The organism is Anaerocolumna jejuensis DSM 15929, assembly GCF_900142215.1.
GTDB lineage: Bacteria > Bacillota > Clostridia > Lachnospirales > Lachnospiraceae > Anaerocolumna > Anaerocolumna jejuensis.
Map to the genome: position 1 here is coordinate 1 of NZ_FRAC01000037.1, position 57,671 is coordinate 57,671.

50 protein-coding genes, 1 tRNA gene and 1 other annotated feature (1 of these 52 running past the window's edge) are annotated in these 57,671 nt (G+C 41.2%); of the genes, 44 read left to right on the forward strand and 7 right to left on the reverse strand.

What is annotated here, in order from left to right:
- The first annotated feature begins 645 nt into the window (after nt 1-645).
- The 16 genes from ftsH to BUB77_RS25730 all read left to right on the forward strand — a co-directional run bounded on the left by ftsH (nt 646) and on the right by BUB77_RS25730 (nt 20,894).
- Nucleotides 646-2,694: an ATP-dependent zinc metalloprotease FtsH gene (gene ftsH, locus BUB77_RS25655; protein ID WP_084124730.1), complete on the forward strand. Its 2,049-nt coding sequence runs from the start codon at nt 646-648 to the stop codon at nt 2,692-2,694.
- Nucleotides 2,695-2,851: 157 nt separating this feature from the next.
- On the forward strand, nt 2,852-4,729 hold the full coding sequence (gene uvrC, locus BUB77_RS25660) for an excinuclease ABC subunit UvrC (RefSeq protein ID WP_073280035.1): 1,878 nt from the start codon (nt 2,852-2,854) through the stop codon (nt 4,727-4,729).
- 109 nt (nt 4,730-4,838) lie between these two features.
- Nucleotides 4,839-5,783: an HPr(Ser) kinase/phosphatase gene (hprK, locus tag BUB77_RS25665; protein WP_073280080.1), complete on the forward strand. Its 945-nt coding sequence runs from the start codon at nt 4,839-4,841 to the stop codon at nt 5,781-5,783.
- Nucleotides 5,784-5,836: 53 nt separating this feature from the next.
- On the forward strand, nt 5,837-6,778 hold the full coding sequence (locus BUB77_RS25670; protein ID WP_073280036.1) for an ROK family glucokinase: 942 nt from the start codon (nt 5,837-5,839) through the stop codon (nt 6,776-6,778).
- A 144-nt stretch (nt 6,779-6,922) separates the two neighbouring features.
- Nucleotides 6,923-7,834, forward strand: coding sequence for a UDP-N-acetylmuramate dehydrogenase (murB, locus tag BUB77_RS25675; protein WP_073280037.1), 912 nt, complete (start codon nt 6,923-6,925; stop codon nt 7,832-7,834).
- A 23-nt stretch (nt 7,835-7,857) separates the two neighbouring features.
- The gene (rapZ, locus tag BUB77_RS25680; RefSeq protein ID WP_073280038.1) at nt 7,858-8,724 is read left to right on the forward strand and encodes an RNase adapter RapZ; all 867 of its coding nucleotides are present in this window, start codon (nt 7,858-7,860) and stop codon (nt 8,722-8,724) included.
- 3 nt (nt 8,725-8,727) lie between these two features.
- Entirely contained in the window at nt 8,728-9,714 is a 987-nt protein-coding gene (whiA, locus tag BUB77_RS25685) for a DNA-binding protein WhiA (RefSeq protein WP_073280039.1), read from the forward strand.
- The gene (locus BUB77_RS25690; protein ID WP_073280040.1) at nt 9,689-9,943 is read left to right on the forward strand and encodes an HPr family phosphocarrier protein; all 255 of its coding nucleotides are present in this window, start codon (nt 9,689-9,691) and stop codon (nt 9,941-9,943) included. The genes whiA and BUB77_RS25690 overlap by 26 nt, the downstream gene beginning before the upstream one ends.
- 326 nt (nt 9,944-10,269) lie before the next feature.
- Nucleotides 10,270-11,685, forward strand: coding sequence for a polysaccharide deacetylase family protein (locus BUB77_RS25695; RefSeq protein ID WP_084124732.1), 1,416 nt, complete (start codon nt 10,270-10,272; stop codon nt 11,683-11,685).
- 4 nt (nt 11,686-11,689) lie between these two features.
- Entirely contained in the window at nt 11,690-11,944 is a 255-nt protein-coding gene (locus tag BUB77_RS25700) for a hypothetical protein (RefSeq protein ID WP_073280042.1), read from the forward strand.
- Nucleotides 11,945-12,131: 187 nt separating this feature from the next.
- The gene (locus BUB77_RS25705) at nt 12,132-15,620 is read left to right on the forward strand and encodes a DNA polymerase III subunit alpha (RefSeq protein WP_073280043.1); all 3,489 of its coding nucleotides are present in this window, start codon (nt 12,132-12,134) and stop codon (nt 15,618-15,620) included.
- A gap of 36 nt (nt 15,621-15,656) precedes the next feature.
- Complete coding sequence (gene pfkA, locus BUB77_RS25710; RefSeq protein WP_073280044.1) at nt 15,657-16,631, forward strand: 6-phosphofructokinase; 975 nt, start codon at nt 15,657-15,659, stop codon at nt 16,629-16,631.
- Between the two features lie 124 nt (nt 16,632-16,755).
- On the forward strand, nt 16,756-18,510 hold the full coding sequence (locus BUB77_RS25715) for an ABC transporter ATP-binding protein (protein ID WP_073280045.1): 1,755 nt from the start codon (nt 16,756-16,758) through the stop codon (nt 18,508-18,510).
- Nucleotides 18,511-18,582: 72 nt separating this feature from the next.
- Nucleotides 18,583-19,377, forward strand: a complete 795-nt coding sequence (locus BUB77_RS25720) for a Cof-type HAD-IIB family hydrolase (protein WP_170866754.1) — start codon at nt 18,583-18,585, stop codon at nt 19,375-19,377.
- Between the two features lie 111 nt (nt 19,378-19,488).
- Nucleotides 19,489-20,004, forward strand: coding sequence for a sigma-70 family RNA polymerase sigma factor (locus BUB77_RS25725; protein ID WP_073280046.1), 516 nt, complete (start codon nt 19,489-19,491; stop codon nt 20,002-20,004).
- Between the two features lie 2 nt (nt 20,005-20,006).
- On the forward strand, nt 20,007-20,894 hold the full coding sequence (locus tag BUB77_RS25730; RefSeq protein WP_073280047.1) for a hypothetical protein: 888 nt from the start codon (nt 20,007-20,009) through the stop codon (nt 20,892-20,894).
- Between the two features lie 44 nt (nt 20,895-20,938).
- Here the strand turns inward: BUB77_RS25730 and BUB77_RS25735 are convergent, their stop codons facing one another.
- Nucleotides 20,939-21,205, reverse strand: a complete 267-nt coding sequence (locus tag BUB77_RS25735) for a hypothetical protein (protein WP_073280048.1) — start codon at nt 21,203-21,205, stop codon at nt 20,939-20,941.
- A gap of 373 nt (nt 21,206-21,578) precedes the next feature.
- Here BUB77_RS25735 and sfsA point away from each other — a divergent pair, with 373 nt between their 5' ends.
- From sfsA to BUB77_RS25765, 6 genes are all read left to right on the forward strand, one after another.
- A complete protein-coding gene (sfsA, locus tag BUB77_RS25740; protein WP_073280049.1) occupies nt 21,579-22,262 on the forward strand; it encodes a DNA/RNA nuclease SfsA in 684 nt (227 codons plus the stop codon).
- 57 nt (nt 22,263-22,319) lie between these two features.
- Nucleotides 22,320-22,712 carry a bacteriohemerythrin gene (locus tag BUB77_RS25745; RefSeq protein ID WP_073280050.1) on the forward strand — a complete coding sequence of 131 codons (393 nt, stop codon included), beginning with the start codon at nt 22,320-22,322 and terminating at the stop codon, nt 22,710-22,712.
- A 159-nt stretch (nt 22,713-22,871) separates the two neighbouring features.
- Nucleotides 22,872-24,086, forward strand: coding sequence for a glycosyltransferase family 4 protein (locus tag BUB77_RS25750; protein WP_073280051.1), 1,215 nt, complete (start codon nt 22,872-22,874; stop codon nt 24,084-24,086).
- A gap of 107 nt (nt 24,087-24,193) precedes the next feature.
- Nucleotides 24,194-24,393: a binding site (T-box leader), on the forward strand.
- A 160-nt stretch (nt 24,394-24,553) separates the two neighbouring features.
- Nucleotides 24,554-26,512, forward strand: a complete 1,959-nt coding sequence (gene thrS, locus BUB77_RS25755) for a threonine--tRNA ligase (RefSeq protein WP_073280082.1) — start codon at nt 24,554-24,556, stop codon at nt 26,510-26,512.
- A 426-nt stretch (nt 26,513-26,938) separates the two neighbouring features.
- On the forward strand, nt 26,939-27,784 hold the full coding sequence (locus BUB77_RS25760; protein WP_073280052.1) for a deoxyribonuclease IV: 846 nt from the start codon (nt 26,939-26,941) through the stop codon (nt 27,782-27,784).
- Between the two features lie 87 nt (nt 27,785-27,871).
- Nucleotides 27,872-29,482, forward strand: a complete 1,611-nt coding sequence (locus BUB77_RS25765; RefSeq protein WP_408606440.1) for a peptide chain release factor 3 — start codon at nt 27,872-27,874, stop codon at nt 29,480-29,482.
- A 100-nt stretch (nt 29,483-29,582) separates the two neighbouring features.
- Here the strand turns inward: BUB77_RS25765 and BUB77_RS25770 are convergent, their stop codons facing one another.
- The 3 genes from BUB77_RS25770 to BUB77_RS25780 are packed head-to-tail and all read right to left on the reverse strand — an operon-like array spanning nt 29,583 to nt 31,309.
- Nucleotides 29,583-30,221 carry a flavodoxin family protein gene (locus tag BUB77_RS25770; protein WP_073280054.1) on the reverse strand — a complete coding sequence of 213 codons (639 nt, stop codon included), beginning with the start codon at nt 30,219-30,221 and terminating at the stop codon, nt 29,583-29,585.
- Nucleotides 30,218-30,721: a flavodoxin family protein gene (locus BUB77_RS25775; RefSeq protein ID WP_073280055.1), complete on the reverse strand. Its 504-nt coding sequence runs from the start codon at nt 30,719-30,721 to the stop codon at nt 30,218-30,220. Before BUB77_RS25775 ends, BUB77_RS25770 begins: the two co-directional genes overlap by 4 nt.
- A gap of 15 nt (nt 30,722-30,736) precedes the next feature.
- Nucleotides 30,737-31,309 (reverse strand): TetR/AcrR family transcriptional regulator, encoded by a 573-nt coding sequence (locus BUB77_RS25780; RefSeq protein WP_073280056.1) that lies wholly within the window; start codon nt 31,307-31,309, stop codon nt 30,737-30,739.
- 354 nt (nt 31,310-31,663) lie between these two features.
- Here BUB77_RS25780 and BUB77_RS25785 point away from each other — a divergent pair, with 354 nt between their 5' ends.
- The 4 genes from BUB77_RS25785 to BUB77_RS25800 all read left to right on the forward strand — a co-directional run bounded on the left by BUB77_RS25785 (nt 31,664) and on the right by BUB77_RS25800 (nt 36,681).
- The gene (locus BUB77_RS25785; RefSeq protein WP_073280057.1) at nt 31,664-33,037 is read left to right on the forward strand and encodes an ABC transporter substrate-binding protein; all 1,374 of its coding nucleotides are present in this window, start codon (nt 31,664-31,666) and stop codon (nt 33,035-33,037) included.
- 130 nt (nt 33,038-33,167) lie between these two features.
- Nucleotides 33,168-34,034 carry a carbohydrate ABC transporter permease gene (locus BUB77_RS25790; protein ID WP_073280058.1) on the forward strand — a complete coding sequence of 289 codons (867 nt, stop codon included), beginning with the start codon at nt 33,168-33,170 and terminating at the stop codon, nt 34,032-34,034.
- A gap of 178 nt (nt 34,035-34,212) precedes the next feature.
- Entirely contained in the window at nt 34,213-35,001 is a 789-nt protein-coding gene (locus BUB77_RS25795) for a carbohydrate ABC transporter permease (protein ID WP_073280059.1), read from the forward strand.
- A 42-nt stretch (nt 35,002-35,043) separates the two neighbouring features.
- On the forward strand, nt 35,044-36,681 hold the full coding sequence (locus tag BUB77_RS25800) for an ADP-ribosylglycohydrolase family protein (RefSeq protein WP_073280060.1): 1,638 nt from the start codon (nt 35,044-35,046) through the stop codon (nt 36,679-36,681).
- A gap of 100 nt (nt 36,682-36,781) precedes the next feature.
- Here BUB77_RS25800 and BUB77_RS25805 read toward each other — a convergent pair whose 3' ends face one another.
- Nucleotides 36,782-38,218, reverse strand: a complete 1,437-nt coding sequence (locus BUB77_RS25805; RefSeq protein ID WP_073280061.1) for a helix-turn-helix transcriptional regulator — start codon at nt 38,216-38,218, stop codon at nt 36,782-36,784.
- A gap of 495 nt (nt 38,219-38,713) precedes the next feature.
- Between BUB77_RS25805 and infC the strand changes: the two genes are divergently transcribed.
- The 3 genes from infC (at nt 38,714) to rplT (ending at nt 39,941) form a co-directional block, all read left to right on the forward strand.
- The gene (gene infC, locus BUB77_RS25810) at nt 38,714-39,208 is read left to right on the forward strand and encodes a translation initiation factor IF-3 (protein ID WP_073280062.1); all 495 of its coding nucleotides are present in this window, start codon (nt 38,714-38,716) and stop codon (nt 39,206-39,208) included.
- A gap of 150 nt (nt 39,209-39,358) precedes the next feature.
- Nucleotides 39,359-39,556 (forward strand): 50S ribosomal protein L35, encoded by a 198-nt coding sequence (rpmI, locus tag BUB77_RS25815; protein ID WP_073280063.1) that lies wholly within the window; start codon nt 39,359-39,361, stop codon nt 39,554-39,556.
- 28 nt (nt 39,557-39,584) lie between these two features.
- Nucleotides 39,585-39,941: a 50S ribosomal protein L20 gene (gene rplT / locus BUB77_RS25820; RefSeq protein WP_073280064.1), complete on the forward strand. Its 357-nt coding sequence runs from the start codon at nt 39,585-39,587 to the stop codon at nt 39,939-39,941.
- A gap of 175 nt (nt 39,942-40,116) precedes the next feature.
- Here the strand turns inward: rplT and BUB77_RS25825 are convergent, their stop codons facing one another.
- Entirely contained in the window at nt 40,117-41,322 is a 1,206-nt protein-coding gene (locus BUB77_RS25825) for an Acg family FMN-binding oxidoreductase (protein WP_242962590.1), read from the reverse strand.
- Nucleotides 41,319-42,002, reverse strand: coding sequence for a TetR/AcrR family transcriptional regulator (locus tag BUB77_RS25830; protein ID WP_073280065.1), 684 nt, complete (start codon nt 42,000-42,002; stop codon nt 41,319-41,321). The genes BUB77_RS25825 and BUB77_RS25830 overlap by 4 nt, the downstream gene beginning before the upstream one ends.
- Before the next feature lie 183 nt (nt 42,003-42,185).
- Between BUB77_RS25830 and BUB77_RS25835 the strand changes: the two genes are divergently transcribed.
- The 15 genes from BUB77_RS25835 to BUB77_RS25905 form a co-directional block, all read left to right on the forward strand.
- Nucleotides 42,186-43,682 carry a response regulator transcription factor gene (locus tag BUB77_RS25835; RefSeq protein ID WP_073280066.1) on the forward strand — a complete coding sequence of 499 codons (1,497 nt, stop codon included), beginning with the start codon at nt 42,186-42,188 and terminating at the stop codon, nt 43,680-43,682.
- The gene (locus tag BUB77_RS25840; protein WP_073280067.1) at nt 43,660-45,390 is read left to right on the forward strand and encodes a sensor histidine kinase; all 1,731 of its coding nucleotides are present in this window, start codon (nt 43,660-43,662) and stop codon (nt 45,388-45,390) included. Before BUB77_RS25835 ends, BUB77_RS25840 begins: the two co-directional genes overlap by 23 nt.
- A 624-nt stretch (nt 45,391-46,014) precedes the next feature.
- Nucleotides 46,015-46,971, forward strand: a complete 957-nt coding sequence (locus tag BUB77_RS25845) for an ABC transporter permease (RefSeq protein WP_073280068.1) — start codon at nt 46,015-46,017, stop codon at nt 46,969-46,971.
- Between the two features lie 12 nt (nt 46,972-46,983).
- The gene (locus BUB77_RS25850; RefSeq protein ID WP_073280069.1) at nt 46,984-47,877 is read left to right on the forward strand and encodes a carbohydrate ABC transporter permease; all 894 of its coding nucleotides are present in this window, start codon (nt 46,984-46,986) and stop codon (nt 47,875-47,877) included.
- A 23-nt stretch (nt 47,878-47,900) separates the two neighbouring features.
- Nucleotides 47,901-49,520: an extracellular solute-binding protein gene (locus tag BUB77_RS25855; protein WP_073280070.1), complete on the forward strand. Its 1,620-nt coding sequence runs from the start codon at nt 47,901-47,903 to the stop codon at nt 49,518-49,520.
- A 79-nt stretch (nt 49,521-49,599) separates the two neighbouring features.
- A complete protein-coding gene (locus BUB77_RS25860) occupies nt 49,600-51,651 on the forward strand; it encodes an alpha-amylase family protein (RefSeq protein ID WP_073280071.1) in 2,052 nt (683 codons plus the stop codon).
- Nucleotides 51,652-51,915: 264 nt separating this feature from the next.
- A tRNA-Leu gene (locus BUB77_RS25865) sits at nt 51,916-52,000 on the forward strand.
- 530 nt (nt 52,001-52,530) lie between these two features.
- Entirely contained in the window at nt 52,531-53,523 is a 993-nt protein-coding gene (locus BUB77_RS25870; RefSeq protein WP_139241328.1) for a hypothetical protein, read from the forward strand.
- A gap of 45 nt (nt 53,524-53,568) precedes the next feature.
- Nucleotides 53,569-53,973 (forward strand): hypothetical protein, encoded by a 405-nt coding sequence (locus tag BUB77_RS25875; protein ID WP_073280073.1) that lies wholly within the window; start codon nt 53,569-53,571, stop codon nt 53,971-53,973.
- Between the two features lie 229 nt (nt 53,974-54,202).
- Nucleotides 54,203-54,730 (forward strand): JAB domain-containing protein, encoded by a 528-nt coding sequence (locus tag BUB77_RS25880; protein ID WP_139241329.1) that lies wholly within the window; start codon nt 54,203-54,205, stop codon nt 54,728-54,730.
- Between the two features lie 163 nt (nt 54,731-54,893).
- Nucleotides 54,894-55,166, forward strand: coding sequence for a Mor transcription activator family protein (locus tag BUB77_RS25885; protein WP_084124738.1), 273 nt, complete (start codon nt 54,894-54,896; stop codon nt 55,164-55,166).
- A 61-nt stretch (nt 55,167-55,227) separates the two neighbouring features.
- The gene (locus tag BUB77_RS25890) at nt 55,228-56,394 is read left to right on the forward strand and encodes a hypothetical protein (RefSeq protein ID WP_073280074.1); all 1,167 of its coding nucleotides are present in this window, start codon (nt 55,228-55,230) and stop codon (nt 56,392-56,394) included.
- 26 nt (nt 56,395-56,420) lie between these two features.
- Entirely contained in the window at nt 56,421-57,173 is a 753-nt protein-coding gene (locus tag BUB77_RS25895; RefSeq protein ID WP_073280075.1) for a J domain-containing protein, read from the forward strand.
- A 40-nt stretch (nt 57,174-57,213) separates the two neighbouring features.
- On the forward strand, nt 57,214-57,408 hold the full coding sequence (locus BUB77_RS25900; protein ID WP_073280076.1) for a hypothetical protein: 195 nt from the start codon (nt 57,214-57,216) through the stop codon (nt 57,406-57,408).
- 144 nt (nt 57,409-57,552) lie between these two features.
- Nucleotides 57,553-57,671, forward strand: partial view of a hypothetical protein gene (locus BUB77_RS25905; protein WP_073280077.1) — the 5' end (the start) only. 241 nt of this gene lie beyond the right edge of the window; 119 of the gene's 360 nt are visible here — the first part of the coding sequence; its start codon is at nt 57,553-57,555; its stop codon lies beyond the right edge, outside the window.

A 57,671-nucleotide genomic window follows, 5' to 3' on the forward strand; every position in this document is an offset into this window, starting at 1 on the left:
GCGGTACTGCCATAAATAATGGAGTGTGAAAGCGTTTTTCTTTCACACTTGCTCCCATTGCATATCGCAGCCGGGTCTGTGATATTGCCGCAAAATAAAAAAAGTGAAAGAATCACAATATCTTTTCTTTCACACATGCTATCATAGCATACCGCAGACTTGTCTGTGGTACTGCCAAAATATAAAAATGCAGTCAAACTTAGCAGAGTGAAAGAACAGTCAGGAGTCAGCTTTATCCTGTAAAGACTTCTTCCGCTCTTTTGCTGGTAGGGATATTGGAAAATGTTTATAAACAGCGGACTTCGAAAAAGAAATCTGCCGGTAATAGATTATAAAATATAATAGAAGGGATAAGTAAAAGATATCAGATAAGGATATCAGTAAAAGCAGAACAAGTGTAAACAGCAATCACTGTAATACACATATTGATAAAGTTGGAGAATAAAAATCCATACAAGTTAAATCCATGCAGATGAAATCTAAGATTAAATAAATCTTTCATTAAATCTATACAGATCAAATCTGTTCGGACACTGAGCAGAACAGCTTAAGTAATTGGTTAGAAGAAAATAGATAGAAGAAAAGGACAGAAATAGAAAGCAAATAATCTGTCGGATAATAATAAGGATACGAAGGAGGTTGAGTATGGATAATAAAAACAGGAATAATAACAAGCCCGGATCAAATAACAGCAACAATAATAATAAGAAGCCTTTGCTGTATATTCTGATAGCTGCTGTTGTAACCTTGATTTTATTTTCCTTTCTGGCAAAACAGTTTCAGGAAGGAAGTAATATAGAAATAACCTATAATAAATTTGAAAGTATGTTAGACGAGGGTAAGATAAAATCTGTTAAAATTCAGTCTGACCGGATAGTAATCGAACCCAAGGAACAGCCAAGTGATGTTTACAGCATCAAATATTATACAGGCCTTATCAATGATAAAGACCTGGTAACAAAGCTGAATAAGGCTAAGGTTGAATATAAGGGAGATACTTCTGCAAGAAGCTCCATTCTTGACGTCATCCTTGCCTGGGTATTGCCCTTTGTACTTATTTATGTAGTATGGTATTTCCTCTTCCGTATGATATCAAAGAGCAGCGGCGGCATGATGGGCGGAGTAGGAAAAAGCAACGCTAAAATATATGTGGAAAAAGAGACAGGAGTCAACTTTAAAGATGTAGCCGGCCAGGAGGAAGCAAAGGAATCCTTAAAGGAACTGGTAGATTTCCTTCACAATCCGGGCAAATATACCCGTATTGGTGCAAAGCTTCCCAAAGGTGCCCTTTTAGTAGGCCCTCCGGGAACCGGTAAGACCTTGCTTGCCAAGGCAGTGGCGGGAGAAGCAAAGGTTCCCTTTTTCTCCCTTTCCGGTTCTGATTTCGTAGAAATGTTTGTAGGTGTCGGTGCTTCCAGAGTAAGGGATTTATTCAAACAGGCACAGCAGATGGCACCCTGTATTATTTTTATTGATGAGGTCGATGCTATTGGTAAGAGCAGGGACAGCCATTATGGCGGCGGCAATGACGAAAGAGAGCAGACCCTGAATCAGCTGCTTTCTGAAATGGATGGTTTTGATTCCTCCAAGGGATTGGTCATTCTGGCAGCCACCAACCGTCCTGAGGTTCTGGATAAGGCCCTTCTTCGTCCGGGACGTTTCGACAGAAGAATTATTGTAGACAAACCGGATTTAAAGGGAAGAGTCGATATCTTAAAGGTTCATGCCAAGGATGTATTAATGCATGATTCCGTTGATTTAGAAGGGATTGCTCTGGCAACCTCGGGAGCAGTAGGTTCCGATCTTGCCAATATGATAAATGAGGCGGCCATTCTTGCCGTAAAGCAGGGCAGGAATGTAGTGACCCAGGAGGATTTATTTGAATCCGTGGAAGTGGTTATTGCCGGTAAAGAAAAGAAGGACCGTATTTTAAGCAAGGAAGAGAAAAAGATTGTTGCCTACCATGAGGTTGGGCATGCCTTGGTAACTGCCCTTGAGAAAAATGCGGAGCCGGTGCAAAAGATTACCATCGTGCCCAGAACAATGGGCTCCCTGGGATATGTCATGCAGGTACCGGAGGAAGAAAAGTACCTGATGAGTAAAGATGAGCTCATTACAAGAATTGTTACCCTGTATGGAGGACGTGCCGCAGAGGAGCTGGTATTCCACTCCATTACAACAGGTGCCTCCAACGATATTGAGAAGGCTACGGAGTTAGCCAGAGCCATGGTTACCCAGTACGGCATGAGCGAAAAATTCGGCCTTATGGGACTTGAATCCGTGGAAAACCGTTATCTGGACGGAAGAGCGGTATTAAACTGCGGAGATGCAACTGCTGCCGAAATAGACCATGAGGTAATGGCTATCTTAAAGGAGTGCTATGTAAAAGCCCAGGGGCTGTTGGAAGGAAACCGGGAAGTATTGGATGAGATTGCCGATTACCTCATTGAGAAGGAAACCATCTCCGGAAAAGAGTTTATGGAAATCTTAAACAGGGTAAGAGTAGAAAAAGGCCTTACCTTCATCGGTAAAAAAGATGACCAGAATGCAAAAGCTGCAGCCGAAGAGAAATATGTTATTACAGATGCTGCAAAAGCAGAGGAAGATGCAAAAGAGCAGAAAACAGACCCTGAAAGCGATCCTTTTGGGAGCCATGTAATCAATCTTGATATCAATAAAGAAACAACCGACTGATATTACCAGAGAGACTGACATCAACAGTTGAAGGGTAAAGAATAATTCGGTGTATGGTCCGGGTGACAGTATCCTGCCTGGATAACAGCCATACACCGGATTATTTTGTTTTGTAAGGAAATCAATTTCCTATTTCTTTCAGAAGAAAGGAGCAAGGATGTATTTTAATATAGAGGAAGAATTAAAAAAATTACCGGGAAAGCCCGGTGTTTACATTATGCATGATAAGCATGATACCATTATATATGTGGGAAAGGCTATCAGCCTTAAGAACAGGGTCAGGCAGTATTTTCAGAACAGCAGGAACCTAACGCCCAAAATCCAGCAGATGGTGTCCAGAATCCAGTATTTTGAATATATCATCACGGATTCTGAGTTGGAGGCCCTGGTACTGGAATGCAACCTGATTAAGGAGCATCGTCCAAAGTACAACACGATGCTGAAGGACGATAAAAGCTACCCCTATATCAAGGTTACCATACAGGAGGACTTTCCCAGAGTTCTATTTGCCAGGCAGCGGGGAAAGGACAAGGCGAAATATTTTGGACCCTACACCAGTTCCAAAGCAGTAAAGGACACTATCGAGCTTATCCAGAAGCTCTACCTGACCAGAACCTGTAACCGTAACCTTCCCAAGGATATCGGGAAGGAAAGGCCCTGCCTGTATTATCATATCAAGCAATGCAAGGCTCCCTGCCAGGGCTATATTTCCAAGGAAGAGTACAGGGAATGTGTGAACCAGGCCCTGGAATTTTTAAACGGAAATTTTTCGCCGGTGCTCAAGCAGCTGGAGAACAGGATGCTTAAAGCCTCTGAAGAGATGGACTTCGAAGAGGCAGCAAGTTACAGGGATTTGCTGAACAGTGTAAAACAAATATCGGAAAAGCAGAAAATCACGGGACAGGAGCAGGAAGACAGGGACGTACTGGCAGTGGCCAGCGCAGGAGACGAGGCAGTCGTACAGGTATTCTTTATACGCAGTGGAAAGCTGATTGGCAGAGAGCATCACTACCTGACCAATGTCACAAGCGAGACAAAAAGCAGCCTGGTAACCAGCTTTATCAAGCAGTTCTATGCCGGAACCCCCTATGTGCCAAGGGAGCTTTATGTCAGTGACAATGTGGAGGAGCAGGAGATTCTTGAAGAATGGCTTGGGGCAAAAAGGGGACAGAAGGTTCATATCAAGATGCCGGTCAAGGGAGAAAAGGAGAGGCTGGTAGAACTGGCCAGAAAGAATGCTTCCCTTGTATTACAGCAGGATGCGGAAAAGATTAAGAGAGAAGAAGCAAAGACCACAGGAGCCCTGGCTGTTCTTGGTGAAATGCTTAACATACCAGGCCTGCGCCGGATTGAGGCCTTTGATATTTCCAATATCAGCGGATTTGACTCGGTAGGCTCTATGGTAGTCTACGAAAGTGGAAAGCCAAAGCGCAATGACTATAGAAAATTTAAGATAAAATCTGTCAAAGGGCCTGATGATTATGCTTCCATGCATGAAGTATTGACCAGAAGATTCACCCATGGTATGAGGGAGCAGGAAGAGCTGAAGGAGAAGATGTTAGGAGAGGAATACGGAAGCTTTAACCGCTATCCGGACCTTATCCTTATGGATGGCGGAAAGGGCCAGGTACATATTGCCTTAAAGGTCCTGGAGGATTTAAAGCTGAACATTCCGGTATGCGGTATGGTGAAGGATGACAACCACAGGACAAGAGGACTCTTATTCTGCGATGAAGAGCTTCCCTTATCCCCTTCCTCAGAAACCTTTAAACTGGTTACCAGAATACAGGATGAGACTCACCGCTTTGCCATAGAGTACCACAGAAGTTTAAGAGGCAAAAGCCAGGTCCACTCAATTCTGGATGATATTGAAGGGGTGGGTGCGGCAAGAAGAAGAGCTTTGATGAAGCACTACCAGTCCCTGGAGGATGTCAAGGCGGCGGCCATTGAGGAGCTGGCGGCAATTGAAACAATGAATATGCGTGCGGCAAAGCAGGTGTATGATTTTTTTCATAAGGAAGATGGCGAAGAATAAAGAATTCTGAAGGCATTTGTGTTTATATTTGCATGCAGCCTTTGGCTGTGATAAAATAACATGGATGAAACAGCCCTGTATAAAGGGTGGTTTGCAGGAAGGGAGAGCTATGTATACGGTACAGTTATCGAAATTGATTGAAAAAATGAACCTTGAAAATCTCACCCCTGAATTGGATATCAGGCATATAAAGCTGTCACAGCCGGATGTGAACAGGCCGGCACTGCAATTGGCTGGTTTCTTTGATTATTTTGATTCGGAAAGGGTTCAGGTAATCGGGCATGTGGAAAACGCCTATTTACAGAAAATATCGGAGGATGAAATCGGGATACTGTCCAAGCTCATGGACTATAAGGTACCCTGTATTGTATTTTGCAGAAATATTGAGGTAAAGGAAGAGCTTATTGAGCTTGCTTATGAAAAAGGTATCCCTATTTTGAGAACCGCTAAGACGACTTCTTCCTTTATGGCTGAGGTAATTCGCTGGCTGAATGTGGAGCTTGCTCCCCGCATTTCTATCCATGGCGTATTGGTGGATGTGTACGGCGAGGGTATCTTAATTACCGGTGAGAGCGGAATCGGCAAGAGCGAAGCTGCCCTGGAGCTTATTAAGAGAGGACACCGTCTGGTAACGGATGATGTGGTAGAGATTAAAAAAGTAAGTGATGATACCCTGATTGGAACTGCGCCGGATATAACCAGGCATTTCATTGAACTTCGGGGTATCGGTATTATAGATGTCAAGACCCTTTTTGGTGTGGAAAGTGTTAAAAACACGCAATCCATCGATTTGGTCATCAAGCTGGAGGAATGGAACAAAGACCAGGAATACGACAGGCTGGGGCTGGAAGAGCAGTACACGGAATTCCTGGGAAATAAAGTCGTGTGCCATTCCATACCCATAAGACCCGGCAGGAACCTTGCCATTATCGTAGAATCTGCTGCTGTCAACTACAGGCAGAAGAAAATGGGATATAATGCTGCCCAGGAGTTATATAACCGGGTAACCAATAACTTAATGAAAAAGTCAAAACAGGACGAAGATGAATATTAGAGTAATAATTTTTACAAAGGCAAAATAACACTAGCAGAAAGGTAGAGAATACTATGGGAAATTTATGCTTTGGCATTGATATCGGGGGTACCTCCGTAAAGCTTGGTTTATTTACACAGGACGGAGAACTTTTGGATAACTGGGAGATTCCCACCAGAAAAGAAGAGAAGGGAAGCTTCATATTAAAAGATGTGGCAGCTTCTTTGGAGAAAAAGATTGCGGAAAAATCTTTAAAGAAAGAAGACGTTATCGGAATCGGAATCGGAGTGCCGGGACCTGTAAAGGAAGACGGAACAGTTATTCAATGTGTTAACCTGGGATGGGGAATTATCAATGTAGCCAAAGAAATGAAAGCCCTTACCGGTTTTGAGACCAAAGTCGGAAATGATGCTAATGTAGCTGCCTTAGGCGAGATGTGGCAGGGAGGCGGAAAAGGCTATCAGGATATTATCATGGTAACACTGGGAACTGGTGTCGGCGGCGGCGTTATTCTGGGCGGTAAGATTGTAACCGGAAGCAATGGAGCGGCAGGAGAAATCGGCCATATTACGGTAAGCTATGATGAGCCTGAAAGCTGTAACTGCACAAAACATGGATGCCTGGAGCAATTTGCTTCTGCCACAGGTATTGTAAAGGAAACCAGGAGAATGCTGGAAGGCAGCACGGAAGCTTCTTCCTTAAGAGAGGTCACCTCACTTTCTGCTAAAGCAATTTTTGATGCAGCAAAAGAGGGAGATGCACTTGCCCTCCGCTGCGTTGACCAGTTAGGCAGATATTTGGGAATCGCCCTTTCCCATGTGGCAGCTGTCGTTGACCCGGAAGCCTTTGTAATCGGAGGAGGAGTATCAAAAGCCGGAGAAATGCTTTTAGATGTAATTAAAAAGCATTTCGAGCAGAATGTAATGCTTGCCTTAAAAGGAAAAGAATTCAAGCTGGCTACTCTGGGAAATGATGCAGGAATTTATGGAAGTGCCAAATTAATTCTGGGAAAATAACATAGCGGAATGGTATTGCGAAAATATTACGCTTATTGTATGATAGAAGCGGACCATACATTAGGTATATCAATTTGAAATAAAACATATATTAAATGAGATAATTAACCTGAGGGAAGAAACAGTCCCTTATATGGAGTGAATATGAGCGAGGTATTTTATCAGAGATTACAGAGCCTGTTAAAGAGGGAGCAGATAAGGATAAAAGAACCTCTTGCCAGCCATACAACCTTTCAGATAGGCGGGCCGGCCGATTATTTCCTGCTGCCGGAGGATGAAAGCCAGGTAGCGGAAGCAATTAAGCTGTGCCAGGAAGAAAAGATGCCTTACTTTATCCTTGGTAAAGGAAGCAATCTCCTTGTCAGTGACAAAGGCTACCGGGGAGTTATCATTAAGCTTGCAAAAAATTTCAGCCGTATTGGGATAGAAGGCAGCAAGGTAACTGCTCAGGCAGGAGCCTCTCTTTCCGAACTGGCGGAGAAAATAGCAGAAAAAAGTCTGGCAGGCTTTGAATTTGCCAGCGGAATTCCCGGAACCTTGGGCGGAGCCGTAACCATGAATGCAGGTGCTTACGGCGGTGAGATGAAGGACATCATTTCGGACGCCACAGTACTGGATACGGACGGCAGGGTGCATTTTCTTGAAAAGCAGGAACTTCGCCTTGGTTACCGGACCAGCATTATTCAGGAAGAACACATGGTAGTCCTTTCCGCTTCCTTTCTCTTAAAGGAAGGAAAAGAAGAAGATATCAGGGCTGCCATAGCAGAATTGACAAGAAAAAGAGAAGAAAAACAGCCTTTGGAATACCCCAGCGCAGGAAGCACCTTTAAAAGGCCGGAGGGTTATTTTGCAGGTAAATTAATTATGGATTCCGGACTCAGAGGTTTCAGTATCGGAAATGCAGGGGTGTCGGAAAAGCACTGCGGCTTTGTAATAAACAAAGGAGGCGCAAGCGCTTTGGAGATATACACCTTGATTCAGGAGGTCATCCGTATCGTCTATGAAAAACAGGGAATCAGACTGGAACCGGAGGTACGGCTTTTAGGGGAATTTTAAGAAGAGAAAGGCCAGGTTAACCAATGAGACTAGTTATTGTTACAGGAATGTCAGGGGCAGGCAAAAGCTCGGCACTTAAAATGCTGGAAGACGCAGGATATTTCTGTGTAGACAACCTTCCGATTCAGCTTATTTTTAAATTTGTTCAGATTACCTTTAATGGAAATGAGAAGTTTGACAAGGTAGCTCTGGGAGTAGACATTCGAAGCGGACAGGCCCTGGAGGAATTGGATGATATCCTGAAGGAAATATCAAAAAAAGGTTATCATTTTGAAATTCTCTATTTGGATGCTACCGATGAGGTTCTTGTAAAGCGTTATAAGGAAACCAGAAGGATACATCCTCTGTCAGGGGGAGGCCGGGTGGAGCAGGGTATTGAAACAGAGAGGAAAAAGCTTGAATTCATCAAGAAAAAAGCGGATATTATCATCGATACCAGCCATCTGCTTACAAGAGAATTAAAAAGCCAGATTGATAAAATCTATACCCTCAATGAGAAATATAATAATTTTTATATTACAATACTCTCCTTTGGCTTCAAGTATGGAATACCGATGGATTCCGATCTGGTATTTGACGTAAGGTTCCTGCCAAATCCCTTTTATGATGCGGAGCTGAAGCCTCAGACGGGAAATGACAGGCCTGTCAGGGATTTTGTAATGAGTGCCCCTCAGGCAGTGGAATTTTTGAACAAGCTTTATGATATGATAAATTTTTTGATTCCCAATTATATTATAGAAGGAAAGAACCAGCTTGTTATCAGCATAGGCTGTACCGGCGGAAAACACCGTTCCGTAACCCTTGCCAATGAACTTTTTGAAAGGCTGAAAAGCCTGAAGTATGGTATAAAGGTTGAACACAGGGATATTGATAAAGATGCAAGGAGATAAGCCATGTCATTTTCCAAGGAAGTGAAGGATGAACTGTCCAGACAGCTGAATCCTGCCAGACACTGTATGATAGCTGAAATCGCAGCGGTAATCAGCCTGTGCGGGCGGATACTTATCAACGACAAGGATTGCATAACCCTGAAGATTCATACAGAAAATATAACCGTCGCAAGAAAGTACTTTACATTAATAAAGAAAACATTTAATATAAATACAGAAATTTCAATCAGGCAGAACTCCTACCTCAAGATGAGTAAGATGTATACCCTGAGCATTGCGGAACACGACGATGCCGTCAGAATCCTGAAAGCCACCAAGTTAATGGATGAATCCATGGAAATCGGTGAGAATCTGTCGGTGGTAAGTAATCTTGTAATACAGAATGCCTGCTGTAAAAGGGCATTTATCAGGGGGGCTTTTTTAGCTTCCGGCTCCATCAGTGACCCTGAAAAGACGTATCATTTTGAAATCGTTGCACCCAATGAGGACAAGGCAATCCAGCTTCGGGATATAATCAACAGCTTTTCTGTTGATGCAAAAATAGTCAGAAGAAAGAAGTATTTTGTCGTTTATGTAAAGGAAGGTTCTCAGATAGTGGATTTATTAAATATCATGGAAGCGCATGTAGCACTCATGAATTTAGAAAATGTACGTATACTAAAAGAGATGAGGAATTCGATAAACCGGCAGGTAAATTGTGAAGCGGCAAATATTAATAAAACAGTTATGGCTGCCTCCAAACAGCTGGATGATATCAGGTATTTAAAAAAAACAGTTGGGTTAGGAGAATTAGCAGAGGGACTGGAGGAAATTGCGGAACTTCGGCTGGAATACCCGGAGGCATCCTTAAAGGAATTAGGTGCATTGCTTAATCCGCCTATAGGTAAATCAGGTGTAAATCATAGATTGAGGAAACTTAGCATATTAGCTGATAACTTAAGGGAACAAAAGGAGGAAGTAAATTATGGTATCAAAGAGAATATTGATTAATATTCCAACAGGGTTGGAGGCAAGACCGGTCGCATTGCTTGTACAGGTCGCCAGTCAATATGAAAGCAGTATCTACGTAGAGTGTGAAGAGAAAAAGGTAAATGCCAAGAGTATCATGGGGATGATGAGTCTTGGGCTTGCTGCTGGAGAAGAGGTTACAGTTACTGCTGAGGGGGCAGACGAGGATGTAGCTATGGAGAATATTGAGAAATACTTAAGCAGTAAATAGACAGCAAAAACTGTTAATAATAAGTCAGGACATAAGTAAAGAGAGATAATATACCCGCAAGGTCCGGTATATTACCTCTCTTTATTTCATTTTTTTTAATAATTTGTAGATAAATGAGAAAAAAATATCATATTAACGTAATAAAACCTTAAACACTTCCTGCATCCCTTGTGTTATAATACAAACAGATTGTTTCAAAAATAGGAAAAATTATCTATTATAACTAATACATAAAATGGAATACTAATTACAGGAACATTTTATTATCTTAATATAATTCATGTAATATGAAACCAAAGTCAAATCTTAGAAAGGAAGTCGCCCAGATGAAGGAGCAAAGAAGCTCATATACAAATAAGAATAGAAAGAAATTCAACAAAATACTTCTGCTGGCCATTGAAGCAGCGTTGATTTGCGTAATTGTTGCCGTATATTTTATTTATATGAAAAACTTTTATCATAAGGATGGTAATAGTAATACAGTTAAAACAGGGCAGAATTCATCAGGGAAAAAGGGTTCTTCAGGGAAAAATACCAATGTAAAGGGGACACCGACACCAACTCCGCTGACAGAGGAAGAAAAAAGGGAAAAGGAAGCAAAGGAGTTATTGGAAAAAGCAAATCTTAGTGCCATGCAGTATGATTATGACAAAGCAATTACCATGGTGAAGGGATTTGATAACTATACACAGGTTAAAATACTTACGGATGCCCTTAGCGGCTACGAGGAAAAGAAAAGTACACTAAAGCGCTTTGGAGCCTATGATTCCGCCAGCCAAATCAACCATATATTCTTTCATATATTAGTGGCCGATGACAGCAAAGCTTTTGACGGCGATTATAAGCAAAAGGGTTATAATTACTATATGACCACCATATCGGAATTCAATGCCATGCTGCAGCAGCTGTATGACCAGGGATATGTGCTGGTCAAGCTCCATGACGTTTCCAAAAAGGGTAAGGGCAAGGACGGCAGTGTAAGCTTTGAGCCGGGAGATATTATGCTTCCGCCGGATAAGAAGCCGCTGGTAATATCCCAGGATGATGTGAATTATTATGAATATATGACCGGTGACGGTTTTGCAAAAAGAATCGTACTGGATAAGGACAATAGTCCTACCACGGAAATGGTAATGGATGATGGTTCCGTAAGTGTGGGAGATTATGACATGGTGCCTCTTCTGGAGAAGTTTATAAAAGAACACCCGGATTTCTCTTATAAGGGAGCAAGAGCAATTCTTGCATTGACCGGCTATGAGGGTGCTCTCGGCTACCGTACAAATGATGCCTCCTCACCTACCTATAAGCAGGATAAGGAATCGGTAAAAAAGATAGTAAAGGTAATGAAGGAAAGAGGCTGGGAATTCGCTTCTCACAGCTACGGTCACAGAAATATGGAAAAGGCAACCTATAACTTTATTGTAAAGGATACCGACCGCTGGGAGAAGGAAGTTGGAAGCCTTATTGGACCCACCGACATCCTGATCTTTCCCTTTGGTATTGATATAGAAACAACCATGGGACATTACAATAGTGATAAATTCAAGTATCTAAAGAAATCAGGATTTGACTATTTCTGCGGAGTGTTTAAGGAACCTTGGATGCAGATAAAGACTGATTATGTCAGAATGACCAGAAGGCCTATGGATGGGCAGGCCATGCTGGAATTCCCGGAGAGGCTGAAGGATTTATTTGACTTAAGCAAAGTAATCGACCCTAACAGGCCTAAGTGGGAGAAATAAAAATATGAAAAGACATGCAGATGGAGGGTATTTTCCTCCATCTGTTTTTTTCTTAAATTACAAACCGCATATTTTCCGGACAGGAGATTTTCAGCAAAGTCACACGGTAAGCGCATGGAGGAAGTTTGTGGAAACTGACGATGACCAAGGAGGTTGTTTTGGAGTTTTGTTACGCGAGAACCCTTATTCCACTAAAACGGCAGAAAACGTGACTGGCAGGCAAAACAGCGTATATCCATTATTTGGTCTCATGCGTTAGCCGTGAGCAGTATCAAGTTTATGGTAGGCAATCAGTCGAAAATATGTTATGATAATAGCTGAAAGAAAGACAAAATTCCTGGAAATTCAGGTGAAATAAATTTGAAAGTTTGTTGGCATCCATGTAACATGGCTTACGTATGGAGACACAAGTATAGTAATTGGATATTAGAAGGGAATGGTAGGATATGAGCTTTACCCATTTGCATTTACATACAGAATACAGCCTTCTTGACGGCTCGGGAAAAATAAAAGAAATGGTCTCCAGGGTCAAGGAGCTTGGCATGGACAGCATGGCAATCACAGACCATGGTGTTATGTATGGTGTTATAGATTTCTATAAAGCCTGCCTTGCCGAAGGAATAAAGCCGGTTATCGGCTGCGAGGTATATGTGGCTCCCGGTTCCCGTTTTGACAGAGAAGCGGGAGCTTCCGATGAGAGGTACTACCACCTTATCCTTTTGGCAGAAAATAATACAGGCTATCAAAATCTCATGAAGATTGTTTCTGCTGGATTTTTGGAGGGCTTTTACTACAAGCCCCGTGTAGACTATGAGGTGCTGGAAAAACACAGTGAGGGAATTATAGCCCTTAGTGCCTGCCTTGCAGGAGAGGTGGCAAGTTACCTCCGCAAGGGATTTTATGAGGAAGGCAAACAGGCGGCCCTTCATTATCGTCAGATATTTGGTGAAGGAAATTACTTTCTGGAATTACAGGACCATGGGATTCCGGAACAGGCCGATGTCAATCAGGGGCTTCTTCGCTTAAGTGAGGAAACAGGAATACCCCTTGTGGCGACCAATGATGTTCATTATACCATGGAGAGCGACGCGCAGGCTCATGATATCCTTTTGTGCATCCAGACCCAGAAAAAGGTATCCGATGAGAACCGCATGAGGTATGAAGGAGGACAGTATTTTATCAAGTCGGAAGAAGAGATGAAAAAGCTCTTTCCCTATGCGCTTCAAGCTCTTGAAAATACTTACGCTATTGCACAAAGATGTAATGTGACCATAGAATTCGGAGAGTATAAGCTGCCGAAATTTGATGTGCCTCAGGGCTACAGTGCTCTGGAATATTTAAAGAAACTCTGCTATGAAGGGCTGCAGGGCAGATATCCGGATTCCTATGAAGAGCTTTTAGACAGGCTGAACTATGAAATAGATACCATTACCAATATGGGCTTTGTGGATTACTTTTTAATTGTCGGGGACTTTATTAAATATGCCAGGGATAACGACATCAGTGTAGGTCCGGGAAGAGGCAGTGCGGCGGGAAGTCTGGTTTCCTATTCCTTGGGAATTACGAACATTGACCCTATAAAGTATAATCTGCTCTTTGAAAGATTCTTAAATCCCGAAAGGCTTACCATGCCGGATATCGATATTGACTTCTGCTATGAGCGCAGGCAGGAGGTCATTGATTATGTGGTAAGAAAATACGGCAAGGATCGTGTGGTGCAGATCGTAACCTTTGGAACCATGGCTGCCAGAGCCGTAATACGTGATGTGGGACGTGCTTTGGACCTGGGATATGCCAGAGTAGATACGGTAGCAAAGATGATTCCCATGGAGCTTGGCATCACCATTGGCCGGGCACTGGAAATTAACAGGGAGCTTAAGAATTTGTATGATTCCGACGAGGAGATAAAGTACCTTATCGATATGTCCCTGCGTCTGGAAGGACTCCCAAGACATACCTCCATGCATGCCGCGGGAGTTGTTATCAGTAAGGCACCGGTAGTGGAATATGTACCCGTATCCAGAGCTTCCGATGAATCTGTCACCACCCAGTTTACCATGACCACCCTGGAGGAGCTGGGACTCTTAAAGATGGACTTTCTGGGTCTGCGTACCCTTACGGTAATACAAAATGCAGTACGGCTTATTAATAAGAGCAAAGAGGAAGAAGAAATCCTTGATATAGATAAAATAGATTATGAAGATCCCGTTGTATATAACATGATAGCCTCCGCCAAAACAGAGGGCGTATTCCAGCTTGAAAGCTCCGGGATGAAGAGCTTCATGAAGGAATTAAAGCCTAAGAACATGGAGGATATTATCGCCGGAATCTCTCTTTACAGACCGGGTCCCATGGACTTTATACCAAAGTATATTAAGGGCAAGAGCAACGAAGGAAACATTGCCTATGAATGTGCCCAGCTGGAGCCTATTCTTTCACCTACCTACGGCTGTATTGTATACCAGGAGCAGGTTATGCAGATAGTTAGAGACCTGGCAGGCTACAGCTATGGACGCAGTGATCTGGTGCGCCGTGCCATGTCAAAGAAAAAGGCATCGGTTATGGAGAAGGAGCGGCATAATTTTGTCTATGGCAACGAAGAAGAGGGAGTAGCCGGCTGTATCAAAAACGGAATACCGGAAGGGGTAGCAAACCATATTTTTGATGAAATGACGGATTTTGCAAAGTATGCTTTTAATAAGTCCCATGCAGCTGCTTATGCGGTGGTATCCTATCAGACCGCATTCTTAAAATGCTATTATCCGGTGGAGTTCATGGCAGCCTTACTGACCTCTGTCATTGATAATGGCGGAAAGGTGGCAGAGTACATCTTTACCTGCCGCCAGATGGGAATTAAAATACTTCCCCCCGATATCAATGAAGGTGACGCTACCTTCTCCGTATCCGGCGGTGCTATCCGGTACGGGCTTTCTGCCATTAAAGGACTTGGCAGGCCGGTAATCGAGAGTGTTGTAAGGGAGCGGGAAGCAGGCGGAGCCTTTACCTCCCTGAAAGATTTTGCAGAGAGGCTTTCCGGCAAGGAGGTAAATAAGAGGACTGTAGAAAGCTTTATCAAATCCGGTGCCTTTGACAGCCTTACCGGAACCAGAAAACAGAAAATGATGGTATATGTCCAGGTGCTGGATGAGGTTGCCCAGAATAAGAAGAGGAATCTGACCGGGCAGCTTTCCCTCTTTGACTTTGCGGAAGAAGAGGACAGGCAGGAAATGGAGATTACGTATCCGGATATCGGTGAATACTCCAAGGAACAGCTGCTTGCCCTGGAAAAAGAGGTTATGGGTATCTATGTTAGCGGCCATCCCCTGGAAAGCTATGAAGAGCTGCTGAAAAAGAACATCACCCATACTACCCTTGACTTTGCTTTGGATGAGGAAACCGGACAGACGAAAGCAGAAGACGGGGAGATTTCCGTAGTCGGCGGAATCATATCTGCAAAAACCGTAAAAACGACCAGAAATAATTCCATGATGGCATTTATCACCTTGGAAGATATGGCAGGGGCAGTTGAAATTATTCTCTTCCCCAGGGATTATGAGAAGTATAAAACCCTGTTATACGAAGATAATAAAATACTGGTTAAGGGAAAAATAACAGTGGAAGAGGAAAAGGCAGCGAAGCTTATCTGTCAGGAAATTATCCCTTTTGCTGACAATCCCAAGGAAGTGTGGATTAAATATAAAGATAAAGAAAGTTTTGTGCAAGATGAACAAAGACTATACGGCATTTTAAGCCAATATGATGGCAATGACCAGGTCTGCATCTTTCTGGAATGTGAAAAAGCAATAAAACAACTGCCGAAATCCAAAAGTATTAAGGCAGAAAATGAATTGCTGGCGAAACTATCCGAAACTTACGGAAGCGGGAATGTCAAAGTAGTAGAAATGAGTATTGAAAAAGCGAGAAAAAAGGGGTAAAATAAGAGCGATTCAAGTTCCTTGGAGGTGAACGATATGGCAAAAGAGATTAAAACAATAGGAGTACTGACAAGCGGCGGAGATGCCCCCGGAATGAACGCAGCCATAAGAGCTGTAGTCAGAACTGCATTGGCTAACGGATTAAACGTGAAAGGAATACGCAGAGGCTTCAGCGGTTTATTGGAAGAAGATATCGTGGACATGGACGGAAAGAGTGTATCCGATATTATCCAGCGCGGAGGTACGATTCTTTATACTGCCAGAAGTAAGGAATTTATGACTTCAGAGGGTCAGGACAAAGGTGCGGAAATCTGCAGAAAGCATGGCATTGACGGAGTAGTGGTTATCGGAGGAGATGGTTCCTTCCAGGGAGCGGAAAAGCTTGCTGCAAGAGGAATTAATACCATAGGCCTTCCTGGAACCATTGATTTGGATATTGCCTGTACCGATTATACCATCGGATTCGATACGGCAGTAAACACTGCCATGGAAGCAATTGATAAGGTCAGAGATACTTCAACATCTCATGAAAGATGCAGTATCATTGAAGTTATGGGAAGAAATGCCGGATATATCGCTTTGTGGTGCGGAATTGCCAACGGAGCGGAGGATATCCTGATTACGGAAAGATATGACCACAACGAGCAGAAGATCATAGATAATATTGTCCACAGAAAGCAGATGGGCAAGAAACACCATATCATTGTAAATGCAGAGGGTATCGGTGATTCCTATGGGATGGCCAAGAGAATCGAAGCAGCTACCGGAATTGAGACGAGAGCAACGATTATCGGACATATCCAGCGTGGAGGAAGCCCTACCTGCAGAGACAGGGTATATGCTTCAACCATGGGATCTATTGCAGTTGATTTACTTTCCAAAGGTGCCAGCAACCGCGTCGTAGGATATAAGGACGGGGAATTCGTAGATTTTGATATCGAAGAAGCTCTGGCAATGAAGAAGGATATTGACCAATACCTGTACGATTTGGCAAAGAGATTATCCAAGTAATTCATTTCTGAACAAGTTAAAAGCCTGACCAGTTAGCACTTTCTAAAATTAGGTGTTGCCAAGGGGTCGGGCTTTTATTATGATTATTATAAAACTATTATAAGGGAAAGGCACAGGTAATAAAATGAGTACCCGATCCAAAAAATTCTTATCCTACTATAAACCATATAAGGGATTGTTCCTTTCGGATATGTTTTTTGCACTGATGGCAGCGGCCATATCCCTGGTATATCCTTTGATTGTAAGGTACATAACCAATGACCTTTTAGGAAAATATGATATATCACAGGTGTTTTCCACTATTATAAAGCTGGCACTGCTGATGATAGGGCTGGCTGTACTTGAATTTGTATCAAACTTCTATATCGCTTATCAGGGGCATGTTATGGGAGCAAAGATGGAATATGACATGCGGAATGACATCTTTGAGCATTATCAGAAGCTATCCTTTAACTTCTATGACAACCAGAAGACGGGACAGCTTATGTCCAGGATAACCAATGATTTATTTGATATTACGGAGCTATGCCATCATGGTCCTGAGGATATTGTAATATCCATCATCAAGTTCGTCGGTGCTTTCGTTATCCTGATTCAGATCAATCTTCCCATTACGATTATTGTATTTGCTTTTATTCCCATCATGTTCACCTTTGCTTATCACATGCAGCACAAAATGAACAGTGCCTTTCGAAAGAACAGGGACAGGATATCAGAAATTAATGCCCAGATAGAGGATAACCTGTCCGGTATTCGTGTAGTAAAATCCTTTGCCAATGAAAATCGTGAAATTGATAAGTTCCATGACGGAAATGCGAGATTTGTGGAGAGCAAACGGAACAGCTACTGGCAGATGGCGACCTTTCACTCCGGTCTTGGTATGTGTACGACCTTTATTAACATCGCTGTTATTGTAGGCGGCTCCTTATTTATTGCAAAGGATATTATTAAGCTTGCCGACCTGCTGACCTTTTTACTTTATATCAATAACATCATTGAGCCGGTAAGAAAGCTGATTAACTTTACGGAGCAGTTCCAGAACGGAATTACCGGCTTCGACCGCTTTATGGAAATCATGGAAATACAGCCGGACATCGTTGACAGGAAAGAAGCAGCAGGCTTAAAGGATGTAAAGGGAAATATTGAATTTAAAAATGTTTCCTTTAAATACAATGAGACAAAATCAGAGGTATTCCGGAATATCAATCTGAAGGTTGGTGCCGGTGATTACGTGGCACTGGTTGGTCCCTCCGGTGTGGGAAAAACGACTCTTTGCAGTCTTATCCCAAGATTTTATGAAGTAGCGGAGGGAGAGATTCTCCTGGATGGAAAGGATATAAGGGATATCAGGCTTCGATCCTTGAGAAAAAATATCGGTATTGTGCAGCAGGAGGTGTATTTGTTTGCCGGAAGCGTAATGGAAAATATCCGTTACGGAAACCTGGAAGCAACCGATGAAGAAATTATAGAAGCAGCCAGGAATGCCAATGCCCATGACTTTATTATGGAATTGCCCGATGGCTACGATACCTACATCGGCCAGCGAGGTGTGAAATTATCGGGAGGACAAAAACAGCGTATCAGTATTGCAAGAGTCTTTCTTAAGAATCCGCCGGTGCTTATCTTTGATGAGGCAACCTCTGCTCTTGACAACGAAAGTGAAAAAATCGTACAGGAATCCCTGGAGAAGCTTGCGAAAAACAGAACTACCTTCGTTATTGCCCACAGGCTTTCTACCATACGCAACGCAGGTAATATTATTGTACTTACAGAGGATGGCATTGCAGAGCGGGGCACCCACACGGAACTGTTAGAAAAAGACGGTGTTTACGCAGGGCTCTACAAGCTGACACAGAATGCCGGACAGATAATGGCATGACAACACGATACTGGTATAGAAAGGAGGGCTGCTGCTTACAAAGAGCAGCAGCTCCATGAACTTGGGAAGGATGTGGACGAAATAGACAGGAAGATAATCTTTTTTGATATTGACGGTACTCTTTATGACCATGAATTAGGGGTTACGGAGCTTACAAAGCAGGCAATAAGGGAACTGATAGAGCGGGGGCATATCCCGGTGATATGTACGGGCAGAGCCAGAGTGATGGTTCCTGATTACCTGACCGGACTGGGCTTTTCCGGAGTGGTGGCAGGTGCCGGAACCTATGTGGAATATCAGGGAAAGTTACTGCACAATAAGGTTATGGGACCGGAGTCGGGAGAAGAGACCATTACCCTATTGAGAGAATCAGGTATTCATTTTATTCTGGAAGGACCGGAATTCATCTATTTCGACAATGAGGACAGCTCAGAAGAATACCTGGAGTCTATTGAATTTTCAAAAAGGTATGCCAATGGCAGGACCAGAACCATTGAGAAGAAAGACTATGTTATGAATAAGTTTACCTGTTTTCCTTCGGCGGACAGCTCTGTGGATATGGCCGCCCAAAAGCTGAAAGAGAAGTACCATCTGATCTACCACATTGACGGTAATTTTGAAATGACACCAAAAGGCTATGATAAATCAACGGGAATACGGATATTTCTTGATAATCTTAAGGCAGACAGAGAAGATACCTATGCATTTGGAGACAGCACCAATGATATGGAGATGCTTTCCTATGTGCAGTACGGCATAGCGATGGGAAACAGCTATCCGGAAGTATTAAAGGCAGCAAAATACAAGACCTTATCCATTAAGGAAGATGGAATTTATTACGGACTTAAAAAGTTTGGATTAATATAAGCAAATCAGGGAACCATAATATGATTTATTTCGTCTAATCTATGATAGTATACGAGGACTGTCAGGATTGGGCAGGGAAATCCTATCATCGTATATTAGGGGGACACTTAAATGTACCAGGAAAATCAGGAGGTTTACGATATCGAAGCCTTGATGAGAAAATACGGTAACGATGTTTTACGGACAGCGTTCATGTACGTAAATGACAGTCATCTGGCGGAAGATATTTTTCAGGAGGTATTTATAAAAGTAAACCAGAAGCTTTATACCTTCCAGGGGGAGAGCAGTATAAAAACATGGATTATTCGTATCACTATCAATGCCTGCAAAGATTATATAAAAAGTGCGTGGAACCAGAAGGTGACACCGCTTACGGAAGTTCATGAAAATACACTGTACAAAGAAGATGATTACAGCGCAGTGGAGCAGGAAGATGAAAACAGGATAATAAGAGATGCAGTAAAAGAGCTGCCCCAGAAATATAAAGACGTGTTGTTGTGCGTTTATTTTCAGGATATGACCGTAACAGAAACAGCCAAGCTTTTAGGAATAGCGGAAGGAACGGCAAAAAGCCGGTTATCCAGAGCAAAAGAGAAGCTAAAGCTTAGCCTTGAAGGGAGGATATGACAATGGAAAAGAATATAACTGGCAAAAATCCTTCACCTGACAGGGATGATATGGAATTAAAAGGACATTTGAAAGCTTCCTTTGAAAGGGATAACATTACCGTATCCGAAGACCTGATTCAAAGGACACTTTTAAAAATAAAGGAAACAGATGGCTCCGATAGGGATAGTGAACATACTTCCGGAAAGACTAAGAATGAAAAAAGGTTTCCTGCTTTCAGATTTGCAGGAGCTGCCGCTGCCATACTTCTTCTTATAACTGCAGTGTGGATATACCAAAACAGTATGACAGGCTCGAAGACGAATAACGGCCTGGTGAACGACAAGATGAGTTATGGTATAGAATCAGCCCAGAGTGCGGATCCTTCCCTGACTGCCGATGCAAAAACAGAACGGAGTGCGGATAAGAAAATAACCGCTGCAGAAGGCGCCGCCGGCAGTGCTGCTGACCAAAGTGCCGGAGCGGAAGAGAAAAGCAGTAGTTTAACCGGCCAGGCAGATGAAGATGCTGGCACGAAATCGGATATGAAAATTACGATGAAAGCACCTCAGGTACTTTCAGAGCTTTATGCAATTGATACAAAGGATATACAATCCTTTATTCTGCAAAGGGAAAAGGAAAAGGACCGGAAAATGAGCATTGAAAGTGCCGGTAAGTTCTATAGTCTTTTAACAAATTACACAGTGCAGACTACGGATAAGAAGGCCCCGGAAAGTTATATTTACTGCTTTGTAATAACTGGAAAAGAAAAGAAGGCCATTACCTTTGAATTTTATCAGGATAGTTTGGTAAATGTAACAGACAAGCGGACAGAAGAAGGTACCATAACCTATGCAATAGATAATGGAGAAGAATTATTAAGTAAGCTGGGAAATCTGATAAAAGAGTAAAAAATAAGAAAAGGAATTTACCACAGTAAATTCCTTTTCTTCTATTATTCTTCAACTGTATCTTTTACTTCTTCTTTTTCGGCACTTTCTGGTTCTCCGGAAGTAATATTTATTGAGACATATTCTCTGGTCTCTTTTTTGTCAGCGGCGGGAGTATCTTCTTCCGTATCGAAGTCCTCGAAATCATCTTCAAAATCGTCGAAATCATCTGCAGAATCCTTATTTAGGATATTTTTGTACAGATAATAAGCACCGCAGGCCAATGTAGCGATGGAGACAGTACCAAATAAAATTTTACCGAATTTCTTCATAATGAACATACTTCCTTTCAGTTTACAGTATATGCATATGCTAATTAAAATTATACACACAAAGAAATGCTAATCTGACTGATTCACTCTTATATTTATTGCATACCGCAGACTTGTCTGTGGTACTGCTATAGATAATGGAGTGTGAAAGCGTTTTTCTTTCGCACATGCTCCCATTGCATACCGCAGATTTGTCTGTGGTACTGCCGTAGATAATGAGTGTGAAAGTGCTTTCCCTTCACACTTCATTATAAGACAAGTTTAAATAAAAGAAAAGTAAAATTTACTAAATAAAATAGATATTGCCGGGAAATTACAGAAATGCTATAATAAATCACGCACAGTAAGATTTGGTATTCACGAAAGGAGAAAAATGAGGTATAACAATATTAAGACAGGAATCTTCGTTTCGCGTCCCAACCGCTTCATTGCATATGTTAAAATCGATGGCATTGCTGAAAAATGCCACGTTAAAAATACAGGCCGCTGCAGAGAGCTTTTGATACCGGGGGTTACCGTTTATCTGGAAGAGGCTCATAATCCGAACCGCAGTACCAAATATTCTTTGGTAGCCGTACAAAAAGGCGCACAGCTCATTAATATGGATTCCCAGGCACCCAATAAGGTAGTTTATGAGTGGCTGCAGGAAGGAAATTTATTAAAGGATGCTGTAAAGATAAAGCCGGAACAGGTGTATAAAAACTCAAGATTTGATTTTTATATGGAAACACCTGAAAGAAAAGCATTTATGGAAGTGAAAGGAGTAACACTGGAAGAGGAGGGAGTCTTACTTTTCCCGGACGCACCTACCGAGAGGGGCGTTAAGCATATCCATGAGCTGTGTGACTGCATACAGGAAGGATATGACGCTTATATTATGTTTGTGATACAAATGGAAAATGCAAAATTTTTCAAACCGAATGACAGGACTCATAAAGAATTCGGAGAAGCCTTGCGTAAGGCGGACAGCCAGGGTGTAAAGATAATAGCTATGAATTGTAAGGTACATACGGATAGTTTGGCACTTAAGGAGCAGGTGCCGGTAATGCTTTCATGACATGGAATATTTTACTTGAACGGAAAATGAATACTATGGACCAAAGGAGAAAATGATATGTACGAGATGAAGGATGAATACTACATTGGTGTAAAAGCAATTGATATGCAGCATAAGGAATTATTTCGTATTGCAGATGAAGCGTACACATTATTAAAGGAAGAATTTATTGCCGATAAGTTTGATGATATCGTAGCCATTATTATAGGGTTAAAAGAATATGCCATACAGCATTTTGCAGACGAAGAGGCTTATATGCAAAGCATCGGCTATAAGAAATTCCTGTCCCATAAGACAGAGCATGAAGATTTTATTGAGAAAGTAAACAGCATTGATTTTGACAGTATGGACCATAACCAGACGGGAACGCTGCTGGATATTATGAGCTTTTTAAATGACTGGCTGGTTCATCATATTCTTGAAAAGGATAAATTAATCGGAACCTTATAAAGGATTGAAAAAGCGTTGCATTTTTAATCTTTCTATTTAAGCAGTATCACAAGCTTGCTTGTGATACTGCATGGGGATTAATGTGAAAATTAGAAAACAATTTTCGCATTCTATTTGGGCAGTTTTGCAGGTGAACCTGCGAAATGCATGGAGGTTAATGTGAATATAGGTTTATTTACAGAAACATATTACCCTGAAATAAATGGGGTTGCCAACTCGGTATTTATGCTGAAAAGAGAGCTGGAAGCATTGGGACATACTGTATACGTGTTTACAACCACAACTCCCGGTTCTCCGGAATATGAATATAATGTCTTTCGTGTGCCCAGTCTTCCCTTTATATTGATTACAGAAAGACGTATTGGAATGTTCTATCTGCCGAAGCTGGCTGGAATTATTAAGAAATTAAATCTGGATATTATCCATACCCATACGGAATTTTCATTGGGCATATTCGGGAGAATCATGGCAAAGGAATTAAGGATTCCCATGATACACACCTATCATACAATATATGAGGATTATACCCATTATCTGACTCATGTTAAGACTATTGACGCAAGAGCAAAGTCCCTTGCCAGAATCTTCTCAAAGGTCAGCTGTAATACGGTAGCCCATGTTATTGTGCCGACGGATAAAGTAAAGGAACTCCTTCAAAAGTACAGTGTCCATAGAGAGATTTCTGTTATACCTACGGGAGTGGACCTGAAGAAATTCGACCCGTCCCTTTATGAGCAAAAGGATATTGACAGGATAAAAATGGATTATGGAATTGAGAAAGAGGAAAAAGTCATCCTTTATATTGGCAGGGTTTCCAAGGAGAAAAATATCGTAGAAATTATAAATGCAATGAAGGCATACATGAAGGAAAGAACGGATGTAAAATTCCTGATAATAGGCGGAGGCCCGGAAGCGGAAGGATTGCATTCCAGAACCAGGGAGCTTAAGCTGGAGGATAAAGTCATATTTGGCGGTGCAAAGCCCTGGGATATGATTGGCCTGTATTACCAGCTGGGAGATGTATTTGTAAGTGCCTCTCAAAGCGAAACCCAGGGCTTAACCTATATAGAAGCCATGGCAGCAGGACTTCCTGCCGTTGCAAAGGAAGACGACTGCTTAAATGATATTCTGATAAACGGAGTAAACGGCTATAAGTTTAACAATGAAAAGGAATTGACAAGCGGACTTGATAAGGTGCTTTTTACAGATAAAGAGACTCCTTACGGCGAAAATGCCAGAAAGCTGATGCAGAAGTTTTCTACGGAAGCCTTTGGAAAAAGTGTGGAAGCAGTTTATCTGGAAGTATTGGAAAAGGGCCATTCTTTGGAGCAGACGGATTCCCTGGAAAACAAGAAAATCAACTACCTGTTTTAAATCCGGAGCAGACCTGAAATTTACAGCAGATCTCAAATTTCCCCGGAGGACCTCAAAATTCCACTTGACAAAATAATGGGGAATGCTATAATGAGGTTTATCAAGAAGAAAAAGCTTTGACGAGACAAGTAAGATGTGAAATGTTACAGAGAAGGATATGATATGCTGAGAATGTCCTATCAGGAAACATCCGAAGACTACCTCTGAGTGGCTCTAATCCAGCCCGGCTGATGCCGTTATCATCAAATGAAGTGGGAATTTACAATCCAATGAGGGTGGAACCGCGAGATATATGCTCGTCCCTTTCGTACTGTATAAAGCAGTCGAAAGAGATGGGCTTTTTTGATGCTTTTACAGAGGTTGGAAGGAAATATGAAGAATGAAAGGATGCCATACAATGATTCTTTCAACCTGTTTTAATTATGGCAATACCGCAATTTAATAAACGGTATACAATGGGTGCAATTATGAAAATTACATTAAAAGACGGATCAGTAAAAGAATATGAAAGCCAGATGGCTATTATTGATATCGCAAAGGATATCAGTGAAGGCCTTGCAAGAATTGCCTGTGCTGCAGAGCTTGACGGCAAGGTAGTGGACCTTAGGACAGTAGTAGAGAAGGACAGTCAGTTAAGTATTCTGACCTTTGAAGACGAGGGCGGCAAGGCGGCCTACAGGCATACTACCTCCCATGTACTGGCAGAGGCGGTAAAGCACCTGTATCCTGGTGCAAAGCTGGCAATCGGACCTTCCATCGACACTGGATTTTACTATGATTTCGATGTGGAGCCCTTTGACAGGGCAGCTCTGGATAGTTTAGAGAAGGAAATGAAGAAAATCATTAAGGAAGGTGCTGAGATTAAGCGCTTTACCCTTCCCAGAGAAGAAGCCATACGCTTTATGGAAGAAAGACAGGAGCCCTATAAGGTAGAATTGATTAAGGATTTACCCGAGGGAGAAGAAATCTCCTTCTACAGCCAGGGTGAATTTACGGACCTTTGCGCAGGCCCTCATTTAATGAGTACAAAGGGAATTAAGGCAATCAAATTAATCTCCTCCTCCGGTGCTTATTGGAGAGGCTCTGAGAAAAATAAAATGTTGACCAGAGTATACGGAACAGCCTATACCAAGAATGCGGATTTGGAGGCTTATCTTGAGCATCTGGAGGACATAAAGAGACGTGACCATAATAAACTTGGCCGTGAAATGGAGCTCTTTACCACGGTTGATGTTATCGGCCAGGGGCTTCCCCTTCTCATGCCTAACGGTGTAAAAATCATCCAGACACTGCAAAGATGGATTGAAGACGAAGAAGATAAGAGAGGCTATGTCAGAACCAAAACACCTCTTATGGCAAAGAGTGATCTATATAAGATATCCGGACACTGGGACCATTACAAAGAAGGCATGTTTGTCCTGGGGGATGAGGAAAAAGACAAGGAAGTATATGCCCTTCGCCCCATGACCTGTCCTTTCCAGTACTATGTATATAAATCAGCACAGAGGTCCTACCGTGACCTGCCTTTACGCTATGGTGAGACTTCTACCCTGTTCCGTAATGAGGACTCCGGTGAAATGCACGGACTTACACGTGTCCGCCAGTTCACCATTTCCGAAGGACATCTGATTGTAAGGCCTGACCAGATGGATGAGGAATTCAAAGGCTGCCTTGACCTTGCAAGATACTGCTTAAGTACCCTTGGCCTGGAAGAAGACGTAACCTACCGTCTTTCCAAGTGGGACCCCAATAACAAAGAAAAATACATCGGTACGGAAGAAATCTGGGAAGAAACCCAGGGAAGAATCCGTAATGTATTAACGGAACTGAACATTCCTTTTACAGAAGAAGAAGGGGAAGCTGCTTTTTATGGCCCTAAGGTAGATATTCAGGCAAAGAATGTGTACGGTAAGGAAGATACGATGATAACCATCCAGTGGGATGCCATTATTGCAGAACAGTTTGATATGTACTATATTGACCAGAACGGTGAGAAGAAACGCCCTTACATCATCCACAGAACCAGTTTGGGATGCTATGAAAGAACTCTTGCATGGCTCATAGAGAAGTATGCCGGACAGTTCCCTACCTGGCTGTGTCCGGAACAGGTAAGAGTACTTCCCATCTCTGAAAAATACCATGAATATGCTAAGAAGGTGGAAGCAGAGTTAAAGGATAACGGAGTCCGCTGCAGTGTTGATGAGCGTGCGGAGAAAATCGGATATAAGATTCGTGAAGCCAGACTTGACCGTGTTCCTTACCTTCTTGTGGTGGGACAGAAGGAAGAGGAAGAAGGTAAAGTGTCCGTAAGAAGCCGTTACCTCGGTGATGAAGGACAAAAGGAGCTTTCCGTATTTGTAAATGATATCTGCAAGGAAATCAGAACAAAGGAAATCAGAAAGATTGAAGTAGAGCAGCAGGCATAATATGAGGAAGCAAGGTTAAATACAGTAAATAAAATTTCATGAGTAGCTTATAGATATTATAGCTTACAATAAATAGCTTATGAAACAAATAGCTTATGAAATGAAAAGCTCATGAAATCAAAAGTATTCATGAAATAAACAGTTCTTAAAATAAACAGGAATCGAAGAGATGCTCCATCTCTTTTCCACGCACCTTTTGAAGCTTATTAGTAAATCTTTCAAAGTGTGCAGGAAGGAAAGACATGGAGCCTCTTTTGTTTTATTGAAAAGGGAAATAAACTCAGTTAATAGAATGACTTTTTGAAGTTGCAAATAAAATACAGCTAACAGAATAATATATCCCAACTGTCAATGAAGTATAGGGGCAGGAAAAGAAACAGATACTCTACAGAATGGATTAACAGGAATCAGAAAGCAGAAGAGAGAATGTTAAAAATAGGAACGCATTTATCGGTAGCAAGAGGGTATGAAAGAATGGGGAAGGATGCCCTGTCAATAGGAGCCAATACCCTGCAGTTTTTTGCCAGGAATCCAAGAGGGGCAAAAGCCAAGGCTGCTGATTATAATGATATGTCTAAATTCAAGGAACTCCTGGAAGAGAATAACTTTGCTACCATCATGGCGCATGCTCCTTATACCATGAATGGCTGTTCTCCCAAGAGTCATCTTAGAGAGCTGTCTGCTCAGATGTTTGCAGAAGACCTTGAACGGATGGAATTCTTCCCCGGGAATTTCTATAACTTTCACCCCGGAAGCCGATTGGGGCAGGAGGTCAGAGAAGCAACGGAACAGATTGCAGACATGCTGAATCAGGTTATGTTTAAAGAGATGCATACGACAATCCTCTTGGAGACCATGTCGGGCAAAGGCAGTGAAATGGGGTGGCGCTTTGAGGAAATACAGGCCATTCTGGAACGTGTACACCTGCAGGACAAGGTTGGTGTCTGTATGGACGCCTGCCATATGTGGAATGCCGGATATGATATGGTTGGAGGACTTGATGAGGTTGTGGAGGAATTTGACCATATAATAGGACTTCACCGCTTAAAAGCCTTCCATCTGAATGACAGCATGGATGAAAAGGGAAACCGTAAAGACAGGCATGCAAGGATTGGTATGGGGCGTATGGGAGCAGAGGCTGCCAAAGGCATTATAAACCATCCGAAATTAAAGGACCTGATATTTATACTGGAAACTCCTGCGGACCTGGTCGGCCACAGGGATGAAATCGAGTTATTGAGGGACGCTTATAATTGGAAAGACCTGCCGTAATCTTTATAATAACCTTGACAAGAGATGGAAATGTATTATATGATTAAGTAGTTTTGAGGCGGTTTCCGGTGAAGAACTGCCCGTACCATGGAAACTGGAGGAATTATTTTGGAAGACTATACCAAGGAAATAAATAAAAGGCGGACCTTTGCCATCATATCCCATCCCGATGCCGGTAAAACCACATTGACGGAAAAGCTTCTGCTTTATGGAGGAGCCATCAATCTCGCAGGCTCCGTAAAGGGTAAGAAAACAGACAGGCATGCGGTGTCCGACTGGATGGAAATAGAAAAGCAGCGTGGTATTTCCGTAACCTCGTCTGTTATGCAGTTCAATTACGGTGATTATTGCATTAATATATTGGATACCCCCGGACATCAGGACTTCTCAGAGGATACCTACCGTACTCTTATGGCGGCGGATTCCGCTGTCATGGTAATTGATGCCTCCAAGGGTGTGGAAAACCAGACAAAGAAGCTGTTTAAGGTCTGTGTCATGAGAGGAATCCCCATCTTTACCTTTATTAATAAGATGGATCGGGAAGCAAAGGATACCTTTGAATTACTGGATGATATTGAGACTGTTTTAGGAATTAAGACCTGTCCTATCAATTGGCCCATCGGCTCCGGAAAGAACTTTAAAGGAGTCTATGACAGGGATTCCAACCATATCCTGCGCTTTTTTGCCGCTAACAGCGGACAGAAGGAAGTGGATACCATTGAGGTGACTTTAGGGGATGAAAGCCTTGATTCACTCATCGGTAAAGAAAACCACAGTATTTTAAATGAAGAAATAGAGCTTTTAGAGGGTGCCGGAAGTGAGTTTAACCTGGAGGAAGTAAGACAGGGAAAATTAACACCTGTTTTCTTTGGTTCTGCCCTTACGAACTTCGGTGTAAAGACCTTTTTAGAGCACTTTTTAAATATGACCACAACCCCCCTTCCCAGAAAATCATCAGAGGGGAATATTGACCCGGTAGAAAATGATTTTTCTGCCTTTGTTTTCAAAATTCAGGCCAATATGAATAAAGCCCACAGGGACAGGATTGCCTTTATGAGAATCTGCTCCGGCAAGTTTGAAGCCGGCATGGAAGTCAACCATGTACAGGGCGGCAAAAAGATAAGGCTTTCCCAACCCCAGCAGCTTATGGCGCAGGAAAGAAAGATTATTGAAGAAGCCTATGCGGGAGATATTATCGGTGTATTTGACCCCGGTATTTTTTCAATTGGTGATACCCTCTGCTCTTCCGATAAGAAATTTGAATATGAAGGAATCCCCACCTTTTCACCGGAGCATTTTGCCAAGGTAAGACAGGTGGATACCATGAAGAGAAAGCAGTTCTTAAAAGGAGTTACCCAGATAGCTCAGGAAGGTGCTATTCAGATATTCCAGGAATATAATACGGGAATGGAAGAAATTATTGTCGGCGTAGTCGGAGTACTTCAGTTTGATGTATTAAAGTTCAGGCTGGAATCTGAATATGGCGTGGAAATCCGCCTGGAGCCCCTTAGCTATGAGCACATCCGCTGGATTGAGAACAAGGGACTGGATGCCAGTAAGCTGAATGTCACCGCCGATACCAAGAAGGTAAAGGATTTAAAAGGCAATCCTCTGCTGCTCTTTACCCATAGCTGGAGTATCCAGACCGTACTTGACCGTAACAAGGAGCTAAGGCTGTCGGAATTCGGAAGAGATTAATGACGGACAGAGTGTTAATGGATAAAGCTTAACAAAAAGCCTGCTTTGGCGTTATAACCGCTGAAAGCAGGCTTTTTGTAATCTTCTGATCTATTAATTCTTAAAGTCTCTTTAAAATATCTTTCTTTTTCAGCCCATTAGTTTTAGCTGTTGCATTCCAAAAGAAATGGGTTCCGTTGAACTTCCACGCAAATCTTGGAAAGTTGGGACTGATGTACATTACTTCCCCGGTGCTGCGGGAATTTATGCTATCTGCCAGTTGCCTTAAGGCATTCCCTAAATTTTTTTGAGGGCCATGGCCAAGGGGTACTTTTTCGATAAAATTCATCATTTCTCCGGCACCCAGGCCGATTCCCCTGCCAAACTGCAAGCCGGTGCGTAAACACCAGTTTTGAAGAATACTGATGGCAATGTGATTTTGCCGCCCTTCATAGAAGCCATTATTGATAATGGCATATACATAAATTGGGTTCTGACGCTCTGTTTTCATGTAATCTTCGAGAGCAGCAAGCATTCTGAACAAGTGGGAGGGGATAGCGTCTATATACAGCGGAAAGGCAAAAAGGAGTGTATCCATACTGCACAGCTCCCGGTATTGTTGGGCGGTTAAGGGGTTTTTGTTTATATTGTAATGGAATATTTCATTTTCGGAGCTTATCATGGATTCAATTTTTTGAAGAAGAAAAGAAGAAGTACCATTCTTTATCTTTGGGCTCCCGTTTATGACAGCAATTTTCACTTTAATTCCTCCTTTACCGATTGAAGATTATTATGGAAACAGACCTTGTTTCCGGTACAATGGAAATTGATGCTGTTAGCTTCCACCAATTCCCTTGCGGTATCCTGCTCCTTTTTCGTCAGATCATTTCCGTAAAAATGTACGGATAGAGGAAAGTGGTGTTCATAACGGGGTTTGTGGTGGGTTTCCCCGTTTTTATACATAAAGTAGGGAAGCAGGAAGGAAATGCTCCTGTCAAGAACATTGCGCACAAAGGGACTGTAGCTCCCATAAAGGCACCTGCTGACAATGGTAAGTTCATCACATTTTGATAATAATTGCCCAAGGTCCCGGTAGTCATCCTTTAAAACACATTTCCCCGGTGTTTTGACCCAGCATCCAAAACAGCCGATACAATTTTTGATGGTACCGCTGTCGGATATGACAGTTGTGTCCGAAGCCAGTGTCAGACCAAGAGCCGTAAACTCCTGGGGGTCTAAATCATGTATCAGTATTCTCATAATATACCTTTCCTTTCACTTAATAATATTTATAAAAACCTGCTGCCAATCCCCGGAATATTGGATATTGCCGTTGGTGAGCAAGGCAACGATACCGTGAACCACCGACCAGAGGGAAGCCAGTTCTTTGGAATAGGTTTCTTTTGGAATTCCTCTTTTGTCAAACATTTTATAGGCTGTTGTTCGAAACAAAGCAAAGGGAGGGTAATCCTCCGGAGTCTCATAGTCAAGATTTATGAATATATCCGAATGATAATACAGGAACTGAAAGTACCGGGGGTTCTCTATGAAGAAGTCTATATAAGCCTGACCAATGGATAAGACCGCATTGGGACCGTCCTCTTTTCCGGCGACGGAGGCACGCAGTTTGTCCGTAAACTGGCTCGATACATGTTCGCCCATGGCATTGAGCAGGTCATCTATGTCCTTGAAATGGCTGTAGGGTGCTGCATGGCTTACATTGCATTTGGCTGCGACCTTTCGCAGGGAAAAGCCCTTCAGGCCTTCCGTATTAATAATCTCAATACCGGCTTCGATAAGCTCAATTCGCAGGTTGCCGTGATGATATGGATATGGTTTTTCACTCAATTTTAGTGCTCCTTTCTTACTATCTTGACACTGTAAAGATTGTAACAGAGAATCTTTACAGTGTCAAGATACAAATTCAGATTATCTTGGGAAATTCGAATTCTTTACAGGTAGGGGATTAAATATGAAATTGCAATCTGAAATTATTGGTATAATTTAATTATCTAAAAAAATCCACCCATTTTTACAAAAGATTATGTTCTTTGAAAGAAAGCTCCTTTCCGTTATAATCGGTATTGTAAGTTGAATGCATTCAATACTCCGGTATTAAACGGGAATACCGGATACTCTGGCCGTCAGAGAATGTATTAAGCAACAAAGGGTATTAGGTGAAATAAGGAAGGAGATTAACTTATGAGAAAGTCTGTAGCAATTATAATGGCGGGGATTATGGCAATCTCTCTTGCAGCGTGCGGCAAAAGCAGTTCGCCTGCAGGTGATTCCACTGGTAATGCCGGAAAGGCAGATACAGGAGAAACAAAAACGGTAAATATCACGGTACAATCCTGGCAGTATGCACTGGGCAACTATAAAGGGTACTCAAATGACGATGATTTAACAAAGGCAATTGCAGAAGCCTTTAATTCTTCCCATCCGGGAATATCGGCTAATGTTAAGATTATGAGACAGGAGGATCATTACAATTCTCTGAAGGTGGATTTTGCATCCGGTGACGCTCCCGATGTAATCGCGGTTGCTCCCGGAGCCGATCTGGAACAATACAAATCACAGCTGGAACCTTTGAATGACTATGCTTCCAAGGCTTGGGGCGATGACTGGACGAACAAGTTTACGGAAGCCTCCCTCTCGACCATCAAGCTTTCCGGCGATGGAATATATGCATTACCAAGTGCCATGAGTGCCTCCGGTACAATCTGGTACAATAATAAAATGCTGCAGGAAAACGGCGTACAAAGCCTGCCTCAGACCTGGGAGGACCTGGCGAAAGATTCACAGACCTTACGAAAAGCCGGAAAAATTCCTTTGATGTTCGGCGGAAAAGACAACTGGCAGAATTATGACATGTTCATTACCATAATGGGTACTATCAATAAGGATTTGTGCAATGATATTTTCACATTAAACGGTGACTGGAAGAGCAGTGATGTAGTAAAAGCCTTTGACTATTACCAGAAGCTTTTTAAGGATGGTATCGTTCAGGACGGAGCCATTTCCACGACACTTTACAATGAAGGATATTCCCAGTGGAGGGATGACAACGGAAAATCTACCATACCAATGATTTTTAACGGCTCATGGGATTTAGGTTCTTTAAAACCAGATAATGCCTTTTATAAGGAATATTCCTCCAATGATATTAAAGTTTCAACCATGCCTTCTATTGAAGGAAAGGCAGGGGTAGTACTTACCGCACCAGATGTTGCCTGGGGCGTGAATGCAAACAGCTCCAACAAGGAAGCAGCCTGGGAATTTGTAAAATGGCTATGTTATGATATGCAGCAGGATGTAGTGAATGGACTTGGTTTCTTCAGCGTATTAAAGGATGCTCCTCAAATTACCGTTGATGTGGCAGATGATTACAAAGCGGCATATGACACGATTTCAAAGGCAGTTGCAAGTGATAATACCGTTGGCTATCGTAATTCCTTTTATACCAAGTTAAATGACGCCCTGTTTGACCAGCTTCAGCTTCTCGGAACAGGTACGATTACACCGGAAGCAGCTGCAAAAGCTATGGCAGAGGCAGCTGCAGGTATTACAAAATAATCTGCAGGCATTTCATACTGGATAAAAGAAGGACTGCCGTACGGCGGGTTTCAAATTCCTTTGTACGGCAGTTCCTTTACAGTTAAGGTCTTGCAAAAAAGCTTATAGAAAATAGTAGGAGGCTTTCGGAATGATTAATTTTAGAAAAAGTAAAAAGATAGGCTTTTTGCTGGTCTTGCCTTTGACTATATTTGTTTTGATTTATATGGTATATCCGGTTATTTATAATATAAAAATCAGTTTTTATGACTGGAACGGGATAGACCCCGGTATGACATTTATAGGATTTAAAAATTATGCCCTCATGTTTAAAGATAAGGTTTTTTCTACAGTTGTAATCAACTTTGTACTCTTTGCCGTTTTTACAGTTTCCATACAGGCGATTCTTGGCTTTTTCCTGGCAGATATTTTTCAGAAAAAATATCTGGGAAGGGACATCACGAAAACGGTACTTTTTATGCCGGCCATGCTTTCCTCCATCATTATAGGACAGGTTTTTTTCCGGCTTTTAGACCCCAATATCGGCTATTTAAAGGATATACTGAGCTTCTTTGGCGTCAGTGCACCTTTATCCAATCCCCGTTTTGCCATTTGGACCATTATCATTATTAATATCTGGCAGTGGACAGGATACTCCATGACCTTGTATTTCGGCTCGATGGCAGGAATTTCAGAGGATCTGTATGAAGCGGCAAAAATTGACGGAGCTACCCACTTTCAGCTTCTAAGAAAAATCATATTGCCCATGCTAAGGGGAACGACCTACAATCTTACTATAATCGGGGTTATAGGAGCATTAAAGCAATACGACCTCGTTGTGTCATTGACGGGAGGCGGACCTGCTAATGCTACCCAGACCTTTGCGACATATTTATATAAAGCAGCATTTACCAACTATGAACAGGGATATGCATGTGCGGTAGCCGTGGTAATGTTTCTTATTGCGGGAGTTATAACCATGCTGCAGCTAAAGCTGTATAACTCTAAGATGGTTTAACAGGTAATGATTGGAAGAAAGGTTAGATTTAAAAATGTGTTTCATTTTTAAACTTACTATTTTAGCAGTATCGCAAGTGAACTTGCGATTTTGCATGGAGATTAGATTAAAAATACAATGCATTTAAATTTCAATTTAGCAGTATCGCAAGAAAGCTTGCGATATCAAGGGGGTCAGCATGAAAAGTTCTCGGGTAATTGGTAATTTAATAAAGCTTATCATATCTCTTATATGCGTCGGCATTATTCTTATGCCTCTGGGGATACTGGTACGCGGCTCGCTTCAAGGAGGAGGTATCAGTAACTATACCGACATCCTTACAAGATATCACATCCATATTTACTTTACAAACAGTTTTATTATCAGTCTGTGCGCAGTTATTTTAGTGGTCCTCCTTGATATACTGGCTGGGTTTGCACTGTCCAAGCTGGATTTTCCCTTTAAGAATGCTATTTATATATTCCTTTTGTCCGCTTTGCTCCTGCCGGTTGCAGCTATTCTTGTACCGGTATTCCAGATTAATTCAAAGCTGGGGATATTAAATACTTATCTGGCTGTACTGGGACCCTATATTGTGCTCATAGCACCCTTTAATTTATTGACTATAAAAAACGGTTTTGATTCACTGCCCAATACTGTTTTGGAAGCAGCCTTAATCGATGGCTGCGGTATTTTAAGAAGTATTTACAGGATTGCCATACCTATGTGCAAGCCTGCGATTATCATGGCAGTTATTTGGACTTTTCTTTCCAGCTGGAATGAATATATGATGGCTTTCGTCATGCTGAGAAAGGAAGCTATTATGACAATCACGGTCATACCGACTAAATTCCAGTCCATGTACGGAGGAAATGTCGGCATGCTGTATGCAGCACTGTTTATTATCCTTATACCGAGTATTGTAATTTATCTGTTTTTACAGAAATTTATTGTCAATGGGCTGAATACCGGGGCAGTAAAAGAATAAGAAGCTAGTCAGTAGAGTTGAAAGAAAATATCAAAAGAAAGGATGCCACAGCAGGATTCTTTCAACTGGTTTTATTGTGGCAGTATCGCAGACTGGTCTTTTGGCGGGCCTGCGGTATGCGATGGTGTAAACATGAAAAGTAATCAGTATCATGACAAAGTCTTAGGCTGTTGGATGGGAAAAAATATCGGCGGAACCCTTGGGATGCCCATGGAATGGGAACGCTGTAAAAATAATATTACGTATTATACAAATGAATTAAAGGGAGAACCTCTGCCCAACGATGATCTGGATATTCAAATTCTATGGCTCCTGGCCTTGGAAGACAAGGGAATCCATATAGATTCCAAAGTTATGGGGGAATATTTTAATGAATTTATGGTATTTACCCATGCCGAATATGGAATTGCCAAAACAAATTTAAGGACAGGATTCCTGCCGCCGGTAACAGGCTCCTTTAATAACAAATTCAAGGACAGCTGCGGTTCCTATATACGGTCGGAAATATGGGCCTGCCTGTTCCCGGGTTATCCTGAACTGGCGGCTAAATATGCCTTTGAAGATGCCATAGTGGACCATGGTGACGGTGAAGGCGTATATGCGGAGGTTTTTATCGCAGCAATGGAAAGCGCGGCATTTTACTTAAAGGATATCCGGAAACTAATTGATATCGGCTTATCCTATATCCCCGCAGAGTGCGCTGTAAGCACAGGAATTCGAAAGGCCCTGGAAACCTTTGATGCAGGCATGGATGAAGAGGAGACCCGCGACTATATCATGCAGAACTTTATCGGACATCTGGAATGGCATTACATTTCGGAAGAAGATGAGAAAAAGGGATACGGCAACGGTGAAATGGGCTGGGATGTACCCTCTAATATCATGATAATCATATACGGCTTACTCTTTGGAAAGGGAGATTTCGAAAAATCCATCCTGACAGCCGTGCATTACGGCGAGGATACGGACTGTACGGCAGGTACCATAGCTTCCATTTTCGGCATTATGTATGGTTATGAATTCTTTGAAAAGAAGTGGATTGATCCCATCGGGCATAAAATCGTAACCTGCAGTATTGATCCCTTCAGGATGGCGGGAAGAATTCCGGCCACCATAGAGGATCTGACCGACAGGGTCATTCTCCTGAAAGACGCAGCTTCCAAGGAATTTCATCTGGTACTGGCAGAGCAGATGGACCTGGAAGTATTTTATGCAAAAGAGTATTTTAAGAACATCTATGATGAAATGCATACAGTAAAATTTGAATTTCCTTATCTGAATGTCAGACTGGACTATTGCGGTGAGCCGGTTATCAGGAAGGATGAGCCTAAAAAGATAAAGTTTATTTTGACCAATACATCAGAAAGCGTTACTTCTGACAGGGTAAATGTCTATTTATATGGCAGGGACGGCTGTGAAATTCTTCCCCAGAATGAATGCTCGGTCTTTCTTACCATGGCACATATGGGCGCTGGTATAAAGGAAATGGAGTATGAGATTAATGCGACTGGTTTACTGAAGCCGGTTTACAGATTTGTCGCTGAGTTCATATACGAAGAAAATAAGAACAGGCATGTGATGCATGTGCCCTTTGTCCTGGTGAGCCAGACCGGAATAGTCCGTGAGGTGAAGTGGGAAAAGAGAGGACCAAGATCCATCAATAATCTGCCTAGATTATAAGAGCTAAAAAAAGAGGCTGTTACAAAATGAAGCTCTGCGGAGTATGACGCAAGTTTATACTCCGCAGAGCTTCATTTTGAACAGCCCCTTTTGGTTTTCGCTATTTTGCCTTGTACTCGGAAGGCGGTATTCCGTGGTATTTTTTGAAGGTATTCCGAAAATGCCGGATGTCTTCATAGCCCAGCATACTGGAAACTTCAAACACTTTAAAATTGGAATTCAATAATTCGCAGGCTTTTTCCATTTTGACCTTGGTCACATAGGATATATAGGTCTGCCCGGTTTCTTTTTTAAAGAGGGTACTTAAGTAGGAGGGATTCACATAAAAATAGCTGGATATTTTCGTCAGAGTCAGACCGTCTGTTATATGGTTCGTAATGAACTGCAATACTTCATCAATCTGAAAATCAGTATTTGAGCGGGTCAGGTCAAAATTATCCAGGGTATAGATAAGCCAGTTGTAAAACCAGCGCTCCAATTCTTCCAGCGTAGCAATATTCAGGATCTCATGAACCTCCAGACCGGACTTGATACGCTTAAGCTTTAAATTGTACATATCAAAAAGGACATACTTTATCGTGGAATACAGGTTGATAAGATCATATTTTAATTCATTAAGGGTTGAGTTAAGATTCTTACACTCATCAAACCATAAACGGACATATTGGAGGACATTCTGCCCCTCCAGAAATTGAATATCGGTCCGGATGGAGCGCTCTATTTCTTTGAGCCGCTGTAATTTCAAGGGCTGTCCCGGAGGGCTTGATATTTCATCAAAATAAGTACAGGGAGTCCTTAATTTATTGACATAATATACCTGAACAGCCTCCATGTAGGAAGAGATTAAGCCTGGCAGGCCATGATGGATAATCCCAACTTTAAAAGGAGGACATGGATTGCCCTCTGACTGCATTTTATCTGCAAAGGTCTGGCGGTTTAGCTCCAGCTGGGTAAAATCCCCGGTCTTTGCATAAAGCGTAAATAGCAGGACATTACTTTGATAATTGATATAGCAAAAGGAGGAGGGATACTGCTTGACTAAATTGCCGCAGGCATCTCTGAGAGAGGGAATCGTTTCGTTTCCGGTTAACATTAAAGCACAGGCGGCAAAGCTGTATTTTGTATAGGCAGAAAAATTCAGCTTCTCTGTACCGGCAATTAAGGGTGTTGAGGTAATCTGTTCAAGGAAAGCAAGGGTCTGGGCATAGGAAGCCAGAGGAGCCGCAGCAGACCTGGAACGGGTTTTTGCAAGCTTGTCCAGCTGTTCGGCGAAATCGGGTGAAGCATCATAGTTATAGTATGGAATCTGGGGGTATTGCATGGGGAGCAGCTGCAGCCAGGGATTTTGGAGTTGTTCGGGGGCATTTTGGGTATCCGCAATAAAGGCTGCCGGCAGTCCGCCGGGCAAAAGGCTGACAAACCCATTGGGATATGGGGCTGTTTCGATGGTAACAAGGGAGGATACGGACGGAGAAAGCAAGCTTCCCAGTTGTGTCTTGATTGACTCAGATGAAGAAAATACGATTAAATAGCACATAGCCTCAACTCTCCTGTCAGAAAATAGGTCACCTGATTATATCATATGATAGATATTATTATACAACAAACATAGGACTTTTACATACAGTTTTATAAAATAGGGTAATATTTTAAAAGAAAGGGAGGATGAGATATAAAAAATAAAAATAAAATTCAGTTTATAGTTGACACAGGTAGGGAAGTATGTTATTATAATAAAGCTTGTGAATTATCTTTACGGTAATTCGACGATAACAACAAAGCAGAGTATCCACTCTCACCTTAGCACTGGTTCGTGACTTGGGTCTATATTTCGGAACTGCACTGATGTGCAGAGAATGACAGCCGGGTAATGAGGAGATTTTCCTTCCTTCAGCTTGGCTTCGTATGACGAATTGTATGGTGGATAGTCTTTGCTATCCACTTTTTATATGCCCTTGTGTCCGGCAGAGCCGGAGCACACTAACTTATTATGCAAACAAACCTATGGAGGTGCAGTACTATTAGTGAATTAATGATTAACGAGCAGATCAGAGACAAGGAAATCCGTTTAATCGGAGAAGAAGGCGAGCAATTGGGTATCATGCCTGTCAAAGATGCCATGACACTTGCAAAGGAAGCAAATCTGGATTTAGTAAAGATAGCTCCTACCGCAAAGCCACCTGTATGTAAGATTATCGATTACGGTAAATACAAGTATGAGCTGGCAAGAAAAGATAAAGAAGCGAAGAAAAAACAGAAAGTTACTGAGGTAAAGGAAATCCGTCTATCACCCAACATTGATGACAATGATTTGAATACCAAGGCAGGCCAGGCCAGAAAATTTCTGACAAAAGGTGATAAGGTAAAGGTTGCTCTTCGTTTTCGAGGCAGAGAGATGGCTCATATTTCTTCCAGTAAACAGATTTTAGATAATTTCTATTCTAAGCTTGAAGACATTGCAGTCGTTGAAAAACCGGCAAAGTTAGAAGGCAGGAATATGATTATGTTCCTTACTGAAAAACGTTAATTACACTTGATAAATTTCCGTGATGTAAGAGTTATGGTTCTAATACTGAAACAGGATCATGATGGATTTTGCAGGTGTCATAATAATAAAATAAAACAATAGGACAACCATTCGGTGCACTTATTGTACCATAATGAAGGAGGAAATATCATGCCTAAGATTAAAACCAACAGATCAGCAGCAAAGCGCTTTAAAAAGACAGGTACAGGAAAGTTAAAGAGAATGAAGGCATACAAGAGCCACATCTTAACAAAGAAGAGTACCAAGAGAAAGAGAAATCTTAGAAAAGCAACTATAACGGATGCAACGAAAGTTAAAAATATGAAGAAGATTATACCTTATCTTTAAGATCAGGTGCGAAGGAGGGAAATAGAACATGGCTAGAATTAAAGGCGGCTTAAATGCTAAGAAAAAACATAAGAGAGTATTAAAACTGGCAAAAGGTTACAGAGGAGCCAGATCGAAACAATATAGAGTAGCAAAACAATCCGTAATGAGAGCATTAACCTCTTCTTTTGCAGGAAGAAAGCAGAGAAAGAGACAGTTCAGACAGTTATGGATCGCCAGAATCAATGCAGCTGCAAGGATGAATGGAATTTCTTACAGCAAATTAATGCACGGTTTAAAGGTTTCCGGTGTGGAAATTAACAGAAAGATGTTATCTGACATGGCTATTAACGATCCTGCCGGCTTCACAGCTTTAACAGAGCTTGCAAAGTCCAAGATTGCTTAAGCAGATAAATTAAGTCATAGATGTAAAAAGAGCTTTTATAGACTAAGAGGAAGGTTATACTTCCGGTAACAACAGTCTTATAAAGGCTCTTTTTTTCTGCAGTTAAGTGCAGAAGGCTTGTTCAGGATGCGGAAAGAGAGGCATGATTCTCTTGAACTTGGGATATTTGTTTCATTTACTGAGTAAGAAGGCTCATAACATCCTGGCGCATGCTCCTGGGAGCTTCCTTTACGGGGGAGCCCAGCCTCATAAGCATCTGGACGGTTCTGCCTTCTCCGTACTGTTGCTGTATGTCCTTATACACGTCCTTCATTTCATCATATTCTTCTAATGACTGGCTTAAGGGCTGCATCACAAGTCCCATATTATGAGCCTTCAGAATACAATAACTGTAGGCCATACCGCTTTCTACCTGGCTGGTGCGGCTGTTGTCCTTTGAAATAAGCAGCAGATAGGAAGGAGTATTGGCAACGGATTTTTTCGTGGAAGAGATAAAGGAGTCCGTTTGTGCTTTACCGCTGTTCATAGAGGGGAAGATCGTTACGATACCCTGAAGGATATGCTTCATAAGTCCGCTGGTTCCCTGGCCTTCTACGGAAAATCCATAGCGGTATTTATTTTTCAGGTATTCATTGGGGCGGAAGATTACTTCTGTTTCCTTCATGACCCGGCTGACATTTGCTTCGATTTCGGCTGACTTGATAGCGTAATTTCCTAACGCCTCCATGTCCGGTGCGTTCTGGAAGACTCGGGCAGTTATTTCTTCAAATTCTTTTGTGTATGCTAACGCTGTCGTTTCATTTTGGGACAGGGATTTATCCTGATAGTCTCCCCTGTTGGTATCGGGAAGAAAAATATTATCGTACAGCTCGGTTTTTACAGGGGCTGCCTGCGTAAGAGTAAGCTTTGCAACAGGATATTTATCCATGCTCTTATATAAATCCTTTTCATCATAGGAGCCTTCCGGGAAGAGGTCTATGGTAACAGGGGTGCCAAGCTCGTCACCTGCGACCTTCACATATTCCAGAAAGGTCCCCTGGCTTACCATCATCTGTCTTGCATAGGGGTCCACCTCCTTTGTAACACGGGAGCTATCCGCATAGAGGTAGAAAACAGAAGGGTCTTTCTCGTCCAGCTTGATTTTCCAGGGCTGCATATTATGGCCGTTGGCTGCCAGAAGGCCGCAGGCCGCAAGTTTCAGCCTGGGGTCGTTAAAACGGTCCTGATAGGTCTTGCTCCAGGGTTTAAGATAACTGGCAGGCAGAAAGATTCCGCTGATAACAAATAAGGAAATAAAACCTGCCAAAAGCAGGAGGATAAAGGATAAAATAATAACAGTCAATTTCTTCTTTCCTTTCTTCATGATAACTCCTTTCTTCATGTGAACTCCTTTCTTGAATGTGAACTGCTTTCCTTCCTCAGTATGGAACCAAGGATAAGGGAGTAGGAGTCATACAGGAGCTCTTCTCCCGTAAGATTATAATAATTCTTTAAGTAATTTTCTTTCTTATCAGCAGTATTAAAAATACCGAGGGTACAGGACCATAATATCAATGCAGTTTTCTCAGGGTGAAGCCCGGGAAGGAAGGTGCCGTTGGCTATTCCTTCTTTCAGCAGGCGGATTAAGTATCTAAGGACTTCTTCCCCCAATTCATAGCATTCTTCCTTGGACTTGGAGGTCAGAGTTTCGGTAAAATCGATCTCCCTGTTCTGATATTCCATAATTGCCTGGAAATGATGGGGGTACTCCTTCCGAAAGGCGTAAAATTTATCAAAAAGTGTTCTTAATCCCTCCAATGGTTCTATGTTGCCGGAAGTGTTCTCACTGGTTTTTAGCATATCAAGGAAGAGGCGGTAACCTCTTGTCATAATCTCAAAGTAAATCTGTTCCTTGCTGTTAAAATACAGATAGAGTGTCCTTTTACTAAATTGGGCCTCCTTTGCCACATCGTCCATGGTAGAAGCCTGATAGCCCTTGGTAAAGAAGACCCGTTCGGCCGACAGCACAATATCCTCCCTTCGTAATTCTTTTTCTCTTGCTTTTCTTTCAGCATTACCCATGATATAACCTCCATACACTTATGTGCAATAAAGTAAACTATAAGTTTACTTTATTTTAGTTTAAAGCGTAAATTCTGTCAAGCAGTTTTCAATTGCATTATGAAGTAAAAAGGTTACAAGTTGTTTTTTTACAGCAGAGTTTGCTATAATGGAATTACAGGGTGTTTGCCGGAGGAGGTAGCTATGTACAGTATTTTATTGGTGGAAGACGAAAAAATTGAACTGGATACTTTAAAAGGCTATATCAATTGGGATGAGATTTTTATTGATAAGGTATATACGGCCCGAAACGGCCGCAGCGCCATTGAATGTATTGCGCAAAATGAACCGGATATTATGATTACAGATATTCAGATGCCTATAATGACAGGAATAGAACTGGCGAAACGGGTGCGGGAGGAAGGATACAAAACGAAAATCATATTCCTTACGGGCTATGATGATTTTAATTATGTGAAGGAAGCTTTTAAGGTACAGGCAGCGGATTATATTTTAAAACCCTTTATGACTGAAGAAGTGGAAAAACTAATTTTGCGGATAGAAAAGCAGATAGAGAGCGAAAAAACAGCGGAAGTATCCTTAAGTGTAGCTGCAAAACATATGATAGAGCAGTTGTGCAGAGGGGATATAAATGAGGAGGAGGGAAACCGGTTATCACTCCGTTATTTTGAACGTCCTTTGGGGGAAGTGGCCTATGGGCTGATGGCACTTTATGGTGTGGAGGAAGAAGAGCTGCTTCAAAGGAAGGGAGAAGGCCTGGCAGAAGTATACCACTCTTTTCTGATTGGGGACGTTTTGGTGGTAGTTCTGCAAAGCCACCTGTATTTTTGGGACGGAGCCAGAAGAATACAGAATATATTGAAAGGCAGCTGCAGTATTGCCTGCTTTAAGGAGAAAATATCTCTTTCAAGGCTTAAGGAAGGGACAGAGCAGTTAATAAAGCTGAAAGAAAAGATTTTCTTTGAGGCAAAGGGTGAAATTGTTGATGCAGGCAGGGAACAGGCAGTACAGGCGGAAAGAGAAGGGGTAAAAGGCACAATATCCCCTGCAAAGAAGGAAAATCTGTATAAGGCGGTCAGGAATGGAGAACAGGGCAGGGCAGAAGAAGAGCTGAGGGCGGTTCTTAACAGCTTTACCGCCCTTACGAAGGAAGAGTGCATACAGGAAGCTTTTGGCTTTTACTATGAACTTAAAAGTAACCTGGCGGAGGGAGATTCCCAGCTGACCTCCTGGATAGCTGAAAGAGAAGAGGGCTGGGAACAGAAAATCCTGAAAGGCAGGTATTGGGAGGATATAGTAAAGGCACTGTTTTCCTATTGCAGCAGTATCATCTCCTTCTTTAAAAAGCAGCATGAAAATCCAAATTATCATGTCATAGCACGAATCAGGGATTACCTGGAATATAACTACTCAGGGGTATGCAGTGTGGAGGAAATGGCGGAGGAGGTGCATCTTTCCCCAAACTATCTGAGAAGCCTTTTTAAAGAAAGGATGGGGCAGACCATATTGGAATATGTTACGGAGTACAGACTTTTAAAGGCCTGTGAGCTGCTTAAGGATAAAACGTTACGGGTAAAAGAAATCGGCAGGCTGGTGGGATATGACAATGAATCCTATTTTGGTACGGTCTTTGCTAAAAAATACGGGGTTACGCCAAATGAGTATCGGAAGATGGTTTAAAAATATAAGATTTATTTATAAGCTTATTGTCGGCTATGTTATTTTTGCAATGCTGCCTATGATTATCATAACTGGTTATAACAGCCAGAAGACAAAAAACATTCTTTTAGAGGAAAGTTACCGCAATATGCGGCAGTCCATGGGACAGATCGGGCAGAATCTGGATTCTTCCCTGGAGGCTTACGGCACGGTAATAGACATATTGTATACCAATCAGATGTTTAACGGTTATCTGGTAAAGGATTACACGAATTCGGATTACTGGGACATGTTTAGCTATATTGATAATCTGTTAAGCAGTATCATGCTGGTGGAATCCAATATAGCCGGTATCAGTATTTACAGCAGTAATACTACCTTACCCAGTGATAATTACTATTTTTTTGGCGAGAAGGGTCTTGACCAGGAATGGCTGAAGGCGGCAGTTACCTCCAAAGGAAATCCTCAGGTAGCGGGTGTTATCACCAAGGGGAAAAAGAATTATATCGCAGTGGAGCGGCTTTTAAATTATTACCACTACAGTGATGTCAGAAATATCCTGCTTTTAAGGATTGATGGCAGCTCCTTTAATGAGCAGATGGAGATAACCAACAGCAGTCAGGAAATTTATTGGGTTAACAGCCAGGGAAAGATAATGGCAGCTTCTGATAAAGATACCGTTGGAATGGGCATGGAGAGCATCTCTGAGGACTGGGAGGATATACCGGGAGAAGGAAAAGGAGCAGAGCTTGAAATTAATGGAGTGACCAAGGTATGCACTGCCAGAAAAAGCCTTTATGGTACCAGGCTTATTATGATGGAAAACCAGGAATCTTTAGTGGAGGCTACCAGAAAAGTGGCCAGGGAAATCATTACTATTTTCTTGATCAGCTCCGCAGCAATGTTCCTGGCTATTTATTTTTACAGCAGATGGATTTCCGGACGGGTCGACAAGGTGGTTTATGCTGCGAAAAAGTTAGGGGACGGGCAGTTTGACTATTTGTTAAAGGATATGGGAAAGGATGAAATCGGCATGATAGCAAGTGCCATTAACACCCTGAATACCGAAATACAGCTGCTGATTGCCGAGAATTATGAAAAGAAGCTTAAAATCAAGTCCAGCGAAATGAACCTTTTGCAGGAGCAGATTAACCCCCATTTTCTATATAATGCCTTATCTGTTATTTCCTCCATGGCAATGCAGGAGGGCGGAAAGAAGACCATGATGAGTGTCCGGTATCTGGCTAATTTCTACCGCATATCTTTGAATAAAGGAAAGCAGGTGGTATCGGTCCAGGAGGAAGTGGAGCTCTTACAAAATTATATGAAGATACAAATGCTCCGCTTTGAGGATACGGTGGAAATCAGCTATGAAGTGGACAGAAAAGCCCTTGCCTTTCGAACGATTAAGCTCCTTTTGCAGCCCCTGGTGGAAAATGCTATCCATCATGGCAGAAAGGATGAGGAGCAGGTCCTTCATATCCGGGTGACTGCAGCTCTTACGAAGGACCGCCTTATTTTTGAGGTAAAGGATGACGGGCTTGGCATTGAGGCTGAAAAGCTAATTCTGCTAAAGAAGGAATTAAAGAATTCAGAAGAAGGGTATGGACTTAAGAACGTTGATATCCGTGTGAAGCTGAATTATGGTGAGCAGTATGGAGTGAGAATAGACAGTACTTATGGTGCAGGGACCTGTGTCAGAGTAGAGATACCCCAGGTGTTTTCGTAAAGAGCAGTCAGATATGCAAGGAGAAGAATGTGACTTTAGAGGCTTACTATAAGAGACTGATTGGAAGAAACTGACTGAAAGCGGATGACTGGAAGAAATTGCTGCAATCGGATGGCTGGAAGAAACTGACTGAAAGCGGATGACTGGAAGAAACTGACTGCAAGTGGTTAACTGGAAGAAACTACTTGCTAGATGTTAGCTGGAAGAAACTGCCTGCAGTAGGCTTCCTGAAAGAGATTGTCTGCAAGATACCTTCTGATGAGTCTGCCTTAAAAGCATAAATCGGACACCTGTTTATAAATGAATAAAGTATTGGTCAGGAGACCCTAGGAAGTGAGCTTTGGAGATAAAAAGCAGCTTCTTTGGGTCTTTTTTATATATCATGATAATTGAAAAAAGCTTAGCTGAAATTCTGATGTAAAATCCAATCGTTAAAAATTGATAGAAAGTGTAAGATTTCAAAAGCATTTAGTCAGCCTATAGGCAAATACTTTAAATATCAACAGGAATCATAAGATACTTTGATTGTCCGGGGTTAGGAATTCCGGTAGAATAAATTTCAGAAAGAAGATATCACTGCATAAGCGGCAAGAGAAAGCTTGGTCATTCAGAAAAGAGGAGATTATGAAAAAAACGGTTACGGTTGCTGTAAGGCATAAAAAAAGCGTAAGGAAAAGGATGTGGGAGCAAAGGTACCTGTTCTTATTGCTTCTGCCGGCTCTTGTGTGGGTAATACTGATATGCTATGCACCTATGAGCGGACTTTATATGGCATTTGTCAATTATTCGCCTAAGGGGAAGGGATATTTTTCGGATTTGGCTCAATCTCAGTTTGTGGGAATGGATTGGTTCCGGTATTTCTTTCAGACAGATTTTCTGACAATTATGCGGAATACCCTGGCTACCAGCCTGCTGACCCTGCTCTTTTCCTTTCCGCTGCCTATTTTTTTAGCGGTTTGCTTAAATGAAATAAGGAATGTCAGGCTTAAGAAATTTATACAGACTTCCTCCTATCTGCCTTATTTTATTTCATGGGTAATTGCAGCTAACATTTTTATAACCTTTTTGTCATCAGAGGGGGTTATAAATAAAATGCTGATGGGGCTTGGAATGACACAGAAGGAGATACTGTTCTTTCAGCATGGGCCGTACTTCTGGTGGATTATTGCCATAGCAAATGCCTGGAAGGTATTGGGCTATAATGCGATTATTTATCTGGCAGCCATATCGGGAATCGGTCAGGATATGTACGAAGCGGCAGATGTGGACGGTGCTACAAGAGTACAGAAGATTATCAATATTACACTGCCATCCTTAAAGCCTACCATAATTGTCATGCTGATTCTGGCAATCGGAGGAATCTTAAATACCGGCTTTGAACAGCAGCTTTTAATGGGGAATGACTCCATATTGAACTATTCCGATGTTCTGGATACCTATGCCTACCGCTATGGCCTGAAAAACGGCATGTATTCCTATGGTACTGCAGTAGGCCTGTTTAAGTCGGCGGTTTCCTTTATACTTGTAATGAGCGCTAACAGGATATCCAAGCGCTTTAACGATAACACAGCGTTATTCTAAGGAGGGATTACAATGAAAGATATTAAAATAAAGAAACACTATGCGCCTTCCGACAGGGTATTTGATATAATTTCCTTTCTGTTTCTGGCATTAGTTGTGGTTATCTGTGTATATCCCTTTTGGAATATTTTCATCATATCCATCAACGATGCTACGGATGCCATTAGAGGAGGTATCTATTTCCTGCCAAGAAAGTTAAGTCTTGCAAGCTATAAGGATATTTTGACCAGGCAGACCTTTTTGCACTCCATACTGGTCACGGTCTTAAGGACACTAACAGGAACGCCCTTAGCGGTACTTGCAACGACAGCCCTTGCCTATGTGCTGTCCAGACAGGAGCTGCTATGGAAAAAGCCTGTCACGATTCTCTTTGTATTTACCATGTATTTCGGCGGCGGTCTGGTACCCTATTATATGGTGCTAAAGAACCTGAATATGCTGGATAACTTCATTGTTTTTATTTTTCCGAACCTGATCAGTGTTTATAACATGATACTGGTTAAGAATTATATTGAGGGAATGCCTCAGGAACTGTTTGAATCTTCCAAGATAGACGGAGCCAATGACCTTATTATCTTTACAAGGATCATACTGCCCTTATGCAAGCCCATTATTATGACAATTGCACTCTTTGTAGCAATTATGCACTGGAACTCCTGGTTTGATGCCTATTTATATACAAATTCCCAATCGTTAAAGGTAATGCAGTCCGTACTGGTCGAGATATTGAACCAGTACCAGACATCGGCGGCCAATCAGACAGCCAGCAGGGTGGGTCAGAGTGTAACACCGGACAGTATCCGAATGGCTGCCACCATGGTTGCGACGATACCGATTATTATGGTATATCCCTTTATCCAGAAGTATTTTGTAAAAGGCATTATGTTAGGAGCAGTAAAAAGCTGATAATGTAAAGGAGGAAAGGTATTATGAAAAAGAAAAGAATAGCAGCAGCCTTTATGGCAGTTGTATTAGCGGCCACAGCCTTTTCCGGCTGTGCCAAAAACAGCAGTGGTGATTCTGCAGGCAAGGAACCAAAGGGTAATACGGGCGGGGAGAAGGTTACCGTTACATTCTTTGATAAGAATTCTGGAAGCAAGACCTTCGATGATGACGTTGCAAAGGCAATTATGGAAAAGACAGGTGTTACTATCCAGGTAGAGAATCCTTCAGGAGATCCTCTGGAAAAGCTGAACCTCATGTTAACCGGACAGAATTATCCGGACATTGTATTGATGGACAGAGGAAATGAAATCGTTAACCGTTATATAGAAGCTGGTGCCTTAATATCCTTAAATGACCTGATTGACAAATATGCACCCAATGTTAAGCAAATGTATGGTGATGTATTAACAAAGAGCCGCTACACCGACGGAAAGAACTATTACCTGAATAACTGGTATGGCGTTGACCCGGATGCTTCTGCAGGTGTATTAATGAGAAAGGACTTGCTCGCAGAAATCGTAGGCAAAGACAGGGCAGAAAGCGCGGAGCCCTTCAAGTTATCAGAATTTATCGATATCCTTAAAAAGTTCAAGGAAAAATATCCAACCATTAATGGAAAAGACAGCATTGCCGTTACCCTTAACGGAGATGATAAGAATTACGAAGGAACCATTTATGGAATGTACGGTATGAAGACCTATTACCAGACAGAAGACGGTTCCCTGGAGCATAGAGCCAAGGACCCTAAATACCAGGAAGTCCTTAAGTTTATGAACGGCCTTTACACAGCAGGCCTGTTAGACAAGGAATGGGTGGTAAATAAGAAAGAGCAGTGGGTTCAGAAGCTCTCCAACGGAAATGTATTCTGTACCTTTGCAGCCTACTGGGATACGGATGCTGCCAATACAAGTCTTGCAAGCACTGTGGGACCGGATGCACAGTTTTACTCCTATAAGGTAGTTCCCGACGATATGGATGCTTCCCGGACTACTTACAACGGAAGGTCAACCCTTGGCTGGGATGCCATTGGTATTACAAATAACTGTAAGAATCCTGAAGCCGCTATGAAGCTGATTGATTTTCTTGTAAGCGAAGAGGGCCAGTACCTGATGATGTGGGGTATTGAAGGAAAGGACTGGCAGATGAAAGATAACAAGCATGAACCCAGTGAAGAGGTTGTGAATGCCTTCCAGACAGATTTTGATAAAGAGAGCTTAAGTACCGGAATCAGAAAATGGACCTGGTTTATTAAAAATGGCTATGGCAGTGATGGTACCCCTTATGATATGGCTACCAAATATAAGCTTCAGCCAACGGCAGAGTTTGCCAATAAGAGTTTTGGCGAATCCGATGAATGGGATTCCGCAGACTTTGCAGGCCTGGAACCGGCCGGAAGTACACCGGAGGGCTTAAAATGGCAGAAGATAAAGGATGTCTATGACCAGAATTTCCCTAAGATAGTAGATGCTGCAAGCGAGGATGAAGCACTTTCCATCTATAAAGCGATGATTCAGGATATGGATGCCTCAGGATTAAAGGACGTAGAAAGCTATCTGACCAAGGCATTTCAGGATCGCATGAAGCTTTGGGGAACCGAAAAATAACAGACGGCTGATATCCGGAATAAATAGTAAGAGGCTTTGCTTAAAATTTGCAGTTACCGGAAAGGGAAGGGTTATTAATATGAAAGAGCTGGCAGTCGGAATTCAACGCGTCATACAGGAAGAGGGCAGATTCAGCTACTGGGTTAAGAATAAAAAAATAACCTGCTTCTATGGACGGGCAATACTTGAAGACGGAAAAGAACTGGATACAAGGCATTGTACCCTGACAGGAGCTGTTATAAAGGAAGGACAGTCCGTTGAAAAAGGGAGCAGTGCCAAGGAGCAGATACTGGAAGTTAACTTTCAGTCGGAGGACGGGCTGCGGTTCACTGAGAAAATATGCCTTGACGAAGGTGGAGGTATGAAGGTCCAATGTATATTAGCTGGTGTTAATGACGATGAAGTAAGGGTTAAAACGATGATGCCTCTGATAACGGAGGCTCCTGATAAGGATAGTCCGGATTTCTTAAAGAGTCTTTGGACGAAAATGCTTCTGGTGCCTTATGATAATACCATGTGGGTGCGATATGAAACCGTACCCTTAAGGCCCGGAAGAACAAGCTATGATGTAACTGCTGTCTTTCAGGAGGACAGCAGGGAAGGGCTTGTTATAGGCGCGCTGGATCATAATTTATGGAAGAATGGTATTATTTGTTCTGGCAGTGATGCAAGAGTGCTGATAGCCTCCAGCGGTGTGGCGGATTTGGGAACCCATGATTTCCTGGCGCATGGAATTGTAAGAGGAAAGGAAGCAGCTTCTTCCCGCTTTGTTTTCCTGTATGGAGCGGATTACAGGGATTTGCTGGAGCAATATGGAGATTACATAGGGAAGGAAAGGGATATTCTTTCCTGGAAGGAGGGAGTTCCCTTTGGCTGGAATAGCTGGTCCGGTCTTGCCTTTCGCCTGAATGAAAGGAATTACAGGGAAGCCGGAAGGTTCCTGAGGGAGGAGTTAATGTTTTTAGGATACCAGAATGAACAGGTCACCTATGTAAATCTGGATGCCGGCTGGAATGCCATACCGGAGGAGAAGCTGATTTCTCTTGTAGAAGAGCTCCATTCCCATGGACAGAAGGCGGGAATTTACGCAGCTCCCTTTGCCTGGTTCGGGCAGGAGGAAGAGGAAGAGATTCCAGGGGCAAAAGGACATTCTTACCGGGAAATTTTATTGAAGAATACAAAAGGAAATTTATTGCCAAGGGTGGATGGAGCAATTCCCATGGATGTAACCAATCCCTTATGGAAGCAGTACATAGCATGGCAGGCAGAGCAGTTCCTACGCTGGGGCTTTGATTATGTGAAATTAGACTTTCTAAGCCATGGAGCCATGGAAGGGGTACATTACGACAAGGCAGTTATGACTGGAAGGCAGGCAATAACAGAAGGATATGCTTATCTGACAGAGCATTTTTCAGAGGAAAAGGCAGGACGGCCCTTTTTCATCAGTCTATCCATTGCCCCCTTATTTCCCTGCGGATACGGTCATGCCAGGCGTTTTTCCTGCGATGCCTTCGGTCTGGCAGAGGATACGGAATATGTTCTGAATGCCCTCACCTATGCCTGGTGGCAATCCGGCAGGCTTTATATGTATAATGACCCGGACCATATATCCCTGTATCAGAGCTTTTGCGGAGACAGAAGCAGCCTTGCCGGTGAAGCCAGAGCAAGATATACGGCTGCTGTAATATCAGGAACGGTAATGATGATCAGTGATGACTATGGTATGGGAGCAGAGGATAAGGAAGAAGCAAGTCCTGTCACGGATGCAGAAGTAATAACAAGGGAAGCAGCAATAACAAAAGCCAAGATAAGAGCGAGAGAGCTATGCTCTTATCCTGAAATTAACTCTATAGCGGCAGCAGGAAAGAGCTTCCGTCCTGTGGAAGCATCTGGTACCACAGCCTGCAGCTTCTTTACCTTAAACCTGAAGGGAAAGCATTATGCGGCGTTATTTCATTGGCAGAAGGAGAAAGAAAGCATACTGTTTGATTTTAAGAGAGCAGGGCTGCCGTTAGAAAGTCGAATCAGAGAATTATGGACAGGAAAAGAAGGCAGGGTAACAGGCGGAAAGCTTACCTGGGAATTTGACGGTTGTGATGGGGTTCTGCTTGAAATCACAGGAGAGGAATAGGCTGGTAATCAATAAAGTTAAAGCAGTAAAACAGAGTCAGGTGAAAAATTCATGCAAACTCAGGCTGTTCCAGTAAAAGGGCAGCCGGAGTTCAAGAAATACTAAGATACGGAAAAACAGACCCTTAAAAATTTAAAATATTTCAAAAAATTAAAAAAATTTCATAGAATAAGAAAAATAATTGTTGCATTTTAAAAATATCTTTGTTATAATATAATTCGTTCGCTGGTGAAATAATAGTGAACACTCTACGTTTATAGTTGTGCAGTCGTGGCGGAATTGGCATACGCGCTAGACTAAGGATCTAGTGAGCATTGCGCTCGTACGGGTTCAAGTCCCGTCGACTGCAGTAATGGAAAAAGGAATCAAACTTTCGGGTTTGGTTCCTTTTTTGTTGAGTCGATAGTTGCCAAGAGTTGTGCGTTAATGGAGCTGCATGAGATTTGTAGGTTTTAATGCAAAGATTCTAATTGTGCAGATATAGGCAAGTATGGTAAGACGAAATAATGTTTGAAAGAGATACTCGGCACTTTTGTGGTGCCTGCTGACACCTGTAATAACTCTGACACTTAATTAGGGTTTCCAAAAGTCGAGCCCATGGAGGCGCACTTTGAAGTCCTAGTTTGGCAGAAGAGAGAGCTACTGAGTTAGGGCTTTTTTTTTGTTATGTACGGAATGGCTAGGTGATGGATGTATGGAAAAGACAATTTAACACTACCTCTTTATAATATATTGAGAACCATAAATAATAATATAATAAAATTTTTACTAGAAAGTCAAAACAAAAACACATAAAAACACTGTTTTATTATGGTATTGACTATAATATATGTTGATGTTATAATTAAAACACATAAAAAAAAGCAGATGGAGAAAAATATGAATGAATTAATAGAATCACTGAAAGAAAGTTTTTTGCTAGTTAATAATGATTATCGAAATGATGTTGAAAATTTTGTTAAGTATTTGGATACACAAGAGCAAGGTGCTTCCTTTTACAGCAAATATACACTTGCTGGAATGTCAACAAATGGTATACTGGATAGTTTGAAATACTACGTTAAAATAGGGCAGTTTAAAAAGAAGGAAACAGCAAGAAAATATATGAGTGCTATAGGGCAATTATTTGAATACATATTAGCTAATACGGACATTGAAAATACAGATTTAAAGAATCAACTAGGTGCACCCTCTAATAGGGTTGATTCTTATGTAGGACAATATAGTGAATATATAAATAATTGTGATGAACTATTAGAAAAAGAGTCTAATTCGATTCTTAAACCTAATGAAGTTGAACTGTTACTTAATTGGTGTAATGATGAAATTGATAAGAATTTGTTCGATGTAAGTGATAATAATGAAAGAATAGGTTTTAAAAGAATGGTTGCTGCCATATGCATAAAGTTAATGTTATTTGTTGGCATAACCTATAGAGTGGCAAGAGCAATAACTTTTAATGATTTGGATATTGAAAGAGGTACTATAAAAATTAATAACTTTCTTATAAGATTACCGATGGGATTGCAGAGACAATTAAATATATATAAAAAACTTCTTAAGGATAGAGGCTATAATGTTGACACTGGATTTTTATTTATAACTATTGAGGGAGAACAATGGGGGGAAAAGACTTCCGGGTCAAGTATACCCACATTTCTAAAAACTCAACTTAGACAAACAAGTATTACAAGTGTAATAAAATATGGAGTAAAACAACTAGTAATTTCAGGTGTAAGTGATAATGTAATTATTAAATTAACAGGAATTAGCAGAGAAATATTGAATGATTGCCTTGAACCAGAGAATGATGATACATTTTCATACATTAATGAAAAAATTATAAAAACACCCATATATAAAAATCTATAAGTGTAGTAGTAATTAATAATACTTTGATAAATGGGGGATTTAGGTATGAGTAAGTATTATAAAAAAGATAATTGCTTTCCAAATGAAATTTTCATTCAAGAAGCAATAGAACACTATTTTTTAGGTTATGATTTTATTATTAATGCTAGTGGCCATGTGGATTTAATAGCTGAGAAAGAAAACGAAAAATGGATAATTGAAGCAAAGGGTCTGACTAGCTCTGTAGGGGTTGACTTCAATACCTGCTTAGGGCAGCTAATAAAAAGTATGAAAGATAGCAAAACAATTTATGCTATTGCAGTGCCTAAAATTGATAGTTACAAAAGGCAATGTGAAATGATATCAGATTATTTTCGAAAGTTAGTAGGTTTACATATCTTGGTGGTTGATAGAACGGGAAATGTAAGTCTAATATTACCAAATCAACCTTACTCTGAAATATTCAACTAAAAAGATTGTACAAGTAGTTGCAGCTTTAAAATTTATGACTAATTAAAGCTGAAATATTAATAGATGAACCTTATTTTTCACTTTATAAATAATATAAATAGAGAATAAGTATTTAATATAAATTTAAATTTATATTATAATAATGAATAAATATTGTAAGAGCTAATATCTGGGTATAAGAAATCAGATATTAGCTCTTTTTGTGTGAAAAAATAAAGGGGACAAAGGTATGAGAAAAGCTGTTTACCAAAGTGAGGATTTTATGTTGTTGCGGAGATTTTCTGACATAAACGTACCTATTCAAGTTGAATTAGTGAAGAAGAGGATACAGATAGTAGAATGTAGGCTAATTCGTAAAACATCATTACTTTATGAAAGAAGATTAATTAATAGCCCTGAAATGGCAGCTGCATTAGGGCAGCAATTATTTGAAGCTTATGATAAGGAATATCTATATGCCGTATATCTGACAGCCAAATGTGAACCAATAGCAATTGAATTAATTAGTATTGGAACTTTAAATGCTACTTTTGTATGTCCAAGAGATGTTATAAAAACAGCATTATTATGCAGTGCTCATGGCTTCATTATCTTTCATAACCATCCTTCTGGTGGTGATATCATCCCTAGTAAAGAAGATATTAACATGACTAAACGCTTAAAAGAAGCAAGTCAGCTAATAGGAGTAGAATTGATAGACCACATTATTTTAAGTGATATAGGTTATGTATCCCTAAAGGAAAGAAGGAATCTGTAAGAAACCATGGGCTTAATACTCTTAAACATTTAAATTGCTGATTAATGTTACATAGTGACTTTACAAGAGATAATACCACATATAACACAAGGGATTCGCTGGATGATAAGCCTAATTAAGATAGGTATAATAGTTAAAATGATAATCAGGAGGCGGTGAAACTTTGGAAAGTAAAGAAGAAATACCTATGTATAATGGAATTTATGAAGATATGGTAGACTATTTAGGATTAGACATAACCATTAGAGTTTTTGAAAGATACAAAGGGCAGCAGGTTACATTTCCAGTTAAACTGCACTCAATGGATTATATAATAAGCCAGGTATCAAATATCAGCAGTGGAAAGGAAATAAAGGATATTGCAAGGAAATATGATTATTCAGAGCAGTGGATACGACGGATGATAAGAAAAAAGAAATTGAAATTACAGGGATAAAAATTTTAAGTATTAAATCAAACATATATAAATCAAAGGATAAAAGTAGGAGGTTACTATTGTGAAGAAATTATACATTGTGCTGCTCTTTTGTGCTGTACTTCTAACATTTGGAGCTTGTGGCAAAAAAGACGAGATAAAAGAAAATGCTACAGTGGAACCAGATAAGGAGGAAAGCAGGCAGGTATATAGCGGTGAAACAACAATTGAAGCAGAGACCAATACGGAAAAGGGATATTATTTATCTTGGTATGATGATACAGATACCTTATTAGTGGGTTTGTTACCTACTGAATTTATAACGGAATATAATTACCCAGAAGGAACTAAGGTAAAGATAGAAGCTGTGAATGACGGTTCAGTCACAACAATTTCTGATAAAGATGCATATAAAATAACATCCATTGAATATGTAGAAGCAACGCCCACAACCACAAAAGAAAAAAGAGAGGATACAGAATCCCTGGAAGGTGTTGCATATGTAGAAGAACAAGTTCAGGACAATGGACAAACCTATTTGGTATTTAGCTTGGAATCAGATCCCAATTATTATTACTATGGTAAAATTACCAATCCAGATGTAAATATGGAGAATAATAACTACTACATTTATGCTGTCTACAATAAGGATGACTTCCGGGATGATAAGCAGTACTGTGAAATAACAAGCTGGGAGGATTACAGTTACGATAGTTCCTATGTTGATAGCTCTACTTCTGAAAGCGAAACTGCTAATAACACACAACCACAGATAAAAGAAGAATATGATAGTTCCTTTTACAGTGAGGACACAGGGATTTGGCTTGTTGGTAACACGACTTCCAATGGTAAGCCATTTGTTATAGATGGAATCGAAGAATTATACATAAAAGATGGTTATCTGTATTTCATAGGTAGAATCCGTAATACAGGTGATAAAGATTATAAAGTATTTTTAAATGTGACTGTAAAAGATAAAGATGGCAATGTATTGAATGATGTCCTGAAATACAATAATGCTTTTACTTATGATAATACAAAAGAGTTAGTGAGAGATGAATGGGGCAATTCTTTAGTAAGTGACGGTCTAAAGCTGAACTACATAGTCCCAGCTAATAATTCTGCTTATTTCACTTGCTTTCAAGATATCAATTTCGGTACCAGTATAGATGACAGGATTGATATAAGGAGTTGGAATAGAGAACCTTACTATATTTATGTCACTATAAGTGATTATAAAGATAAATAGTACATAACTAAGGGAAGGATACGGATATGGAAAGTAATACAAAAGAAGGAAGCATCAAGGCAAATAAGCTACTGGAAGGGTTGAAAGTATTTATAGCCAACGTATTGATATTTACCATCATAGACCTATTAATGTTTCGTTTAATACATGTTAAACATAGTTTTCTTACCTCTATGGTGTATTCATTAATAGCTTATTTTGTAACAGTAGCTTATAAAGATACTGTCATGGAAAGTAAGAAGATAAATAATTTCAGTTTTTACTTTTGGGGATTAATTCTTCCATTTGTAATGGGATATGGTATTTATCAACTTGTCTGGAATGATGAAACAATGAGCCAGTACATCAATATGAGAGGCTTAATAGATACCGTATTTTATGAGGGCAAAGTAAAAGGAATACTTGCGGAATTCTTATTAAATTCGTCTGCTGTATCTTTTGAAAGGCTTCTTGTTTTTGCAGCATTGATAATAACAGATGTTAAAAGAAAAAGAAGTCCCAGAGAGGAAAATAATGCAGAAGAAGGTGGAAAAGCAAGCTATGAAGATACAAAAAAGAAGGAATCTGTAGGGGAAGAGAAGACGGCAGGTGAAGCAACGGAAAATGGGGAAACTGTTACAGAGTTCTTTAAAGGAGTAAAAAATATAGATAACCTAAAGAAAAGATACCGTGATTTACTAAAAATATATCACCCTGATAATAATGCCGGTGATACAGAAGTAACAGTAAAAATAAAAGAGGAATTTGAGTTGCTGGAAAAGCAATTTTTAGGTAAGTAAAGACAATAGGTATAAAATAGAGGAAAGAAAGGGTAGAGGAATGGATAATATAGCAAAGGATAAGGTGACAGAGGATAGTAAGAAAGAGGTTCCTGAAAACAATCAGAATCAGTCATGGAAAAAAATAATATCTGAAGTAAATGAAAATGTGCAAAGCACAGAATTTAATACGACACCATTTAAAATAATACGAAAGATAATCGACACAATTACTAAGCTATTTAAAGCAAAATGATGTCTACATAAGATTTTGATACCAATGTAAAAAGACTTAACTTTCGGGTTAGGTCTTTTATTTTGTTAACGACTTTATTTTAATTGCTAGTGATCGATAAGCATAAATATTGTTTGATAAATATTAAAAAACGAGGAGGAAACCATGTTATATATTTTAGGAAACCGATATCTAAAGAATTGCCAAAGCGTAGAAGGCAGTATTCCCAAAGAAGTAATGGAAACGGCAGATATGATACTGGAAGTTCTGGAGGATAACTATAA

Excerpts from the sequence above, each read along its gene's own strand:
- infC (WP_073280062.1), top strand. The coding sequence starts at position 38,714 with ATGATTAACGAGCAGATCAGAGACAAGGAAATCCGTTTAATCGGAGAA.
- rplT (WP_073280064.1), top strand. The coding sequence starts at position 39,585 with ATGGCTAGAATTAAAGGCGGCTTAAATGCTAAGAAAAAACATAAGAGA.
- BUB77_RS25845 (WP_073280068.1), top strand. The coding sequence starts at position 46,015 with ATGAAAAAAACGGTTACGGTTGCTGTAAGGCATAAAAAAAGCGTAAGG.
- BUB77_RS25855 (WP_073280070.1), top strand. The coding sequence starts at position 47,901 with ATGAAAAAGAAAAGAATAGCAGCAGCCTTTATGGCAGTTGTATTAGCG.
- BUB77_RS25705 (WP_073280043.1), top strand. The coding sequence starts at position 12,132 with ATGAGCTTTACCCATTTGCATTTACATACAGAATACAGCCTTCTTGAC.
- BUB77_RS25835 (WP_073280066.1), top strand. The coding sequence starts at position 42,186 with ATGTACAGTATTTTATTGGTGGAAGACGAAAAAATTGAACTGGATACT.
- BUB77_RS25825 (WP_242962590.1), bottom strand. The coding sequence starts at position 41,322 with ATGAAGAAAGGAGTTATCATGAAGAAAGGAAAGAAGAAATTGACTGTT.
- uvrC (WP_073280035.1), top strand. The coding sequence starts at position 2,852 with ATGTATTTTAATATAGAGGAAGAATTAAAAAAATTACCGGGAAAGCCC.
- BUB77_RS25895 (WP_073280075.1), top strand. The coding sequence starts at position 56,421 with ATGGAAAGTAATACAAAAGAAGGAAGCATCAAGGCAAATAAGCTACTG.
- BUB77_RS25880 (WP_139241329.1), top strand. The coding sequence starts at position 54,203 with ATGAGAAAAGCTGTTTACCAAAGTGAGGATTTTATGTTGTTGCGGAGA.
- BUB77_RS25870 (WP_139241328.1), top strand. The coding sequence starts at position 52,531 with ATGAATGAATTAATAGAATCACTGAAAGAAAGTTTTTTGCTAGTTAAT.
- BUB77_RS25795 (WP_073280059.1), top strand. The coding sequence starts at position 34,213 with ATGAAAAGTTCTCGGGTAATTGGTAATTTAATAAAGCTTATCATATCT.
- BUB77_RS25840 (WP_073280067.1), top strand. The coding sequence starts at position 43,660 with ATGAGTATCGGAAGATGGTTTAAAAATATAAGATTTATTTATAAGCTT.
- rpmI (WP_073280063.1), top strand. The coding sequence starts at position 39,359 with ATGCCTAAGATTAAAACCAACAGATCAGCAGCAAAGCGCTTTAAAAAG.
- BUB77_RS25785 (WP_073280057.1), top strand. The coding sequence starts at position 31,664 with ATGAGAAAGTCTGTAGCAATTATAATGGCGGGGATTATGGCAATCTCT.
- BUB77_RS25830 (WP_073280065.1), bottom strand. The coding sequence starts at position 42,002 with ATGGGTAATGCTGAAAGAAAAGCAAGAGAAAAAGAATTACGAAGGGAG.
- BUB77_RS25690 (WP_073280040.1), top strand. The coding sequence starts at position 9,689 with ATGGTATCAAAGAGAATATTGATTAATATTCCAACAGGGTTGGAGGCA.
- BUB77_RS25790 (WP_073280058.1), top strand. The coding sequence starts at position 33,168 with ATGATTAATTTTAGAAAAAGTAAAAAGATAGGCTTTTTGCTGGTCTTG.
- BUB77_RS25670 (WP_073280036.1), top strand. The coding sequence starts at position 5,837 with ATGGGAAATTTATGCTTTGGCATTGATATCGGGGGTACCTCCGTAAAG.
- pfkA (WP_073280044.1), top strand. The coding sequence starts at position 15,657 with ATGGCAAAAGAGATTAAAACAATAGGAGTACTGACAAGCGGCGGAGAT.
- BUB77_RS25695 (WP_084124732.1), top strand. The coding sequence starts at position 10,270 with ATGAAGGAGCAAAGAAGCTCATATACAAATAAGAATAGAAAGAAATTC.
- BUB77_RS25715 (WP_073280045.1), top strand. The coding sequence starts at position 16,756 with ATGAGTACCCGATCCAAAAAATTCTTATCCTACTATAAACCATATAAG.
- sfsA (WP_073280049.1), top strand. The coding sequence starts at position 21,579 with ATGAGGTATAACAATATTAAGACAGGAATCTTCGTTTCGCGTCCCAAC.
- BUB77_RS25745 (WP_073280050.1), top strand. The coding sequence starts at position 22,320 with ATGTACGAGATGAAGGATGAATACTACATTGGTGTAAAAGCAATTGAT.
- ftsH (WP_084124730.1), top strand. The coding sequence starts at position 646 with ATGGATAATAAAAACAGGAATAATAACAAGCCCGGATCAAATAACAGC.
- BUB77_RS25735 (WP_073280048.1), bottom strand. The coding sequence starts at position 21,205 with ATGAAGAAATTCGGTAAAATTTTATTTGGTACTGTCTCCATCGCTACA.
- BUB77_RS25775 (WP_073280055.1), bottom strand. The coding sequence starts at position 30,721 with ATGAGAATACTGATACATGATTTAGACCCCCAGGAGTTTACGGCTCTT.
- BUB77_RS25725 (WP_073280046.1), top strand. The coding sequence starts at position 19,489 with ATGTACCAGGAAAATCAGGAGGTTTACGATATCGAAGCCTTGATGAGA.
- BUB77_RS25850 (WP_073280069.1), top strand. The coding sequence starts at position 46,984 with ATGAAAGATATTAAAATAAAGAAACACTATGCGCCTTCCGACAGGGTA.
- thrS (WP_073280082.1), top strand. The coding sequence starts at position 24,554 with ATGAAAATTACATTAAAAGACGGATCAGTAAAAGAATATGAAAGCCAG.
- whiA (WP_073280039.1), top strand. The coding sequence starts at position 8,728 with ATGTCATTTTCCAAGGAAGTGAAGGATGAACTGTCCAGACAGCTGAAT.
- BUB77_RS25860 (WP_073280071.1), top strand. The coding sequence starts at position 49,600 with ATGAAAGAGCTGGCAGTCGGAATTCAACGCGTCATACAGGAAGAGGGC.
- murB (WP_073280037.1), top strand. The coding sequence starts at position 6,923 with ATGAGCGAGGTATTTTATCAGAGATTACAGAGCCTGTTAAAGAGGGAG.
- BUB77_RS25900 (WP_073280076.1), top strand. The coding sequence starts at position 57,214 with ATGGATAATATAGCAAAGGATAAGGTGACAGAGGATAGTAAGAAAGAG.
- BUB77_RS25800 (WP_073280060.1), top strand. The coding sequence starts at position 35,044 with ATGCCACAGCAGGATTCTTTCAACTGGTTTTATTGTGGCAGTATCGCA.
- BUB77_RS25765 (WP_408606440.1), top strand. The coding sequence starts at position 27,872 with ATGGAAACTGGAGGAATTATTTTGGAAGACTATACCAAGGAAATAAAT.
- BUB77_RS25875 (WP_073280073.1), top strand. The coding sequence starts at position 53,569 with ATGAGTAAGTATTATAAAAAAGATAATTGCTTTCCAAATGAAATTTTC.
- BUB77_RS25805 (WP_073280061.1), bottom strand. The coding sequence starts at position 38,218 with ATGTGCTATTTAATCGTATTTTCTTCATCTGAGTCAATCAAGACACAA.
- BUB77_RS25730 (WP_073280047.1), top strand. The coding sequence starts at position 20,007 with ATGGAAAAGAATATAACTGGCAAAAATCCTTCACCTGACAGGGATGAT.
- hprK (WP_073280080.1), top strand. The coding sequence starts at position 4,839 with ATGTATACGGTACAGTTATCGAAATTGATTGAAAAAATGAACCTTGAA.
- BUB77_RS25700 (WP_073280042.1), top strand. The coding sequence starts at position 11,690 with ATGAAAAGACATGCAGATGGAGGGTATTTTCCTCCATCTGTTTTTTTC.
- rapZ (WP_073280038.1), top strand. The coding sequence starts at position 7,858 with ATGAGACTAGTTATTGTTACAGGAATGTCAGGGGCAGGCAAAAGCTCG.
- BUB77_RS25760 (WP_073280052.1), top strand. The coding sequence starts at position 26,939 with ATGTTAAAAATAGGAACGCATTTATCGGTAGCAAGAGGGTATGAAAGA.